51 protein-coding genes (1 of these 51 cut by a window edge) are annotated in these 57671 nt (G+C 65.3%); 35 read left to right on the forward strand and 16 right to left on the reverse strand.

The features are described 5' to 3' along the window. Window positions 1-252 carry the start of a DUF2333 family protein gene (locus PSEMO_RS19840; protein ID WP_075804675.1) on the reverse strand. 819 nt of this gene lie to the left of the window's left edge, so only the first 252 of its 1071 coding nucleotides appear in the window; the start codon lies at window positions 250-252; the stop codon falls past the left edge of the window. Between the two features lie 286 nt (window positions 253-538). Between PSEMO_RS19840 and PSEMO_RS19845 the strand changes: the two genes are divergently transcribed. The 6 genes from PSEMO_RS19845 (at window position 539) to accC (ending at window position 8703) form a co-directional block, all read left to right on the forward strand. Continuing rightward, window positions 539-2155, forward strand: coding sequence for a response regulator (locus tag PSEMO_RS19845; protein WP_075804676.1), 1617 nt, complete (start codon window positions 539-541; stop codon window positions 2153-2155). Window positions 2156-2835: 680 nt separating this feature from the next. After that, the gene (locus tag PSEMO_RS34485) at window positions 2836-4224 is read left to right on the forward strand and encodes a methyl-accepting chemotaxis protein (RefSeq protein WP_444851698.1); all 1389 of its coding nucleotides are present in this window, start codon (window positions 2836-2838) and stop codon (window positions 4222-4224) included. A 164-nt stretch (window positions 4225-4388) separates the two neighbouring features. Continuing rightward, window positions 4389-6164 (forward strand): protein-disulfide reductase DsbD, encoded by a 1776-nt coding sequence (locus PSEMO_RS19855; RefSeq protein WP_075804678.1) that lies wholly within the window; start codon window positions 4389-4391, stop codon window positions 6162-6164. 178 nt (window positions 6165-6342) lie between these two features. Beyond that, on the forward strand, window positions 6343-6789 hold the full coding sequence (aroQ, locus tag PSEMO_RS19860) for a type II 3-dehydroquinate dehydratase (RefSeq protein ID WP_075804679.1): 447 nt from the start codon (window positions 6343-6345) through the stop codon (window positions 6787-6789). 88 nt (window positions 6790-6877) lie between these two features. After that, on the forward strand, window positions 6878-7342 hold the full coding sequence (accB, locus tag PSEMO_RS19865) for an acetyl-CoA carboxylase biotin carboxyl carrier protein (RefSeq protein ID WP_075804680.1): 465 nt from the start codon (window positions 6878-6880) through the stop codon (window positions 7340-7342). A 17-nt stretch (window positions 7343-7359) separates the two neighbouring features. Next, a complete protein-coding gene (accC, locus tag PSEMO_RS19870; protein ID WP_075804681.1) occupies window positions 7360-8703 on the forward strand; it encodes an acetyl-CoA carboxylase biotin carboxylase subunit in 1344 nt (447 codons plus the stop codon). Window positions 8704-8894: 191 nt separating this feature from the next. Here accC and PSEMO_RS19875 read toward each other — a convergent pair whose 3' ends face one another. After that, window positions 8895-12839: a dermonecrotic toxin domain-containing protein gene (locus PSEMO_RS19875; protein WP_075804682.1), complete on the reverse strand. Its 3945-nt coding sequence runs from the start codon at window positions 12837-12839 to the stop codon at window positions 8895-8897. A gap of 160 nt (window positions 12840-12999) precedes the next feature. On the opposite strand from PSEMO_RS19875, the gene prmA reads away from it, so the two are divergent. The 8 genes from prmA to PSEMO_RS19915 all read left to right on the forward strand — a co-directional run bounded on the left by prmA (window position 13000) and on the right by PSEMO_RS19915 (window position 23454). Then, window positions 13000-13878, forward strand: a complete 879-nt coding sequence (prmA, locus tag PSEMO_RS19880) for a 50S ribosomal protein L11 methyltransferase (protein WP_064301578.1) — start codon at window positions 13000-13002, stop codon at window positions 13876-13878. 40 nt (window positions 13879-13918) lie between these two features. After that, window positions 13919-15208, forward strand: a complete 1290-nt coding sequence (locus PSEMO_RS19885; protein WP_075804683.1) for a DUF3426 domain-containing protein — start codon at window positions 13919-13921, stop codon at window positions 15206-15208. 220 nt (window positions 15209-15428) lie between these two features. Continuing rightward, on the forward strand, window positions 15429-16442 hold the full coding sequence (dusB, locus tag PSEMO_RS19890; RefSeq protein ID WP_075804684.1) for a tRNA dihydrouridine synthase DusB: 1014 nt from the start codon (window positions 15429-15431) through the stop codon (window positions 16440-16442). After that, the gene (fis, locus tag PSEMO_RS19895; RefSeq protein ID WP_003186237.1) at window positions 16439-16759 is read left to right on the forward strand and encodes a DNA-binding transcriptional regulator Fis; all 321 of its coding nucleotides are present in this window, start codon (window positions 16439-16441) and stop codon (window positions 16757-16759) included. The genes dusB and fis overlap by 4 nt, the downstream gene beginning before the upstream one ends. Window positions 16760-16836: 77 nt before the next feature. Next, complete coding sequence (purH, locus tag PSEMO_RS19900) at window positions 16837-18438, forward strand: bifunctional phosphoribosylaminoimidazolecarboxamide formyltransferase/IMP cyclohydrolase (RefSeq protein ID WP_075804685.1); 1602 nt, start codon at window positions 16837-16839, stop codon at window positions 18436-18438. Window positions 18439-18610: 172 nt separating this feature from the next. Further along, entirely contained in the window at window positions 18611-19906 is a 1296-nt protein-coding gene (gene purD / locus PSEMO_RS19905) for a phosphoribosylamine--glycine ligase (RefSeq protein WP_075804686.1), read from the forward strand. A gap of 134 nt (window positions 19907-20040) precedes the next feature. Next, window positions 20041-22818, forward strand: coding sequence for a hybrid sensor histidine kinase/response regulator (locus PSEMO_RS19910; protein WP_075804687.1), 2778 nt, complete (start codon window positions 20041-20043; stop codon window positions 22816-22818). Window positions 22819-22857: 39 nt separating this feature from the next. Then, window positions 22858-23454, forward strand: a complete 597-nt coding sequence (locus PSEMO_RS19915) for a MarC family protein (protein WP_075804688.1) — start codon at window positions 22858-22860, stop codon at window positions 23452-23454. Here PSEMO_RS19915 and PSEMO_RS19920 read toward each other — a convergent pair whose 3' ends face one another. From PSEMO_RS19920 to PSEMO_RS19935, 4 genes are all read right to left on the reverse strand, one after another. Continuing rightward, the gene (locus PSEMO_RS19920) at window positions 23455-24075 is read right to left on the reverse strand and encodes a hypothetical protein (RefSeq protein ID WP_075804689.1); all 621 of its coding nucleotides are present in this window, start codon (window positions 24073-24075) and stop codon (window positions 23455-23457) included. Between the two features lie 11 nt (window positions 24076-24086). Continuing rightward, the gene (locus PSEMO_RS19925) at window positions 24087-24728 is read right to left on the reverse strand and encodes a hypothetical protein (protein ID WP_075804690.1); all 642 of its coding nucleotides are present in this window, start codon (window positions 24726-24728) and stop codon (window positions 24087-24089) included. Window positions 24729-24771: 43 nt separating this feature from the next. Beyond that, window positions 24772-25467 (reverse strand): hypothetical protein, encoded by a 696-nt coding sequence (locus tag PSEMO_RS19930; protein WP_075804691.1) that lies wholly within the window; start codon window positions 25465-25467, stop codon window positions 24772-24774. Window positions 25468-25576: 109 nt separating this feature from the next. Beyond that, the gene (locus PSEMO_RS19935; protein ID WP_075804692.1) at window positions 25577-25891 is read right to left on the reverse strand and encodes a helix-turn-helix domain-containing protein; all 315 of its coding nucleotides are present in this window, start codon (window positions 25889-25891) and stop codon (window positions 25577-25579) included. Window positions 25892-26167: 276 nt separating this feature from the next. Between PSEMO_RS19935 and ycaC the strand changes: the two genes are divergently transcribed. Continuing rightward, the gene (gene ycaC, locus PSEMO_RS19940; RefSeq protein ID WP_075804693.1) at window positions 26168-26794 is read left to right on the forward strand and encodes an isochorismate family cysteine hydrolase YcaC; all 627 of its coding nucleotides are present in this window, start codon (window positions 26168-26170) and stop codon (window positions 26792-26794) included. A 114-nt stretch (window positions 26795-26908) separates the two neighbouring features. Here the strand turns inward: ycaC and cobJ are convergent, their stop codons facing one another. From cobJ to cobG, 4 genes are read right to left on the reverse strand one after another with little or no spacing between them, the layout of a single operon-like run. Continuing rightward, complete coding sequence (gene cobJ / locus PSEMO_RS19945) at window positions 26909-28603, reverse strand: precorrin-3B C(17)-methyltransferase (protein WP_075804694.1); 1695 nt, start codon at window positions 28601-28603, stop codon at window positions 26909-26911. After that, window positions 28603-29334, reverse strand: coding sequence for a precorrin-2 C(20)-methyltransferase (locus PSEMO_RS19950; RefSeq protein ID WP_075804695.1), 732 nt, complete (start codon window positions 29332-29334; stop codon window positions 28603-28605). Before PSEMO_RS19950 ends, cobJ begins: the two co-directional genes overlap by 1 nt. Next, complete coding sequence (locus tag PSEMO_RS19955; RefSeq protein WP_075804696.1) at window positions 29334-29960, reverse strand: precorrin-8X methylmutase; 627 nt, start codon at window positions 29958-29960, stop codon at window positions 29334-29336. The genes PSEMO_RS19950 and PSEMO_RS19955 overlap by 1 nt, the downstream gene beginning before the upstream one ends. Then, entirely contained in the window at window positions 29953-31281 is a 1329-nt protein-coding gene (cobG, locus tag PSEMO_RS19960) for a precorrin-3B synthase (RefSeq protein WP_075804697.1), read from the reverse strand. Before cobG ends, PSEMO_RS19955 begins: the two co-directional genes overlap by 8 nt. Before the next feature lie 118 nt (window positions 31282-31399). On the opposite strand from cobG, the gene cbiE reads away from it, so the two are divergent. The 17 genes from cbiE to PSEMO_RS20045 all read left to right on the forward strand — a co-directional run bounded on the left by cbiE (window position 31400) and on the right by PSEMO_RS20045 (window position 48979). Next, window positions 31400-32605 carry a precorrin-6y C5,15-methyltransferase (decarboxylating) subunit CbiE gene (cbiE, locus tag PSEMO_RS19965; protein WP_075804698.1) on the forward strand — a complete coding sequence of 402 codons (1206 nt, stop codon included), beginning with the start codon at window positions 31400-31402 and terminating at the stop codon, window positions 32603-32605. Beyond that, complete coding sequence (locus PSEMO_RS19970; protein ID WP_075804699.1) at window positions 32598-33692, forward strand: cobalt-precorrin-5B (C(1))-methyltransferase; 1095 nt, start codon at window positions 32598-32600, stop codon at window positions 33690-33692. The genes cbiE and PSEMO_RS19970 overlap by 8 nt, the downstream gene beginning before the upstream one ends. Further along, window positions 33689-34420: a cobalt-precorrin-6A reductase gene (locus PSEMO_RS19975; RefSeq protein ID WP_075804700.1), complete on the forward strand. Its 732-nt coding sequence runs from the start codon at window positions 33689-33691 to the stop codon at window positions 34418-34420. The genes PSEMO_RS19970 and PSEMO_RS19975 overlap by 4 nt, the downstream gene beginning before the upstream one ends. 73 nt (window positions 34421-34493) lie before the next feature. Next, window positions 34494-34931: an NfeD family protein gene (locus PSEMO_RS19980; RefSeq protein ID WP_075804701.1), complete on the forward strand. Its 438-nt coding sequence runs from the start codon at window positions 34494-34496 to the stop codon at window positions 34929-34931. Window positions 34932-34971: 40 nt separating this feature from the next. Then, window positions 34972-35826: an SPFH domain-containing protein gene (locus tag PSEMO_RS19985; RefSeq protein ID WP_075804702.1), complete on the forward strand. Its 855-nt coding sequence runs from the start codon at window positions 34972-34974 to the stop codon at window positions 35824-35826. Between the two features lie 197 nt (window positions 35827-36023). Next, window positions 36024-36410: a DUF2946 domain-containing protein gene (locus tag PSEMO_RS19990; RefSeq protein WP_075804703.1), complete on the forward strand. Its 387-nt coding sequence runs from the start codon at window positions 36024-36026 to the stop codon at window positions 36408-36410. Between the two features lie 49 nt (window positions 36411-36459). Further along, window positions 36460-36933 (forward strand): copper chaperone PCu(A)C, encoded by a 474-nt coding sequence (locus PSEMO_RS19995; RefSeq protein ID WP_075804704.1) that lies wholly within the window; start codon window positions 36460-36462, stop codon window positions 36931-36933. 19 nt (window positions 36934-36952) lie between these two features. After that, complete coding sequence (locus tag PSEMO_RS20000; protein ID WP_075804705.1) at window positions 36953-37384, forward strand: DUF2946 domain-containing protein; 432 nt, start codon at window positions 36953-36955, stop codon at window positions 37382-37384. Between the two features lie 82 nt (window positions 37385-37466). Further along, window positions 37467-39545, forward strand: coding sequence for a TonB-dependent copper receptor (locus tag PSEMO_RS20005; RefSeq protein WP_075804706.1), 2079 nt, complete (start codon window positions 37467-37469; stop codon window positions 39543-39545). Window positions 39546-39594: 49 nt separating this feature from the next. Further along, a complete protein-coding gene (locus PSEMO_RS20010; RefSeq protein WP_075804707.1) occupies window positions 39595-40962 on the forward strand; it encodes a PepSY-associated TM helix domain-containing protein in 1368 nt (455 codons plus the stop codon). A 297-nt stretch (window positions 40963-41259) separates the two neighbouring features. Then, window positions 41260-42672 carry a D-serine/D-alanine/glycine transporter gene (cycA, locus tag PSEMO_RS20015; RefSeq protein ID WP_075804708.1) on the forward strand — a complete coding sequence of 471 codons (1413 nt, stop codon included), beginning with the start codon at window positions 41260-41262 and terminating at the stop codon, window positions 42670-42672. Between the two features lie 214 nt (window positions 42673-42886). Continuing rightward, window positions 42887-44152, forward strand: a complete 1266-nt coding sequence (urtA, locus tag PSEMO_RS20020) for an urea ABC transporter substrate-binding protein (protein ID WP_075804709.1) — start codon at window positions 42887-42889, stop codon at window positions 44150-44152. A gap of 135 nt (window positions 44153-44287) precedes the next feature. Continuing rightward, complete coding sequence (urtB, locus tag PSEMO_RS20025) at window positions 44288-45787, forward strand: urea ABC transporter permease subunit UrtB (protein WP_075804710.1); 1500 nt, start codon at window positions 44288-44290, stop codon at window positions 45785-45787. Beyond that, window positions 45787-46866, forward strand: a complete 1080-nt coding sequence (gene urtC, locus PSEMO_RS20030; protein WP_075804711.1) for an urea ABC transporter permease subunit UrtC — start codon at window positions 45787-45789, stop codon at window positions 46864-46866. Before urtB ends, urtC begins: the two co-directional genes overlap by 1 nt. Next, the gene (urtD, locus tag PSEMO_RS20035; protein WP_075804712.1) at window positions 46863-47714 is read left to right on the forward strand and encodes an urea ABC transporter ATP-binding protein UrtD; all 852 of its coding nucleotides are present in this window, start codon (window positions 46863-46865) and stop codon (window positions 47712-47714) included. Before urtC ends, urtD begins: the two co-directional genes overlap by 4 nt. A gap of 10 nt (window positions 47715-47724) precedes the next feature. Next, the gene (gene urtE, locus PSEMO_RS20040; protein ID WP_075804713.1) at window positions 47725-48423 is read left to right on the forward strand and encodes an urea ABC transporter ATP-binding subunit UrtE; all 699 of its coding nucleotides are present in this window, start codon (window positions 47725-47727) and stop codon (window positions 48421-48423) included. Between the two features lie 34 nt (window positions 48424-48457). After that, the gene (locus tag PSEMO_RS20045; protein WP_075804714.1) at window positions 48458-48979 is read left to right on the forward strand and encodes a GNAT family N-acetyltransferase; all 522 of its coding nucleotides are present in this window, start codon (window positions 48458-48460) and stop codon (window positions 48977-48979) included. Window positions 48980-49082: 103 nt separating this feature from the next. Here the strand turns inward: PSEMO_RS20045 and PSEMO_RS20050 are convergent, their stop codons facing one another. Next, entirely contained in the window at window positions 49083-49385 is a 303-nt protein-coding gene (locus tag PSEMO_RS20050) for a chaperone modulator CbpM (RefSeq protein WP_075804715.1), read from the reverse strand. Between the two features lie 2 nt (window positions 49386-49387). Beyond that, window positions 49388-50356 (reverse strand): curved DNA-binding protein, encoded by a 969-nt coding sequence (gene cbpA / locus PSEMO_RS20055; protein ID WP_075804716.1) that lies wholly within the window; start codon window positions 50354-50356, stop codon window positions 49388-49390. A 159-nt stretch (window positions 50357-50515) separates the two neighbouring features. On the opposite strand from cbpA, the gene PSEMO_RS20060 reads away from it, so the two are divergent. Further along, a complete protein-coding gene (locus PSEMO_RS20060; RefSeq protein WP_075804717.1) occupies window positions 50516-51784 on the forward strand; it encodes an Hsp70 family protein in 1269 nt (422 codons plus the stop codon). A gap of 110 nt (window positions 51785-51894) precedes the next feature. On the opposite strand, the gene PSEMO_RS20065 is transcribed toward PSEMO_RS20060, so the two are convergent. From PSEMO_RS20065 to PSEMO_RS20075, 3 genes are all read right to left on the reverse strand, one after another. Beyond that, a complete protein-coding gene (locus PSEMO_RS20065) occupies window positions 51895-52902 on the reverse strand; it encodes an AI-2E family transporter (RefSeq protein WP_075804718.1) in 1008 nt (335 codons plus the stop codon). A gap of 127 nt (window positions 52903-53029) precedes the next feature. Further along, a complete protein-coding gene (locus tag PSEMO_RS20070) occupies window positions 53030-53314 on the reverse strand; it encodes a PsiF family protein (RefSeq protein WP_075804719.1) in 285 nt (94 codons plus the stop codon). A 79-nt stretch (window positions 53315-53393) separates the two neighbouring features. After that, window positions 53394-54284 carry an esterase/lipase family protein gene (locus PSEMO_RS20075; RefSeq protein WP_075804720.1) on the reverse strand — a complete coding sequence of 297 codons (891 nt, stop codon included), beginning with the start codon at window positions 54282-54284 and terminating at the stop codon, window positions 53394-53396. 134 nt (window positions 54285-54418) lie between these two features. Here PSEMO_RS20075 and osmE point away from each other — a divergent pair, with 134 nt between their 5' ends. Both osmE and PSEMO_RS20085 read left to right on the forward strand, forming a co-directional pair. Continuing rightward, on the forward strand, window positions 54419-54757 hold the full coding sequence (gene osmE, locus PSEMO_RS20080) for an osmotically-inducible lipoprotein OsmE (RefSeq protein ID WP_075804721.1): 339 nt from the start codon (window positions 54419-54421) through the stop codon (window positions 54755-54757). A 91-nt stretch (window positions 54758-54848) separates the two neighbouring features. Next, entirely contained in the window at window positions 54849-55379 is a 531-nt protein-coding gene (locus PSEMO_RS20085; protein WP_075804722.1) for a ferritin-like domain-containing protein, read from the forward strand. Window positions 55380-55544: 165 nt separating this feature from the next. Here the strand turns inward: PSEMO_RS20085 and PSEMO_RS20090 are convergent, their stop codons facing one another. Next, entirely contained in the window at window positions 55545-57614 is a 2070-nt protein-coding gene (locus PSEMO_RS20090) for an AsmA family protein (RefSeq protein ID WP_075804723.1), read from the reverse strand. Between the last annotated feature and the right edge of the window lie 57 nt (window positions 57615-57671).

Below are 57671 nucleotides of genomic sequence, written 5' to 3' on the forward strand. Positions count from 1 at the left end.
GGTGTAGCCAACCACCATCTGCTGACCGTTACGCTCGGCGGCGGCCTGGGCGTTCTGCTGCACCGGGAACAGGTCGGGCTCCTCGCTCCAGTACCAGCCAAGGGCGATGGTGACCACCAGGTAGACACCGATCAGCGCACCCAGCGAACGGCTCAGCAGGCCACGGAAATAGCTGCCGCTCGCCGTCTCGCGCCTGGCGCTGCGTTCCTCGCGCGCCTCGGCGCCGCCTTTACGGTTTTTCCAGTCCAGCATGGCGTTGTCCTTATTCAGTCAGGGCATGTGCAGGGTTCGACCGCCGCAGCCGGGCATTGGTGCCAGCGCATCGCGAAACTCGGCGGATGCACTGCTGCCAGGGGCGGTCCGGGTGACGGCCACTATAAAGCAAGGGGGCAGGATCGCATAAACGACCATCGGGTCACGAACTGAATGAATCTCCGGCGTCAAAAAATTGATGCAGGGCACTCGATTGCGTCGAAAGTGGTGCTAGCATAGAGCCATCACTCGAACTGCCTCACCTTTAATAAGAAGTAGTCAGGACATGACCGAGCCAGAAGACCCCAATCGTGAGCGACTCAAGCAACACTTTGCCCAGCGGGTCATTCATCAGGCCCGGCAGATCCTGGAAATCTGGCAGCGTCTGCAGCGCAGCGAATGGTCCAGCGGCGACCTCGGTGAGCTGTGCGAGGCCAACCTGCGCCTGCAACGCTACGCCGAGCGATTCGAGCAGCCGGAACACACCCAGCTGGCCGAAGCCATCGGCCAGACCCTGGACGCGGTCGAGGCCAACAGCGCGCGGCTGAGCAGCACCCTGATAAGCGAACTCAACCGCCTGATGCAGCGCCTGTCGCGCACCGGCCTGCGCCAGGGCGACCGCCTCGAACAGACCACCCTGCCGCCGCTGCGCAAGCCGGTGTACATCATGCTCCAGGACCACGATCGCGCCGAGCGCCTGGCCAAGCAGCTGGAGTTCTTCGGCCTGGGCGTGGAAGCCCTGTTCACCGCCGAGGCCTTTCGCGCCTCGATGAGCGAGCGCCTGCCTTCGGCCATTGTCATGGACGTGGACTTCTGCGGCCACGGCCAGGGCCTGGTGCTCGCCGAACAGGCCCAACAGGGCCTGGAACAACGGCTCCCGCTGCTGTTCTTCAGCCTCCACGAAACCGACACCCCGACCCGCCTCGCCGCCGTGCGCGCCGGCGGCCAGGAGTTCTTAACCGGTACGCTGGAAGCCTCGAGCCTGCTGGAAAAGGTCGAACTGCTCACCAGCGTCACCCAGTACGAGCCCTTCCGCGTGCTGATCATCGACGACTCCCGGGCCCAGGCCCTGCACACCGAGCGCCTGCTGAACAATGCCGGGATCGTCACCCGCACCCTGACCGACCCGATCCAGACCATGGCCGAGCTGGCCGACTTCCAGCCCGACCTGATCATCCTCGACATGTACATGCCGGCCTGCACCGGCACCGAACTGGCCAAGGTGATCCGCCACAACGACCGCTATGTCAGCGTGCCGATCATCTACCTGTCCGCCGAGGACGACCTGGACAAGCAACTGGACGCCATGAGCGAGGGCGGCGACGACTTCCTGACCAAGCCGATCCGCTCGCGCCACCTGATCACCACGGTGCGCAACCGGGCGGCCCGGGCACGCAACCTCAAGGCGCGGATGGTCCGCGACAGCCTGACCGGGCTGTACAACCACACCCATATCCTCCAGTTGCTGGAGGACTGCAGCTTCCGCGCCCGCCGGGAAAGCCGGCCACTGAGCTTCGCCATGCTCGACATCGACCACTTCAAGAAGGTCAACGACAGCCACGGCCACCCCATGGGCGACCGGGTGATCAAGAGCCTGGCGCTGTTCCTCAAGCAGCGCCTGCGCAAGACCGACTACATCGGGCGCTATGGCGGCGAGGAGTTCGCCATCGTCATGCCCAACACCGATATCGACGCCGCGCACAAGGTCCTCGACCAGATCCGCCAGCGCTTCGCCGAGATCCACTATCCGGCGCAGCCGCAGGACCTGTCCTGCACCTTCAGCGCAGGTATCGTGGCCCTCAACGAAGAGCTCGACGCCCTGAGCATGGCCACCGCCGCCGACGAGGCGCTGTACCGCGCAAAAGGCGCCGGACGCAATCGGGTGGTGCGGGTGGAGTGGTGAAGTCAAATGGCCACTTTTTTTGACCCGGAAGACCGGTTCGTCATAACCACGTCATAAAATCGCAATAACTTCAGTGCCTTGCCTTCCAGCCGTCGGTAGTCAAGCACATGCGCCTGAAGCTGCTCACCAATCTCAACACCCTGTTACTGGTCCTGGTCTGCCTCGCCCTGGGCGCCACCTTGTGGTGGTCGCAAAAGGCCCTGGAGCGACCGTATCTGCTGATGGAGCGCTACCTGGGCCTGTCCCAGCAGTTCCAGAACCAGGTGGCGCGCAATATCCAGACCTACCTCGGCAGCGGCGATGCACTGCAGCATGCCACCGCGCTGCAGGCCACCCAGGACCTCCAGGAAGAGCTGAAGCAGTTGCCGGAAGACCTGGTCCAGAGCGTGCGCCCGAGCCTCGACAGCCTGGCCACCTTCACCAGCAACGAACTGCTGGCCGCCGGCAAGCTGGCCGGCGATCCCCAGGCCCTGCTGCTGCAGGCCGAGCGCGAGCTGGGCGCCAACCTGGAGCAATGGCTGCGGTACGCACAGAACGGCAACAACCCGGAAGGCGCGCGCTACACCACCCCTCTTTTCGAAGCCGGGCTGCACCTGAGCCGGCTGTCCCTGGCCCGCGACAAGCTGGTCAGCAGCGGTCGTCCGGAGCTGGCCGAGGAAGTCGAGCGTGAGCTGAACCTGATGGCCGAGCAGGCGAAGATCCTCGACGCCCTGCCGCTGCTCGGCGTCAAGGAAGCCAGCGCTTCCGGCTCCGACGACTTCGCCGCGATGATGGGCCTGGAAAGCGAGAGCAAGAGCGAGGCCGAAGACACTGCGATCGGCCTGCGCCGCGAACTGAATAGCCTGATCACTCGTTACCCGGCCGAGCTGCAACGGACCCGCGAGCAGATCCAGCGTCGCGGCGAGCTGGCGGCCACCACCACCTCGCGTATCGCTGCGGTGCAGCAGGCCATCGCTGATCTGGAGCCGGGCGTGCGCAGCCAGCACGGACAGATCCAGAGCGAAGTGCGGCTGATGCAAGGCGTGATGATTGCCCTGATCCTCCTGATCGCCCTGGTGATCGACCGTCTGCAACGGCGCCTGGCGCGGGTGCTGACCGCTCTTGATCCAGCCCTGTCGGCGTGGGCCGGTGGCGATTTCAGCAAGGCCATCGACCTGCCGCCGAGCAACCGCGAGATGCACGATATCCAGGACTCGCTGAACCGCCTGCGGGATTACCTGGTGGAACTGGTCGGGACCATCCGCCACAACGCCGAGCAGGTGGCCGGCAGCAGCCGTGCCCTGGCCGGCATGAGCAGCGCCCTGCACGACGGCGCCGAGCGCCAGGCCGGGGACACCGCGCAGATTCGCGATGCGCTGGGTGAGCTGGAAGCCACCATCGTCCAGGTGGCCGGCGATGCCAGCCAGGCCGCCGATGCCAGCCGTCAGGCCGGTGAAGCGGTGGAACAGGGCCAGGCGGTGATCGGCCAGAGCCTGACCGGGCTGCGCAAGCTGGTGGACGAAGTGCAAGGCAATGCCCAGGTGGTCGAGGAGCTGGCCCAGGAGTCGGCGACCATCGGAGGCGTACTGACGGTGATTCGTGCCATTGCCGAACAGACCAACCTGCTGGCCCTCAACGCCGCGATCGAAGCGGCGCGTGCCGGCGAAATGGGCCGCGGCTTCGCCGTGGTCGCCGAGGAAGTGCGCTCCCTGGCGCAGCGCACCACCGGCGCCACCGGTGAGATCCAGACCCTGATCGTGCGCCTGCAACAGGCCGCGCAGGAATCGGTGGAAGGCATGCGCGCCCAGCTCGAACACGCCGAGGCCACGGCCAACCAGGCGCAGGCGGCGGATGGTGCGCTGGACGAGATCGTCACGGCGATCCAGACCATTGCCGACACTGCGGTGCGGATTGCCGATGTGACGGCGCAGCAGAGTGGCGCGGTGAGCGAGATTCGCGATCACAGCGAGCGGATTCACGGACTGGGTGAGGACAACCTGCAGCGGATCGGTGAAGGGCGCGATCAGGGCGAGCAGTTGTTGCGGTTGGGTGGAGAACTGAATACGGCGGTTCGGGCTTTCCGTTTGTAGGTGGCCTTTCGGGCCCTATCGCTGGCAAGCCAGCTCCCACAGGTTTCTGTGTACACCGCACACCCTGTGGGAGCTGGCTTGCCAGCGATAGGGCCATCAGCAACACAGCAAATCCCCGAGTCGGCTATCATGCGGGAATTTCCGCCCCACCCCGCGAGCCCACCATGCGTCGTCTGCTTTGCCTCCTGCTGCTGGCCCTTGCCCTGCCCGCCATGGGCGCCGGCCTGTTCGACAGCCGCCCCAGCGCCACACTCGGCGCGCCGTCCCTGAACAACAGCGCCGATTTCCTGCCGGTGCGCGAAGCCTTCAAGCTCAACCTGATGGAAGGCGACAACAAGACCATCAAGCTGCGCTTCGTCCCCGCCGAAGGCTATTACCTCTATCGCCACCGCTTCCAGTTCCGCACCGAACCCGCCGACATCGCCCTGGGCACGCCGCAACTGCCGCCCGGCGAGGCCAAGCACGATGAGTTCTTCGGCGATGTCGAGGTCTACCATGGCATCCTCGATATCGACCTGCCGCGCAGCGACGACCAACGCCCCTTTACCCTGCTGGTCACCTACCAGGGCTGTGCCGACAAGGGCCTGTGCTACCCGCCGGAAACCGAACGCCTGAGCATTGCCGGCAACAGCAACGCCACCGCCCCGCCCGCGGCCAGCACCACGCAAGCCTGGACCTGGAACAGCCTGCTGCTGTTCTTCCTCGCCGGGGTCGGCCTGACCTTCACCCCCTGCGTGCTGCCGATGCTGCCGATCCTTTCCGGGGTGGTTCTGCGCGGCCAGGTCGGCGGCCTGCGTGGCCTCGCCCTGTCCCTGGCCTACGTGCTGCCGATGGCCGCCTGCTTCGCCCTGCTCGGCGCACTGATGGGCCTGTTCGGCGCCAGCCTGAATTTGCAGGCACGCCTGCAGTCGGCCTGGGTGCTGGTGCCGTTTTCGCTGTTCTTCGTGCTCTTTGCCCTGGCCATGTTCGGCCTGTTCGAACTGAAACTGCCACGCGCCCTGAACGAGCGCCTCGACCGCGTCGCCGGCAACACCAAAGGCGGTTCGCTGCTCGGCGCGGCTGTGCTGGGCGTGGTCTCCAGCTTGCTGGTCTCGCCCTGCGTATCCGCGCCCCTGGCCGGTGCCCTGCTGTATATCAGCGCCAGCGGCGATGCCCTTGGCGGCGCGGTGAAGCTGTTCGCCCTGGGCCTGGGCATGGGCGCCCCGCTGCTGCTGGTGGCGACCGGTGGCGCGGCTTGGCTGCCGAAGAGCGGGCCGTGGCTAGTGACGGTGAAAAACGCCATCGGCGTATTGCTGCTGGGCCTGGCCATCGGCCTGCTCAGCCGCGTGCTGCCGGGGCAAGTCACCCTGCTGCTGGTAGGTTTGCTGGCCGCCGGCGTGGCGTTGTTCCTCGGTGCCCTGGAGTTCGGCTACAAGGCGCCGCGCCAGCGCCTGGCCCAGTTGCTCGGCCTGTTCCTGCTGGTCTACGCCCTGGCCTGCTGGTATGGCGCGCTGAGTGGCCAGAGCGATCCGCTGCGGCCCCTGCCCGTCGCGGGCAACGCCGCGGTCGTCAGCCAGGCGAAGAGCGACACCTGGCAAACCATCGACAGCCCTGCCGAACTCGACCGCGTTCTTGCCGAAGCCAAGGCCGCCGGCCAGCCGCTGGTGCTGGACTGGTACGCCGACTGGTGCATCAGTTGCAAGGTGATCGAGCATGAAGTACTGAATGCGCCGAACGTGCTGCCATTGCTCAAGGAATACCGGCTGGTGCGCTTCGATATCACTCAAAGCAGCGCCGAACAGCGCGCCCTGCTCGACCGCTACCAGTTGTTCGGCCCGCCCGCACTGCTGTTCTTTGCGGCAAACGGCAGCGAAAACAGCGCCGCTCGCGTGGTGGGCGAGACCAACGCCGGCGAATTCGCCGAGCATCTGCAGCGCATCCGCGCCGATCTGCGTCTATAACTTCCCGGGGCTGCGAAAAACCCGCGACTGATGACCGGGATTAACAAAATAGTCATATATTTCGCGCGAATCTCGGTCATCGTGCTGGCTATTGCAGGCAACTGGACAGTGCTCGGGTCTTTGCGGCATAGTCGCCGCGCTTGTATTTATGTCCTACAAAAAATCAAAGGATGCGCAGATGGCGACCCTACTGGTGCTGCACGGCCCCAACCTGAACTTGCTCGGCACGCGCGAGCCCGGTGTCTACGGCGCCGTGACCCTGGCGCAGATCAACCAGGACCTGGAGCAGCGTGCCCGCGCCGCCGGCCACCATCTGCAGTACCTGCAAAGCAATGCCGAGTATGAACTGATCGACCGGATCCACGCCGCGCGCAACGAAGGCGTGGACTTCATCCTGATCAATCCGGCGGCTTTCACCCACACCAGCGTCGCATTACGTGACGCATTGCTGGCGGTGAGCATCCCATTCATCGAAGTGCACCTGTCGAACGTGCACAAGCGCGAGCCGTTCCGTCACCACTCCTACTTTTCCGATGTAGCCGTGGGAGTGATCTGCGGTCTGGGCGCCAGCGGTTACCGCCTGGCCCTGGAGTCCGCCCTGGAACAACTGGCCGCCAAATCCTGAATAACGCGGGCCTGGCCTTCGCCAGGCTTTCAAGAACGTTTCAATCACGTTCATACGACCCTGACCAAATCTTGGGAGTTGATGATTAATGGATATTCGTAAAGTCAAGAAACTGATCGAACTGCTGGAAGAGTCCGGCATCGACGAGCTGGAGATCAAGGAAGGCGAAGAGTCCGTGCGCATCAGCCGCCACAGCAAGGCGCCAGCCCAGCAGTACTACGCGCCGGCCCCGGTTGCCGCCGCCGTCGCTCCAGCTGCCGCCCCGGCGCCAGCCGCTGCCGCTGCTGCTCCGGCCGCCGCTGCTGCGCCTGCACTGAAAGGCACCGTGATCCGTTCGCCAATGGTCGGTACCTTCTACCGCAAGGCGTCGCCAACCTCGCCAGCCTTCGTTGAAGTCGGCCAGTCGGTGAAGAAAGGCGACACCCTGTGCATCGTCGAAGCCATGAAGATGATGAACCACATCGAAGCCGATATCGGCGGCGTCATCGACGCCATCCTGGTAGAAGACGGCCAGCCGGTTGAGTTCGACCAGCCGCTGTTCACCATCGTTTGAACCGCGGAGAGCCTGCGATGTTGGAAAAAGTTCTGATCGCCAACCGCGGCGAAATTGCCCTGCGTATCCTGCGTGCCTGCAAGGAACTGGGTATCAAGACCGTCGCCGTACACTCCACGGCCGACCGCGAGCTGATGCACCTGGGCCTGGCTGACGAGTCCGTGTGCATCGGCCCGGCCGCATCCAAGGATTCCTACCTGCACATCCCGGCGATCATCGCCGCGGCCGAAGTCACCGGTGCGACTGCCATTCACCCTGGCTATGGCTTCCTGGCGGAAAACGCCGACTTCGCCGAGCAGGTCGAGAAATCCGGCTTCGCCTTCATCGGCCCGAACGCCGACACCATCCGCCTGATGGGCGACAAGGTGTCGGCCAAGGACGCCATGATCAAGGCCGGCGTTCCGACCGTACCGGGCTCCGATGGCCCGCTGCCGGAAGACGAGGAAACCGCGCTGGCGATCGCTCGCCAGGTCGGCTACCCGGTGATCATCAAGGCCGCCGGTGGCGGTGGTGGTCGCGGCATGCGCGTGGTGCACAAGGAAGAAGACCTGATTGCCTCGGCCAAGCTGACCCGTACCGAAGCCGGTGCGGCGTTCGGCAACCCGATGGTCTACCTGGAGAAGTTCCTGACCAACCCACGTCACGTGGAAGTCCAGGTGCTCTCCGATGGCCAGGGCAACGCCGTGCACCTGGGTGACCGTGACTGCTCGCTGCAGCGTCGTCACCAGAAGGTCCTGGAAGAAGCCCCGGCCCCGGGCATCGACGAGAAGGCCCGCCAGGAAGTCTTCGCCCGCTGCGTCCAGGCGTGCGTCGAGATCGGCTACCGTGGCGCCGGCACCTTCGAGTTCCTCTACGAGAACGGCGCGTTCTACTTCATCGAGATGAACACTCGCGTGCAGGTAGAGCACCCGGTTTCGGAAATGGTCACCGGTATCGACATCGTCAAGGAGATGCTGAGCATCGCCGCTGGCAACAAGCTGTCGTTCACCCAGGATGACGTGGTGATTCGTGGTCACTCCCTGGAGTGCCGGATCAACGCCGAGGACCCGAAGAAGTTCATCCCGAGCCCAGGCACGGTCAAGCACTTCCACGCACCAGGCGGCAACGGCGTTCGCGTCGACTCGCACCTGTACAGCGGCTACGCGGTTCCGCCGAACTACGACTCGCTGATCGGCAAGCTGATCACCTACGGTAAAGACCGCGAAGAAGCCATGGCACGCATGCGCAATGCCCTGGATGAAATCGTCGTCGACGGGATCAAGACCAACATCCCGTTGCACCGCGAGCTGGTCCGTGACGAAGCCTTCTGCAAGGGCGGCGTCAACATTCACTACCTGGAGCACAAGCTGGCTTCGGAGTAATCCGGACGGTTTTGCCCCGCTGTGAATGCGAAAGCCCCGAACCCAGGTTCGGGGCTTTTTTATTGTTCTGGAGAACAACACGGACCCTGTGGGAGCTGGCTTGCCAGCGATAGGGCCAGACCAGACAACTTCATTGCCCAAGCCGGCTTCATCGCTGGCAAGCCAGCTCCCACAGGGGTCAGTGTCGCTTGCTAGAGGGTAGTCAGTTGCAGGGACTGCGCCGCGATCTGCTGCACCGTCGCCGGCCGCCCGTCCAGGGTGGTGACCTGCCCGTCACCCCGCTGCACCAGCGGCTCCTGGCGGAACCGCTGCATGAAGCGCCGGGCCCGTACGGCGATAGCGCTGTTGCCACCCAGCGAAGCCTCCAGCAGGATCGGGTCGAGCACCTTCTGCACACTGGACCGGGTCGAGGTGAACACACGTGTCGCCCCGTCCGCCAGGTCGAAGCGCACACCATAGATATTGCCCAGGCACGACGAATACGACCAATGATCCCACTGCGCCTGAATGCCCCGTCGCGCCAGGGCCGAACGCAGCGGCCCACCGATATCCGCCGCCGTGGACAGCCAGTCGCCCCCCACCAGCACAGCACTGACCCGCCCTTCTTCCCCGCCACGACGAATACCGTGCAGCGCCGTGTCCAGCGCCTCCTCCACCAGCCGGCCGATATTGTGATCGACATGGATCAGCGCCCCGCCACGGGTCGCCGGGTTGTACAGGCAGACGGCAACGCAGGATTCGATATTCAGCGAGTACAGGTAGTTGTCGCTGCTGGCCGGGTTGAAGCGCGCGATCAGGCCCTCACCCTGCAGGACACCGCGCTGCGGCAGCGGGCTGGTTCGCGCCGGGAACGCATCCGCCACGTCCCAGACTCGCCCGAGATACTGGCTCGGCGCCCCGCCCCGAAGCCCGACCTGCTCGTTGAACTGCCAGCGATTGCCCGGCCCCAGGCGGATCGGCACCCGGTAGTGGGCCCGCGGATAACGGGGATCGAGCAGGCGCAAGGTGTTCAGGCCACGGTCGTGAAGCACCTGGAAGTAGCGCCCGCGATCATTGACGTAGAAGGCTTCACGCCCGTCGTCACCGAGGCGGCTGTAAACCCCGCGCCAGACCCCGCCACGCTCCATGCTGCGCAGGTTGTCCGGGACCTTGCGCAACGCCCGCTGCTCATCCATGACGCTGACCGCCGCCCGCTCGCCCTGGCGGATGCCCGGCCGGGCCTGATCGGTAAGCTGGGTCCAGCGACTGGCCTCGCTGGCCTTGCGCAAGCCGGCCCGCGAAGCATGGGTCAAGGCGCCCCAGGCGCCCGGCAAGGCAATGCCCCAGAGCGCAATCGCCACGCCCACCCAGTGGTTCAGCGCCGCCGAATCGTCATCGGCGATGTGGCTGGCGATCGCCTTGGCGCTGCCGATGGCAATGAATACCGCGTCGAGGGCGAAGCCCAGCGGCGGAAACGCCAGGCTCAGGGGAAAGGCCGCGTACAGCAGGCCCTTGGTCACCTGCTCGACGATCACCTCGTGGCGGCTGCGGGTCACCGCCTCGATATCGCTGACATGACTCTCCAGGAACGCGTCGTACTCGGCCATGAAGTCGCCAATCCGGTTGCCTTCGCGCAGGGTGTCACGGGTTCGCTCGCCCTTGGCCAGGTGCAGCAGCCACTCGGACACCTGCGGCCGGTCGACGAAGCGCACATGTTGCAGATACCAGTCGTGCAGCGCGCCACGGCCGGCGCCGACGAAGCCCTGGTACTTGCGCAAGGTCAGGCCGTCGGGCGCCTGCGGGGTGTACAGCCAGTCCTGGGCCACGCCGCCGACGATACGCCGGAACACATACAACCCGGTGCTTTTGCGTCCGTTAAGGGTGAAGCGGAACAGCCCGTCGCCGGCGATATTGTCCGCCGACTCGCCCTGGGGCTGGCGCACCTCGGCCAGTTGCCCGACGACCTCGAGCAACCAGTCACGCTCGTCGTCATCGATCATCTGCTTCCCGTGCGTGGCCAGCACATCGCGCAGCAGGGTGGTTTGCGCCAGGGCGAAGTGCAGGGCCCGGCGCTTGGCATACAACGGGTCGGTGGGGTCGAGGAAACGTCCGCGAATCGAGTCGGCATATGCCGAGCCGATATAGGCGCTGCGCACGTAGCTCAGCAGTTCGGCGGCACGCACCCTGCCCAGGTCCTGGCCGACGGATGAGCGCACCGGCATCCGCGGGTTGTCCAGGCCCCAATTGTCGTCATAGCCATAGATGGCCAGGTCGAGCAGGGTGCGGGTGAGCTTTCCCGAGGCGTTCAGCCCCGGGAAGAAATCGAAGAGGATGGTCTGCGGATCGACTTCTCCGGTGACCCCGCAATCGCGCAGGTAATTGGCGATGGCCGCCTTGACCGTGCGCCGGGAGAACGCCAGCAGGCTTTCCTGCTCGTCGACCTGCTGCTGCATCGCCTGGTTGAGCAGGCGCAGGTCCTCGTTGAGGCCGGCGATCACCCGGCGCTTGTCCAGCGGCAGCTCGGCGAACCAGTGCGGCGCTTCGTACCAGGCAACCTGTTCGAGATGGTTGTCCCGCCCCAACTCGACCAGGTAACGGCTGCATTCGGCGTAGCCATGGCGCGGACCACGATGGTCGCGGGACAGGTCCCAGGCATCAGCACGTTCGCGCACGCTGGTGTAGAACTGCTGGGCCTTGCGCTGCCCGCGCACATTGATGCGCTCCAGCAGGTAGCGGGTGCCCGCCTCGTCGGCCAGCCACTGGCCCAGTTCCACGGCCAGGGCGCGCAGCGAGGCCAGCTCGATCCACTCCTGGCCATCGGGCTTGCCGGGCGCATACATCACCAGCCCGGACAACTGGTGCGCATCGTCCTCGTGATAGAACAGCAGCAGTTGCGCCAGCGGCTCATCGGGGAACTGGGAAACCCCGGTGACCTTGTCGCCCGGAGCGTCGCGGCCCACGCCGTTCCCCGCACGGACCCGCAAGACCCGCGCATAACTGTCGGCGCCCATATGCCCCTTGCAGCGCGCGATGAAGGCGCTCTGCTGCAGGCGCATGTCGTTCAGGTCGAGCAGCGCGGCGAACACCTCGGGGCTGGCATAGCGCTCGGCCAGCGCCTGGTGATAACCGGCGCGGGGGTCGACCGTGAACAGCAGTGCGTCGAGAAAGCCGGGCGGCAGCACCTGGTTCAGCGCGCCCGGATCACGCAGCAAGGTGCGCGCCTTGTCCCGGCCGGGCGCGAACGGGCCTTCGGCGACCAACTCGGCGAGACGCAGGGTTCGCTCTACCGGGTAGCGCGGATGCTCGACCCGGGTGCGCACCTGCAGTTCGTCCGGGTCGATGTCCAGGCCGAGGGTCAACCGGCAGTGGTCGATGATCGCCAGGCGAGCATGGGCCTCCAGGGAGTCCACCCCATACAGCAACAACGCGAGCTGTTCGCGCAGCAGGCCATGCTGGCGCTGGAAATGCCGCAGCACCTCCAGCTCTTCCCCGCTCAGGGCGCCGAACCAGTCGCCCAGCGCCACCCGGACCAGGGCGTCGATCTGCTGGCGCTCGGCCTCGGGCAGGCTGCCAGTCCCCTCGAACAGCGTGCGCCAGCGCTTATCCATGTCCTGGATATAGTGCTGCAGGCTCTCGCCATCGAAGCGCTTCAGGGTTTCCGCACAGAACAGCGCCTTCAGCGCCGAGCAATGTTCTTCGAGACGCTCAAGGAAACGCTCACCCAGTGCACTTCGCTCATCGAGTCCGGCCGGGCGCTGCACCCATTGCCGGCGCAGCGCCTGGCAGTAATCGTCCAGCACCCCGGCCGCCGCGCCCTCGATGATCTGCATCAGGGTCTGCTGGCGTTCACTCCAGCCTTCCTCACCATCCTCCGGCGCGTCCTCCATCAGCCAGCGCAGCGGGCCGTGCAGGTCGGCGTCGAAATCCGCCAACTGGCCGTCGATCAGGCGTTGCAGCAAGGCCAGCAGCAGCGCCCGGCGAAAACCGGGGGCGATATCGCCTTCCGGGTAATAGGTACGCAGGTGAACCATCAGGCGCTCGCGGGCGAACACCTCGAAAAACGGCTGCTGCTCGAAAAACCCGTCGATCCACAGCTCCCAGCGCGTCAGTTGCAGCAGCGACAGGCGTGCCGCGCCATCCTCCAGCTTCGTGCTCATCGTCTGACTCCTTGTTGAATGAGGCAGGTCAGGGTGCGTGAGTCCTGGCACGACGAGGTGATAGATAGTTAACCGGGTTGTTATCCACTTTGCCGCCCGGCTCGCGTAGACTGGCGGGCTTTCGCAGCACTGCGCTGAATCCCCTGGTGAAGGTACCCCCATGCCCTGGTTACAAGTTCGTCTGGCCATCACTCCGGAACAGGCCGAAACCTATGAAGACGCCCTGCTGGAAGTGGGCGCGGTTTCCGTGACCTTCATGGATGCCGAGGACCAGCCGATCTTCGAACCGGACCTGAACACCACGCCACTGTGGTCCAACACCCACCTGCTGGCGCTGTTCGAGGCCGATGCCGAGCCCGAGGCGGTGTTCGCCCACCTGCAACTGCTGACCGGCGCCGAGCTGCCGGAACACCACGCCGAAGTCATCGCCGACCAGGACTGGGAGCGCAGCTGGATGGACAACTTCCAGCCGATGCGCTTCGGCCAGCGCCTGTGGATCGTGCCGAGCTGGCACGCGGCGCCGGAGCCGGATGCGGTCAACCTGCTGCTGGACCCGGGCCTGGCCTTCGGCACCGGCACCCACCCGACCACCGCCCTGTGCCTGGAATGGCTGGACGGCCAGGACCTGAAAGGCGTCAACCTGCTCGACTTCGGCTGCGGCTCGGGCATCCTCGCCATCGCCGCGCTGCTGCTGGGCGCGCGCCGTGCCACCGGTACCGATATCGACGTGCAGGCCCTCGAAGCCTCCCGCGACAACGCCGGGCGCAACGGCATCGCCGAGGCAGATTTCGACCTGTACCTGCCGGAGCAGATGCCGGCGATGCAGGCCGACGTGCTGGTGGCCAATATCCTCGCCGGCCCGCTGGTCTCGCTGGCACCGCAGCTCAGCGGCCTGGTGCGTCCGGGCGGCCTGCTGGCGCTGTCGGGCATCCTCGCCGAGCAAGGCGAAGAGGTGGCCGCGGCCTACGCGGCGGACTTCGACCTGGATCCGATCGTCGTGCGCGACGGCTGGGTCCGGATCAGTGGTCGCCGCCGCTAACAGCACCTAGACTTCACCTCAGCCCACCCCGGATCGCCGCATGACCGACAGTTTCGTCACCCAGTGCCCGCATTGCCAGACCAGCTTTCGCGTCAGCCATAACCAGCTGAGCGTGGCGCGCGGGGTCGTGCGCTGCGGCAATTGCCTGCAAGTGTTCAATGCCGCCAAGCAGTTGCTGGAACAGAATGCGTCGTTGCAATCGGTGCTGAGCCCGCCCGTTCCGGCACCGGTCGTGGTGGAAACCGCCGAGCCGCCGCTCGAACCCGCCCCTGTCGACAAGGCACCGGCCCTGCCGGCCTGGGGCGAGGTCGATCTCGACCAGCTCGACCTCGACAGCGAACTGGCCCGCCTCGAACAGCGCGAAATCCAGCCGAGCCTGTCGTTCCATGCGGCCCCGCGCCGCGAAGACAGCCTCAGCGCCAAGCGCGATGACGCCGATGCCGACGAGCGCCTGGAAGACGGCCTGTTCAGCACCGAGGACCGCGACCCGGTAGCGCCGATACTCGACGAGCCGCCGCTGCAACTGGAGCGCCCCGAGGAAGAGCAACCGCAGCCGGAAATCCGCACCGAGCCTTCGCTTTCGCTGGACCTGCCGGAGCCGGACGACACGCCGCCGGTCCGCTCGCTGGCCCTCGATGAAGAAGAACAGGACGAGCCCGTCGAGCGCGGCGCTCGCCTGTCGGCCCGCGACGACGATGACGAGGCGGATGACCCCGAACCGGAGATCTCCGAGCGTCGCGAACCGGGACTGGGCGCCCTGCCCCCGGCCGGCAGCGCGCCGCGCAAGGAATCCCTGGTCGACCTGGTCGACGACCCGATCCAGCTCGACTGGCAAAAGCCGAAAAGCACCCTGGGCCGCAAGCTGCTGTGGTCAGTGCTGATCCTTCTGGCCGCTGCCGGCCTGGCCGCCCAGTACATCTGGTATCACTTCGACGAACTGGCCCGCCAGGACCAATACCGTCCGTGGTTCCAGGAACTCTGCCCGACCCTGGGTTGCAGCGTGCCGTCCAAGGTGGATATCGGCCGGATCAAGAGCAGCAATCTGGTGGTACGCAGCCATCCTGACTTCAAGGGCGCGCTGGTGGTGGACGCGATCATCTACAATCGTGCACCGTTCTCCCAGCCTTTCCCGCTCCTCGAACTGCGTTTCGCCGACCTCAACGGGCAATTGATCGCCAGCCGGCGCTTCAAGCCCGCCGAGTACCTCAGCGGCGAGCTGGCCGGCAAGGACGAGATGCCCAGCCAGACCCCGATCCACATCGCCCTGGACATCCTCGATCCGGGCCCGAAGGCGGTCAACTACAGCCTGAGCTTCCGCTCTCCCGAATGACAGCAGCGGCAAGCCGCAAGCTTCAAGCCACAAGAAAAAGCAGCGGCGGCACGCGGTTGCTCTTTCTTGTGGCTTGAAGCTTGAGGCTTGTAGCTGGTCGCCAGAGCGACCCAACTGTTCAGATTTTATCCAGATTCATCTTTATCCGGTCATCGAGAGCGGGTATCATGCCCACCCTTTTTCGAACTCTAATGATCCGGCCCCACAACAGGGAACTCCTATGTCGGCGGTACGCATCGGCCCATACGAACTGCAGAACAACCTGATCCTGGCCCCCATGGCCGGAGTCACGGACCAGCCTTTCCGCCAGCTTTGCCGACGGATGGGCGCAGGCCTGGTGGTGTCGGAGATGGTCAGCAGCGACATGAGCCTGTGGAACAGCCGCAAGTCGCGCCTGCGCATGATCCACGAAGGCGATCCCGAGCCGCGCTCGGTACAGATCGCCGGTGGCGACGCGCAGATGCTTGCCGCCGCAGCTCGCGCAAACGTGGAGCTGGGCGCGCAGATCATCGATATCAACATGGGCTGTCCGGCAAAAAAAGTCTGCAACAAGGCCGCCGGCTCTGCTTTATTGAAAGATGAAGCGCTGGTCAGTGAAATCCTCCACGCGGTGGTCGCCGCGGTGGAGGTGCCGGTGACCCTGAAGATCCGTACCGGCTGGGACCGCGACAACAAGAACGGCCTGGTCGTGGCGAAGATCGCCGAGCAGGCCGGGATCCAGGCGCTGGCCGTGCATGGCCGGACCCGCGCCGACCTGTACACCGGCGATGCCGAGTACGAAACCATCGCCGCGATCAAGCGGGCGGTTTCGATCCCGGTCTTTGCCAATGGCGACATCACGTCACCGCAGAAGGCCCGCGAGGTGCTCCACAGCACCGGCGCCGACGGCCTGCTGATCGGTCGTGCCGCCCAGGGACGACCCTGGATCTTTCGCGAGATCGAGCATTACCTGCGCACCGGCGAGACCTTGCCGGCGCCGCAGCTGGGCGAAGTGGAAGGGATTCTGCTGGAACACCTGGCAGCGCTGCATGCCTTCTACGGCGATGTAATGGGCGTACGAATCGCCCGCAAGCACGTTGGCTGGTACCTGGCAACGTTACCGGGGGCCAAGGAATTCCGCGCCCGGTTCAATCGTTTGGAAGACACAGAAGCGCAATGCGCCGACGTTCGCCAGTTCTTCCGCGAACGCGAACAGAGCCTTGAGACAGAGGACGGACAAGGGGTGGCCGCATGACGATGATGACCGAGACTTTAGTGAGTGGAACAACGCCCGTGAGCGACAACGTCAACCTGAAACAGCACCTCAATACCCCCAGCGAAGAGGGCCAGACCCTTCGCGGAAGCGTGGAAAAGGCGCTGCACAACTATTTCGCCCACCTCGAAGGTGCGGCCGTCACGGACGTGTACAACCTCGTGCTCTCGGAAGTCGAGGCGCCCCTGCTGGAAAGCGTGATGAACTATGTCAAGGGCAACCAGACCAAGGCCAGCGAGCTGCTTGGACTGAACCGCGGCACCTTGCGCAAGAAACTCAAGCAGTACGACCTGCTGTAAGCCAGAACCCCAACCAAAAAGGCGACTCCCGGCGAGCTCGCCTTTTTTGCTGACTCCACCGCGTTATGGAATCTGAAATGACCGACCAGACTACCCGCCTGCCGATCCGCCGTGCCTTGATCAGCGTTTCCGACAAGACCGGGATCCTCGAATTCGCCCGTGAGCTGCAAGGCCTCGGCGTCGAGATCCTGTCTACCGGCGGCACCTTCAAGCTGCTCCAGGACAACGGCGTCGCCGCGGTCGAAGTCGCCGACTACACCGGCTTCGCGGAAATGATGGACGGCCGGGTCAAGACCCTGCACCCGAAAATCCACGGCGGCATCCTCGGCCGTCGCGGCACCGACGACGCCATCATGCAGGAGCACGGGATCAAGCCGATCGACCTGGTCGCCGTCAACCTGTACCCGTTCGAAGCCACCATCTCCAAGCCGGGTTGCGACCTGCCGACCGCCATCGAGAATATCGACATCGGCGGCCCGACCATGGTCCGTTCGGCGGCGAAGAACCACAAGGACGTGGCCATCGTGGTCAACGCCAGCGACTACGCCAGCGTCCTGGAAAACCTCAAGGCCGGTGGCCTGACCTACGCCCAGCGCTTCGACCTGATGCTCAAGGCGTTCGAGCACACCGCCGCCTACGACGGCATGATCGCCAATTACATGGGCACTGTTAACCAAGCCGCCGAGACCCTGTCGACCGAAGGCCGCAGCGAATTCCCGCGCACCTTCAACAGCCAGTTCGTCAAAGCCCAGGAAATGCGCTACGGCGAGAACCCGCACCAGAGCGCGGCGTTCTATGTCGAAGCCAAGCCGTCGGAAGCCGGCATCGCCACTTCCGTGCAACTGCAAGGCAAGGAACTGTCGTACAACAACGTGGCCGACACCGACGCCGCGCTGGAATGCGTGAAGAGCTTCGTCAAGCCGGCCTGCGTCATCGTCAAGCACGCCAACCCGTGCGGCGTCGCGGTCAGCCCTGAGGGCGGCATCCGCCAGGCCTACGAACTGGCCTACGCCACCGACACCGAATCGGCCTTTGGCGGCATCATCGCCTTCAACCGCGAGCTGGACGGCGAAACCGCCCGTGCCATCGTCGAGCGCCAGTTCGTCGAAGTGATCATTGCCCCGAGCGTCAGCGAGGAAGCCCGTGCCGTGGTCGCGGCCAAGGCCAACGTGCGCCTGCTGGCCTGCGGCGAATGGTCGGCCGAACGTGCCGCCGCCTGGGACTTCAAGCGCGTCACCGGCGGCCTGCTGGTGCAGAGCCGCGACATCGGCATGATCACCGAGGGCGACCTCAAGGTAGTGACCAAGCGCGCCCCTACCGAGCAGGAAATCCACGACTTGATCTTCGCCTGGAAAGTGGCCAAGTTCGTCAAGTCCAACGCCATCGTCTACGCCAAGAACCGCCAGACCATTGGTGTCGGCGCCGGCCAGATGAGCCGCGTCAACTCCGCACGTATCGCTGCAATCAAGGCCGAGCATGCCGGCCTGCAGGTGCAGGGTGCGGTCATGGCATCAGACGCGTTCTTCCCGTTCCGTGACGGCATCGACAACGCCGCGAAAGTGGGCATCACCGCCGTCATCCAGCCAGGTGGCTCGATGCGCGACGCCGAAGTCATTGCCGCCGCCGATGAGGCAGGTATCGCAATGGTCTTCACCGGTATGCGCCACTTCCGCCACTGATTTCAGCGTCAAGCTTCAAGCTGCAAGCGGCAAGAAAGAGCGGACCGAATGCTCCTCTCTTGCTGCTGCAGCCCTTTAAATTTCAAAGTTGCCTGCTACCGAGAAAAGTGCACAGTCTGCTTTTTCTTATGACTTATAGCTTGCAGCTTGCAGCTTCCCAAAGGAGCCTGTAATGAACGTTTTGATCATCGGCAGCGGCGGCCGTGAGCACGCCCTGGCCTGGAAAGTCGCCCAGGACCAACGGGTCGAGAAAGTCTTCGTTGCCCCGGGCAACGCCGGCACCGCCACCGAAGCCAAGTGCGAGAACGTCGCCATCGACGTCCTGGCCCTGGAGCAACTGGCCGACTTCGCCGAGAAGAACGTCGCCCTGACCATCGTCGGCCCAGAGGCTCCGCTGGTCGCCGGTGTCGTCGACCTGTTCCGCAAGCGCGGCCTGGACTGCTTCGGCCCGACTGCCGGCGCCGCCCAGCTGGAAGGCTCGAAAGCCTTCACCAAGGACTTCCTGGCGCGCCACAAGATCCCGACCGCCGACTACCAGAACTTCACCGAGATCGAGCCGGCCCTGGCCTACCTGCGTGAAAAAGGCGCACCGATCGTGATCAAGGCCGATGGCCTGGCCGCAGGCAAGGGCGTGATCGTCGCCATGACCCTGGCCGAAGCCGAAGACGCCGTGCGCGACATGCTCGCCGGCAATGCCTTCGGTGAAGCCGGTTCCCGTGTGGTCATCGAGGAATTCCTCGACGGCGAGGAAGCCAGCTTCATCGTCATGGTCGACGGCGCCAACGTGCTGCCGATGGCCACCAGCCAGGACCACAAGCGTGTCGGCGACGCCGATACCGGCCCCAACACCGGCGGCATGGGTGCCTATTCCCCGGCTCCGGTGGTCACCGCCGACGTGCACCAGCGCGTCATGGACCAGGTGATCTATCCGACCGTGCGTGGCATGGCCGCCGAAGGCAACGTCTACACTGGCTTCCTTTATGCAGGCCTGATGATCGACAAGGCCGGCAACCCGAAGGTCATCGAGTTCAACTGCCGCTTCGGCGACCCTGAGACCCAACCGGTCATGCTGCGTCTTGAGTCGAGCCTGGTGCTGCTGGTCGAGGCCGCGCTGGCCAAGGCCCTGGACAAGGTCGAAGCGGTGTGGGATCCACGCCCGAGCCTGGGTATCGTCCTGGCTGCCGGCGGCTACCCTGGCGACTACGCCAAGGGCGCGCCGATCAAGGGCCTGGGCGCTGCCGCCGCGCTGCAAGGCAAGGTGTTCCACGCCGGTACCGCGCTGCAGGACGGCCAGGTCGTCACCAGCGGCGGCCGCGTGCTCTGCGCCACCGCCCTGGGTGATACCGTCGAGGCCGCCCAGCAACAGGCTTATCGCCTGGCTGCGGAACTCGACTGGGAAGGCGCTTTCTACCGCAAGGACATTGGCTATCGCGCCATTGCCCGCGAGCGGGGCGAGCATCAGGAGTAATCCGCCGGCACGCAAGCGCAGCGCCCGCGTGGCGCGGCTTGCGGCCAGTCGACAGGGCCCCTGCGGGGCCTTGCCTTCGACTTGGCAGGCCGCGCATAGTTGTGCACCGGCATCACGCTAGGAAGGGATATTTCGTGCGTTGGCTCAGGACTGCCATTGGAATCATCGTCAGCTTGCTGACCCTGCTCTGCCTGCCTCCGGCGCTTGCCGATTCCGGCAGCGGCTGGGCCGTTCTGCTCGATACCCAGGGCAACCTGCAACTCGGTGATATCCGCTCCGAACGCTACCGCAACCAGTTCGCCCCCACAGAACTTTCCCAGCTCAACGCCGCCGCGCCCAACCAGGCGCTCTGGCTGCACCTGCGCCTGCCTCCCCGTCAGCAGGAACAGGTGATCCGCGTCTTCGCCCCCGATCTTTCCCGTCTGGACCTCTACGTCCTGGACGGCAACACCCTGCTGCAGCAAAGCCATGCCGGCCGGCGCAGCGAGAGTGGCCTGCTGACCCTGGGCAGCAGCGACCACCTGCTTTCCCTCCCGGCCAGCCCGGTGGCACTGGACGTCTATCTGCGCCTGGTCTCCGAACACCAGTTGCGCCCGGGCATCAGCCTGCTGCCAGCGGTGGATGCCGCCGCCGACCAGCGCCGCCCGCTGCTGTTCGGCCTGCTGATCGGCTGCCTGGGCATGCTGGTCCTGCACAACCTGACCCGCTTCGCCTATTCGCGCTCGTCCAGCAGCCTGTGGCTGGCCGGCTACCACGTATTGATGCTGCTCAGTGCGCTGATCCTGCTCAACCTCAGTGGTCCGTGGAATCTCTGGCACAGCGCGCAGACCCCGGCCGCCTATCTCACGGTGATGCTGGCCGTTCTCTGCGGCCTGGCCTTCACCCAGCGTTTCTTCGCCCCGCTCGGGCCTTCGCCGGTCAACCGCCTGCTCCACGGGCAGATGCTCCTGGTGGTGTTCTGCGGGCTGTTGCTGTTGTTCGTCGACACCTTGCCGCTGAACCTGATGACCTACGCCCTGGTTGCCCTCGGCAGCCTGAGCATGCTGATCATCGCGGCGTGGCACTGGTACAAGGGGTTCGCCCCGGCACGGCTGTTCGCCCTGGCCATGCTGATCTTCAACCTCGGCTGCCTGGTGGTACTGCCGGCCCTGCTCGGCCTGACCCGCACGCCCACCCAATCGCTGCTGTTCATCCTCATCGGCCTTACCGTGCTGACCGGCCTGCTGCTCAACCTCTCGGTCAGCGAGCGCCTGCGCAGCATCAACGACGAGCGGGTCAGCGCCAGCCGCGAACAGGCGGCGAGCAACGCCGAGATCAACGCCAAGGCCGAGTTCCTGGCGAAGATCAGCCACGAGATCCGTACCCCGATGAACGGCGTGCTGGGCATGACCGAGCTGCTCCTCGGCACGCCGTTGTCGGTCAAGCAGCGCGACTACGTGCAGACCATCCACAGCGCCGGCAACGAGCTGCTGACGCTGATCAACGAGATCCTCGACATCTCCAAGCTGGAGTCCGGGCAGATCGAACTGGACGATGTGCAGTTCGACCTCAATGCGCTGATCGAGGACTGCCTGGGGATCTTCCGGGCCAAGGCCGAACAGCAGAACATCGAGCTGATCAGCTTTACCCAGCCGCAGGTACCACGGGTCATCAGCGGCGACCCGACGCGCCTGCGCCAGGCCATGCTCAGCCTGCTCGACAATGCCCTGAAGAAGACCGACCACGGCGAAATCCTGCTGGTGGTGGCCCTCGACCAGCGCGGCGACCAACCGCGCCTGCGCATCGCCGTGCAGGACAACGGCGAAGCCATGCAGGCCCCGGAGCGCGAGGCCCTGCTGCAGGCCGAACTGCACAGCAAGCACTTCCTCTCCAGCAACAAGCTCGGCGGGCACCTCGGCCTGGTGATCGCCAAGCAACTGGTCAACCTGATGCACGGCGAATTCGGCATCAAGACCAGCCACAACCAGGGCAATACCCTGTGGCTGACCCTGCCCCTCGACGCCCAGCGCCTGGAGCAGCCGGCCACCGACCTCGACGCCTCGCTGCGCGGCGCGCGGGTGCTGGTGGTGGACGACAACGACACCTGCCGCAAGGTCCTGGTCCAGCAATGCGGGGCCTGGGGCATGAACGTCAGCGCCGTGCCGTCGGGCAAGGAAGCGTTGGCCCTGCTGCGCACCAAGGCGCACCTGCGCGACTACTTCGATGCGGTCCTGCTCGACCAGAACATGCCCGGCATGACCGGCATGCAGCTGGCAGCGAAGATCAAGGAAGACCCGAGCCTCAACCACGACATCCTGCTGGTGATGCTCACCGGCATCAGCAACGCGCCGAGCAAGATCATCGCGCGCAATGCCGGGGTCAAGCGCATCCTCGCCAAGCCGGTGGCCGGCTATACCCTCAAGACCACCCTGGCCGAGGAGCTGGCCCAGCGCAGCAAGGCCCCGCCGCCGAGCCTGGCGCCACCGCCAAAGCCGGTGCCAATCGAACTGCCAGCAGACTTCCGCATTCTCGTTGCCGAAGACAACAGCATCTCCACCAAGGTCATCCGCGGCATGCTCGGCAAGCTCAGCATCGAGCCGGACACCGCCAGCAACGGCGAGGAAGCGCTGAAGGCGATGAAGGCCCAGCGCTACGACCTGGTGCTGATGGACTGCGAGATGCCGGTGCTCGACGGTTTCTCCGCGACCCAGCAACTGCGCGCCTGGGAAGCGGCCACCGGGCGCCCACACACGCCGGTGGTGGCGCTGACCGCGCATATCCTCGCCGAGCACAAGGAACGCGCACGCCAGGCCGGGATGGACGGGCACATGTCCAAGCCGGTGGAACTCTCGCAACTGCGCGAGCAGATCGAATACTGGGTGGCCCGCCGTGAACAGTCGCGCCCGCCGGCAGATGCGCCGCTGTCACACTGATACACTTGCCCGGCCCCTGCCCTTTCGCGAGCCCCGACCATGCTCCATGAGTTGTTCAGCGTTTACCTGAAGATGCTCGTGCTCTACAGCCCGTTCTTCGTGCTGTCCTGCTTTATCAGCCTGACCCGCGGCTATTCCAGCAAGGAGCGCAAGCACCTGGCCTGGAAGGTGGCGATGGGCGTATTGATCGCCAGCGTCCTGCTGTACCTGTTCGGCCGGGTGATCTTCGGTGTGTTCGGCATCACCGCGGACGCCTTCCGCATCGGCGCCGGCAGCGTGCTGTTCATCTCGGCGCTGGGCATGGCCCAGGGCAAGTCGGCGGTACAGACCGACAATGTGCAGCAGGACGTGACCATCGTCCCCCTGACCATCCCCCTCACCGTCGGCCCCGGGACCATCGGTGCCCTGCTGGTGATGGGGGTCGGCCAACCGCACTGGGACGACAAGCTGCTGGCGATCGTCAGTATCGCCCTGGCCAGCGCCACCGTCGGCCTGGTGCTGTATCTCTCCAACCGCATCGAAAGGATCCTCGGCGACCAGGGCCTGCAGATCGTCAGCCGGCTGATGGGCCTGTTCGTCTGTGCCCTGGCGGCGCAGATCATCTTCACCGGGATCAAGGGTTACCTGCTGTCCTGATCACAGTTCGTAGAGTTCATCCTCCAGGGCCTTCAGCAGCCGCTGCCGGACCTTGTCGCCGAACTGCTGCTCGAACAGCCGGGCATTGAAACGCACCAGCTCGGCCCGCACCCGCAGGCTGGTGCGCTCGCGATAGAGAAAGCCGTTGCCCAGTTCCTCGCGGTTGAGGACCTCGTGATACAGGACCATGTCCACGTACCCCGGGCGCGTCACCCGGCATGGCAGCAACTGGAACGACGTCGACTCCAGCGAGCGCTGCTCGAAACGGAACAACGCCGGCTGGACCAGTCCCAGGGCATCGATGGACCAGCGGGTAATTTCAGAATACTCGGGGCCGGCGGCAGCGCCGATACGCCCGAGCATGGCCTCGCGCACCGAGCGCCGTTCCAGGTCGGGATCGAAGGGTTCCCGCGGCGAGGTCGCGTCCCAGCCGAGGAATTTCAGTTGCTGGCGGTAGTAGTCGTAGCCGTCGCTGACCTGGCCCTTATCGACCACCTCGCGGGTTGCGCGCTGGGCGAACAGCATGGCGGTCTGCACGCGCTCGCGCATGTCCTTGTCGACCTCCGGGAAAAAGGACATCAGGGCGTTGCCGACCACGGCCGCCCGAAGTTGCTCTGTCATCTTGGGTTTCCTCAATGAAGGGTATGGCTGGCCGGCATGCGGACCACGCCGTCGCGCTCGTTGTCACGCAGGTCCGGCGCGGGCTCGGCCAGCAGGCTCTGGAAATACAGGTCGCCGCGCAGGGTTGCGCCGGGCAGCGGCGCTTTCAGCCAGTCAGCGCCGAGGGTGGCGCGGGTTTCCAGGGCGATGCTGCACAGGCTCAGTTGCCCGTCGCGATGCAGTACGCCCAGTTCCAGCACCAGTTGGGTGAAATCGCCGCGCGGCTGCAGGGCGCTGCCCGACAGTTGCGCAAGCCCTGGCTGGTTCAGCAGCAGTGAATCGATGCCCAGTTCCAGCGCTTCGCCCGACTCGGCATGCTGGCTGCCCAGCCACAACAGCAGTGGTTGGGTCGGCGACAGCAGGGTCCGGCCTCCGGCGCTTTCCACGCTCTGGCAACTATGGGTCACCCGCCAGCCGCGCCGCCCGAAGGCATTGCGGTAGGCGCGGTACCAGCGCCGGTGCTGGTCGAAACGCGAGCTCATCACGCCGTCGGCGAGCAGCTGCGCCTGCCCCAGCGAATCCAGGGCGTGGCGCCGCTCCCGCTCGCTGACCTGCGGGGCGACCAAAACCAGGCTGCCCCCGGTGATCCACATCGTATAGCCGTCGACATCCATGTCCGTTCACTCCAGAAAATCGCCGGGGGCAAGCCGGCCGGGGTCAGATTTCGTAGTCCATGATTCGCGAAACCGCCCGCTCACCCAGGCGTTGCTCGACCAGATCCCGCGCCTTGGCGTAGACCTGGGTGTTGAACGACAGCGCTGCGGTGCTGCGGTAGGTCGCCGAGGTGTTGCTGTCCCAGTCGAACAGCACGGTATCGAGGTCTTCCTTGCGCACGGTGCGCTGGATCGCGCCCAGCGCCATGACCACCTCGCCGTCCTTGGTCTCGATGCACGAGGCCACGCCGACCATGACATTGGACTGGCGATACAGGCTGCGCTTGAACAGGGTCAGGGCTTCTTCGTCCTTGTTCAGGCCTTCGATGGCCTTCTCCGCGAAGGCGCCCAGGGCCTGGACCAACGGCCCGCCGCTCAGCAGGCTGGAAGCCGCCACCTGCACGGCCTTGACCGCGACGTTGGCGAGCTTGAGGGATTGCGCGGTATCGCTGGCTTTCTCATGGGTACGCCGGGCCACGGCCCAGCCGCAGTCGGTCATGGCTTCGAGGAAATAGTCGAACCAGGCTTCGCTCAGGGTGAGCTGGTTGTGTCGTTTGTTCGCGACCAGGGAAGCAAACAGATAGCTGTTCTTCACGTCCTGGCGGTTCTGCGCGGTCATGCCGGCGCCGAAGGCCAGCAGCGAGCTCTCCACCACGGCGGCGGAGCTCAGATCGAGGGGTTCGTGGGTATCTTGGGTCATTGCAAAGTCCTTCTTGGCTGTGCCCTCCAGGTGGAGGGAAGGCCAAGGTACGTGGCAATGGGCGGGGGGTCAGGAACGAAGTTTTTCCCCTAAAGGCCGGGTCGCTGAGTCAGTGAGCCAGCTCTTGCGACAGCTCGGGGTGCCTGACGATGAGACGCATCAAGCAAAGCACTCCACCTGGCGGGACATGGCGCCCTTGCTCCCAGTCGCGAAGCGTCGCTACCGGAGTGGCTATGCGCTCGGCGAACATCGCCTGAGTCAGTCCGGAACGCTCCCGCGCCTGACGCACCAGGATTTGCTCAGGCGTGGTAATCCGGCCTGCGCTTGCCTTGGCTTCCTGCAGGGCTTGACGGAGGTCTGGAATGCTTTCGCCAGCATCGTCCTCGATGGCCTTGGCAACCGCTTCGATATCAATGTCACGCATATCACACCACCTTGCCGATTTCTGCGGGGCCCATGTTGGGTGTTTCCTATCACTTTTCGCTTCGCTCGATAGTACGGGAAACCCGTATATTACGGGCACATGGCTTGCTCATATGTTCGTATCAAGGTGCGTATGCCCAGTCCCCTAAAATTGTCCACATGAACGAGACAGTCATACCGTTTTCAGCCGATTTATCCTTTTTCGAGAAATCCCTAATCTGGACACATCTAGCGGCAACCACCCAAAACAAACTTCTCGAACCAAAGGATCTTCACCATGACCAACGCCACCTACAACCGCCTGAACAAAGACGACGCCGTAGTCCTCCTGGTCGATCACCAGACCGGCCTTATCTCTCTGGTACAAGACTTTTCGCCCAACGAGTTCAAGAACAACGTGCTGGCGCTGGCCGACCTGGCGAAGTTCTTCGAACTGCCGACCATCCTGACCACCAGCTTCGAACAGGGCCCGAACGGTCCGCTGGTTCCAGAGCTGAAAGAGATGTTCCCGGACGCGCCGTACATTGCTCGTCCAGGCCAGATCAACGCCTGGGACAACGAAGACTTCGTCAAGGCGATCAAGGCGACTGGCCGCAAGCAACTGATCATCGCAGGCGTAGTGACGGACGTATGCGTGGCCTTCCCGACCCTCTCGGCGCTGGCTGAAGGTTTCGACGTGTTCGGGGTGACCGATGCGTCCGGGACCTTCAATACCACTGTGCAACAGGCTGCGTGGAACCGCATGACCCAGGCCGGTGCGCAGATGATGAACTGGTTCTCGGTAGCCTGTGAGCTGCACCGCGACTGGCGCAACGACATTGAAGGGCTGGGTAATCTGCTGTCGCAGCGGATTCCCAACTATCGCAACCTGATGAATAGCTACTCGGCGTTCACTGCCAAGTAAGGGATGTTGTTGCTGATGGCCTCATCGCTGGCAAGCCAGCTCCCACAGCGTTCAGCGGTGCACGCGATCCCTGTGGGAGCTGGCTTGCCAGCGATGAGGCCGGAGCAGGCGACATCAATCCTGCGGATACCACCGCGGCGTATACACCCACTCCCCACCCTCAGGCCGGGCAAAGGTCCGGGTAGTCGAAGACCCCACCAACACCATCGTGCGCATATCCACCATCTCCGGCACCAGCTCGCCCAAGGTAACCACCTTCAGCGACTGCCCCGGCCGGGCGATATCGCGGCCGAGCACCACCGGCGTGGCCGCGTCGCGATGACGACGAACGATGTCCAGCGCCTGCCCCAACTGCCACGGACGGGAGCGGGATATCGGGTTGTAGAAGGCCATCGCCAGGTCCGCCTGGGCCGCAAGATCCAGACGCTTCTCGATGATCGACCACGGCTTGAGGTTGTCCGAAAGCGAGATCACGCAGAAGTCATGCCCCAGCGGCGCCCCGGCCTGGGCCGCAGTAGCCAGCGAGGCCGAGATACCCGGCAGCATTTCCAGCTCGACCCGGTGCCAGGCAGGATCATCCGACGCCTCCAGCGCCTCAAGTACCGCCGCTGCCATGGCAAACACACCCGGGTCGCCAGACGACACCACGATCACCGAGCGCCCCTGCGCCGCCAGTTCGAAGGCATGCCGCGCACGCAGCAGTTCTTCGCGGTTGTCGGTGCAGTGCAGCACCTGGTCCTCACGGAACGGCCCGGCCATACGCACGTAGGTTTCATAGCCCAGCACATCGTTGGCCCGGGCCAGCTCGGCCTTGACCGCCGGCGCCATCAGCTCGGCAGCGCCAGGGCCGAGGCCGATCACCGCAACCCGACCACGGGCACGACCGATCCGCTCCGGATCGATAGGCTCGGCCGCCACGGCGATCGCCAGGCCCTCACCCACGACCTGCGGAGCGAGCAATTGCGGCAGGGCATGGGCAGCCAGTTCGCTGACCGAAGCAGCGGCTGCGAAACGCAGCGGCACGCCCAGGTCAGCAGCCGCGACATGCAGCGACGCCTCGGCCATCTCGTCTTCACTGGCCAGCAGGCAGGCCAGCGAAGCCTCGGCGATCTTCGCCTGATGCAGCGCAGTACGCACCGATCCCGCCAGTTCCGGCACTACGGCCGATACCGCCACCAGCACGCAACGCGGATGAATCAGCAGCTCATTGGCCGCCGCCTCGCGCTCGCCACAGCCCACATGGATGGTCAGTTGCGCCGCGTCGCTCTGCGGCAGACGGGCCTCGTTCAGCCAGGGCGCGGCACCTTCGATACGCACGCTTTCACCGGCCAGCAGATCGGAAACGAAACGCTTGCCCAGCTCCAGATCCGCCAGTGCATAACCGCTCGGCGGATTGAGCAGGCAGGTGCCGAAACGCAGCTCGCCACTGGTGGTGATCGCCGCCGCGACGCCCAGCCCGGCCGCGATTTCCCGGGCCATCACATTCACCCCGCCCAGCCCGCCAAGCAGCGGCACCACGGCGCTGCCATCCTCGGCCACGGCCAATACCGGCGGCTCCGCGCCCTTCTCCAGCAACACGCTGGCGAGGCTGCGAATAACGATGCCGGCCGCGCACAGGGCGATGATCGGCGTGTCCTGCTGGTAAAGCTGGAGCAGGGTCGCGCCGAATTCCTGATAGCTGCGGTCGACGTCCTCGACCCGGCCGGCCAGGCCGTGGATCAGGGCATCGGGATACAGGCGCTGGATCTTCCGGGCGGTGTCCAGGCTGCCTTTGCCCAGCACGACAATGGCGGGTGCGCGTCGGGTCATCAGCCTTGCCACCTTTCGCCAGGAACGATGATCAGCGAGAAGTACGGCGACGACTGCGGATCGACTTCATCCAGCGCGACGATCTTCTGGTTGGCCATGGTCGCCCGCTCGACGTACAGCGCACGCCCATCCAGGCCAAGCTCGGCCAGCACCGCGCGGACCTTGGGGAAGTTGCGCCCGAGCTTCATGATCACCGCGGCATCGGCATCGGCCAGGCGGCGCTTGAGTTCGTCATGGGGCAGCACGCCGGAGAGCACCGACAGGCTCTGGTTGCGATACACCAGCGGCGCACCGAGCACCGAGGCGCCACCGAGCATCGAGCACACGCCCGGAATCACCTGGGCATCGTAGCGCTCGGCCAGGCGGTCGTGCAGGTACATGTAGGAGCCGTAGAAGAACGGATCACCTTCGCAGATCACCGCCACATCGCGGCCGGCATCCAGGTGTTCGGCCACAGTGACGCTGGCTTCATCGTAGAAATCGCTGATGACCTGCTCGTAGGACAGCGGCGCCGGCAGGGCCTCGGTGGTCACCGGGTAGACCAGCGGCAGCAGGGTCTGCTCGCTTTGCAGGTACTGCTCGATGATGCCGAAGGCGTTGCCGCGCTTGCCCTTGGCGACGAAGTACGCCACCACCGGCGCTTCGCGCAGCAGGCGCAGGGCCTTGAGGGTGATCAGTTCAGGATCGCCGGGGCCGACACCCAGGCCGAGCAAACGTCCGCGGGCCTGCATCATTCCACCTCCGTGGCGAGGGCGTTGACTGCGGCAGCCGCCATGGCGCTACCGCCCAGGCGGCCTTCGACGATCACGAACGGTACGCCACGGCTGTCGGCGGCGAGCATCGCCTTGGATTCGGCGGCGCCGACGAAGCCCACCGGGAAGCCGAGGATCAGCGCCGGTTTCGGGGCGCCGGCGTCGATCATTTCCAGCAGGTAGAACAGCGCGGTCGGGGCATTGCCGATCACTACCACGCTGCCTTCCAGATGTGGCCGCCACAGCTCCAGGGCCACGGCGGAACGGGTATTGCCCAGCTCTTTCGCCAGGTCGGGCACGCTGTCGTCGCGCAGGGTGCAGATCACTTGGTTGTTGGCCGGCAGGCGCGCGCGGGTGATGCCTTCGGCGACCATGCGCGCGTCGCAGAGGATCGGCGCGCCCTGGGCCAGGGCTTCGCGACCGGCCTTGCCGGCGCCTTCGGAAAAGCGCAGCGAGTCCACTACCTCGACCATGCCGCAGGCATGGATCACCCGCACCGCGAGCTTTTCCAGGTCGGCCGGAATCCGCTCCAGGCGGGCCTCCTGGCGAATGATGGCGAAGGAGTTGCGATAGATCTCCTGGCCGTCGCGGATGTAATCAATCATCGAGGGTTGCTCCGTGGCGGGCGTCCAGGGTGGCGCCCGCTTCTTCCAATGTCAGGTTGCGCCCGGCAAGGCTGCCGGGGCCCGGCTGGGCCGGGTCGTGAAAATACAGGTCGTAGCGACCGGGGCCGACCGCCAGCAAGGTGCTCGGCGCGGTATGGGCCATGGCGCAGGAACGCTTGCAGCCGCTCAGGTGGATACCGGCGACCGGGCCGCGCTGGCGCAGGCTGGAGGCCAGTTGCACGGCGTCCGCCTTGGTATCGGCCAGGGCCTTGGCGCAGCCGGCGGAACCGGTGCAGGCGACCACGCCGGCCATGGGCGCGGCAGGGTCGGTGATCAGACCGAGGCAAGCCAGACCCGCCAGCACCCGCTCTGCCTGGGCCGCCGCCACATTGGGCAGCAGCACGCTTTGCCAAGGGGTCATGCGCAGGCTGCCGTCGCCGAGCTCGCGGGCCAATGCCGCGACGCCCCGCAGTTGCCGGGCGCTCAAACGTCCGAGCGGCGCCATGGCACCGACGGCGACACGGCCCGCTTGCTGCTGGGGATAGACACCCAGGTGCAGGGCGAGGTCACGTCCCTGACGGCGCCAGCCGGTGACGGCGGCGTCACGGCGCAAGGACAGCGGCAGGCCGGCGAGGAATTCGTCAACGCCCACGCTCTGCAGCAGTTGGCGCATGCGTGATTGCCCGACATCGGCCAGGTCGAGGAAGCGCTTGAGCACCGCGTGCACCAGGGCCAGACCGTCGCTCAATGGAACGGCGGCCAGCGGCGCGTCATGTCCGGGGCAGCCGGCCAGGCCGAAGGCCAGCCACAGCTGGTCGTCCAGGTGCAGCGGCGACAGCCACAGGTCATGGGGATGGCGCAGCATCGCCAGGGCCTCGCCGCCATCCAGCTGCACGGCGAACTTGGCCGACAGTTCATGGAAACGCGGGGTGGTCTGCAGCAGGTCGAGAATCCGCGCGCCCAGCGCCCGAGTATCGAAGAGCATGGCCGGGTCGAAACCGGCGGCCGGGCTGAGCATCAGGTTGCGCACATCGTCGCCGGCCGCTTCCCGCGGGCCGAGGCCGGCGGCGAGCAGTTGCGCGACCAGCCCCTGGTGATCCTCGCCCACCCCGCGAATCTGCAGGTTGCTGCGGTTGGTCACCTCGATCACCCCGCCGGCGAAACGCTCGGCCGCCGCCGCCACGGCCTCGGCCTGGTCGGCTTCGAGATGCCCGGCGTCCAGCTTGATCCGCGAGATCCCGCCGTCCAGCGCCTGGACGATGCGCCACAACCCCGGGCAGGCCGAGGGGCGAATGGCAGGAACAGGGCAGGACTGGCTCAAGGGATCACCCGTCAATCGTGGAAAAGCGGCTGGGTGCCGGAAGGCGCGGTATTATGCCTGCTTTGCCCGGCGGCGGGCCAAGCCTGCCGGTCGGATTGCCCCGGAAAAGAGGAACGGCATGGCGCCCTGGTTGACCATAGTAGGAATCGGCGAAGACGGCTTCAGCGGCCTCGGCAAGCAGGCCCGACGGGCGCTGCTGGGGTCGGCGAAGGTGTTCGGCAGCCCGCGTCAGCTGGAACTGCTGCCGCACTGCCTGAAAGCCGAGCGCCTGGCCTGGCCCAGCCCGTTCTCCCTGGCCCAGGTCCTGGCCTTGCGCGGCGAGCCGGTGTGCGTGCTGGCCAGCGGCGATCCGATGTTCTACGGCGTCGGCGCCAGTCTGGCGCGGCAGGTGCCGGCCGCCGAGCTGAACGTGATCTGCGCGCCATCCTCCTGCGCCCTTGCCGCCGCACGCCTGGGCTGGCCGTTGCAGGAGGTAGTGATCGTCTCGGTGGTCGCCCGTCCCCTCGCCCGGCTGAACGCCCATCTGTACAGCGGCCAGCGCCTGCTGGTGCTGTGCAACGATGGCCGCAGCCCCGCCGCCATCGCCGCGCTGCTGCGCGAGCGGGGTTTCGGGCCGAGCCGGATGACCGTGCTGGAACACCTGGGCGGCCCTGCTGAACGCCAGGTGCAGGGCAGCGCCAATGACTGGAACCACGAGGCGGTCGCCGACCTCAACCTGCTCGCCATCGAGTGCGTAGCCGATGCCAACGCGCCGCTCCTGTCGCCGCTGGCCGGGTTGCCGGACAGTGCCTTCCGGCATGACGGCCAGATCACCAAGCGCGATGTCCGCGCCATCACCCTCGCCCGCCTGGCCCCGCGTCCGGGCGAGCTGCTCTGGGATGTAGGCGCCGGCAGCGGCTCCATCGGTATCGAGTGGATGCGCGCCCATCCGTCGTGCCGGGCGCTGGCGATCGAGGCCGACGAGGGGCGCCAGCAACTGATCGAACTCAATCGCGACGCCCTCGGCGTGCCCGGCCTGCAACTGATCCGTGGCCGTGCGCCGGAGGCATTGCAGGGGCTGGAGCCGCCGGACGCGATCTTCATCGGTGGCGGCGTGACCATTCCCGGCGTGCTGGAGCATTGCTGGGCGCAACTGCGCCCGGGCGGTCGCCTGGTGGCTAACGCCGTGACCCTGCAAAGCGAAGTGCGCCTGATGGACTGGCGCCAGCGCCACGGCGGCGAGCTGACCCGCATCCATGTCGCCCAGGCCCAGCCTCTCGGCGCTTTCGACACCTGGCGCCAGGCCCTGCCGATTACCCTGCTCGAAGCGCTCAAGGATGCGTGAGGAAAGCGCCGAACAGCCGGCCCCGCTGCGCAGCGGCCTGACCACCGGCAGTTGCGCCACCGCCACCAGCCTTGCGGCGGCGCGCCTGCTGCTGACCGGGCAGGCCCATGACGCGGTGGATATCACCCTGCCCAAAGGCAAGCAGGTGCAGATGCGCCTGGAGTTCTGCCGCCTGCATGAAGACGGCGCCGAGGCCGGCACCCTGAAGGACGCCGGCGACGACCCGGACGTGACCCACGGCGCCCTGCTCTACAGTCGCGTGCGCCTGATCGCGGAGCCCGGCGTGCGCTTCATCGCCGGGCAAGGCGTCGGCACCGTGACCCGGCCCGGCCTGGTCCTGGCGGTGGGCGAACCGGCGATCAATCCGGTGCCGCGGCGGATGATGAGCGAGCACCTGACCCAACTTGCCGCAGATTGCGGCTATGCAGGCGGCTTCGAAGTCACGGTCAACGTGCAGGACGGCGAAAGCCTGGCCCTGAAGACCATGAACCCGCGCCTGGGCATCCTCGGCGGGCTGTCGATCCTCGGCACCAGCGGCATCGTCCGGCCGTTTTCCTGCTCGGCCTATATCGCCTCGATCCACCAGGGCATCGATGTGGCCAAGACCAACGGCTACGAACACATCGCCGCCTGCACCGGCAACGCCAGCGAGGACACCATGCGCCGGGTCTACAACCTCCCGGAGATCGCCCTGATCGAGATGGGCGACTTCGTCGGCGCGGTGCTCAAGCACCTGCGCAAGGTGCCGGTGGCACGCCTCAGCCTGTGCGGCGGCTTCGGCAAGATCAGCAAGCTGGCCGCCGGGCATATGGACCTGCACAGCCGGCATTCCAGCATCGACCTGCCGCAACTGGCCGAATGGGCGGCGGCGGTCGGCGCCGATGCCGGGTTGCAGCGCGCAATCATCCAGGCCAATACCAGCCAGCAGGCCCTGGCTCTCGCCCATGCCGCCGGGGTGCCGCTGGGCGATGCGGTGTGCGCCCACGCCCTGGCCTTCGCCCGCAGCGTGGTGCCGGGGCAGGTTGCAGTGGAAGTGTTCGCCATCGACCGCCAGGGCGGGATCGTCGGCAAGGCGGGTGTGCAATGAACCGGCGGGTGCTGTTGCTGGGTGGCGTGGCCGAGGCGCTGCGGATCGCCCGGCAGTTGGGGCCGCAGCATGTCTACAGCCTCGCCGGGATCGGCCGGGTGCCGGATGACCTGGCCTGCCAGGTGCGGGTCGGCGGATTTGGCGGGGCCGAAGGGCTGGCGGAGTACCTGCACAGCGAAGGCATCGATCTGCTGATCGACGCGACTCACCCTTACGCCGCGCAGATCAGCGCCAATGCCGCCCGGGCGGCAACCCTGGCCGGCATTCCCTGCTGGGCCCTGCGCCGACCGGCCTGGGAAGCACAGCCCGGGGACGACTGGCACGACGTGCACGACTGGGCCGGGCTGATCGAGGCCGTGCGCCCCTTCCGCCGCCCGCTGTTCACCCTCGGTCGCGAACCCCTGCAACATCTCGACGAAATCCCGCCTGGGCAGTTCTGGACCCTGCGCGCCCTCGACGCCTGCCCCGGCAACGAGCGCTGCGAGGTGATCGGCGCGCGAGGTCCCTTCCTTCTCGAAGACGAGCGAGCACTGTTCGAGCGCCGCCAGATCGATGTGCTGATCAGCAAGAACAGCGGCAGCGGCGCCACCGAACCCAAGCTGCAGGTGGCCCGGGAGCGCGGCATCCCGGTGCTGATCCTTGCCCGCCCGCCCCTCCCGGACGTCGACCGGCAGTTCCCCGACCCGGCCAGCCTGCTGGCAGCGCTGAGCGCAGAACACTTGCTGTAATTGCCCGGTGCTTGCCAATCCCCGGGCAAGCGTTTCCAATGCCGTATCCCCTCACAACGCAAGGCTGCGGACTATGGAACTGCAATGGTGGATCTGGCTGGTGCTGGGCTTCGGCCTGATCCTGCTGGAACTGGTGCTGCCCACCTTCTTCATCATCTGGTTCGGCATCGGCGCGGTGGCCGTAGGGGTCATCGCCGGGCTGGTGCCGGGGCTGTCCCTGGCCAGCGAGCTGATCATCTGGGTGGTGCTGTCGTCACTGACCGTGGCCCTGTGGTTCAAGGTGTTCAAGCCGCGCCAGGCCGACAAGCGCTGGACCGCCGACGAAGTGATCGGCGAAGTCGGCCTGCTCACCGTCGCGGTGTCGGAGTTCCAGAAAGGCCGCGTGCGCTTCCAGAAACCGATCCTCGGCAACGAGGAATGGACCTGCATCGCCAATGCCGACATCGCGGCCGGCGAGCGGGTGCGCATCGTCGCCATCGAAGGCAACACCGTAAGGGTCGCCAAGGCCTGAACACGGGGTTCAGGACATCATCAAAGGAGAGAGAAACGACATGACCAGTCTGATCATTACCGCAACCATCGCCCTGTTCGTGCTTGTCACCGTGTTCAAGGGCGTACGCATCGTGCCCCAGGGCGAGGAATGGGTGGTCGAGCGCCTGGGCCGCTACCACACCACCCTCAAGCCGGGCCTGAACATCCTGGTCCCGTACATGGACGTGGTCGCCTACCGCCTGCCGACCAAGGACATCATCCTCGACGTGCAGCAGCAGGAAATCATCACCCGCGACAACGCGGTGATCGTCGCCAACGCCCTCTGTTTTGCCAAGGTGGTGGACCCGCAGAAAGCCTCCTACGGCGTGGTCAACTATGCCTACGCGGTGACCAGCCTGACCATGACCTCGCTGCGTGCCATCGTCGGTGCGATGGACCTGGACGAAGCGCTGTCCAGCCGCGAACAGATCAAGGCGCGGTTGCGTGAGGCCATGTCGGAACAGACCGAGGACTGGGGTATCACCGTGCGTTCGGTGGAAATCCAGGACATCAAGCCGTCGCCCAGCATGCAGACGGCAATGGAGCGCCAGGCGGCTGCCGAGCGTGAGCGGAAAGCCGACGTGACCCGTGCCGAGGGTGCCAAGCAGGCGGCGATCCTCGAAGCCCAGGCCCGCCAGGAATCGGCCAAGCTCGATGCGGCAGCCCAGGTGAACCTGGCGGAAGCTTCGGCCCAGGCCATCACCCTGGTGAAGAATGCGGTGGGCACCGATGTGACGCCGGCCATGTATCTGCTGGGTGAGCGCTACATCAATGCCATGGAGAACCTGGCGGCGAGCGACAACGCCAAGATGGTGGTGCTGCCGGCGGATCTGCAGGAGGCTGTGAGAGGGATGCTCGGCCGGACCAAATCCTGAAGGCTGAGAGCCCTATCGCTGGCAAGCCAGCTCCCACAGGGTTTTGCGGTGCACGCGAGACCTGTGGAAGCTGGCTTGCCAGCGATGAGGCCCTCAAGGTCCACAGCAAAGTGCGGCACTTCATCGCACCCCCATTTTTTACTTCCCCCCGATCTTCTGGCTAAATAGCCAGCATCCAAATCCCACCGGATCAACCCATGCCCGCACACCGGCTTGCCTACGCCTGGATCGCCTGCTTCGCAGTGCTGTTCAATCTGCTGGCCATGCCGTTGTCCGCGTCCGCCGCCAAGGCCCCTGCCGAGCAACTGTTGTGGGGGGCGTTCTGCTCCACCGGCGGCACCAAGCTGGTCGCCATCTCCATCGGCCAACTCGACCCCAGCCAGAGCAACGACGACCACGCCGTCATGCAGCATTGCTGGTGCTGTTCCGGTTCCGCCCCCGCCCTGGCCCTGCCCGGCACACCCGCACAACTGACGCTGCCCGAACATGCCCTGGCCAGCGCCCTCGATGCACTCCCCCCCGCCCAGCCGACACCCCGCGAACGCTGGCCTGCGCTCAATCCCCGCGCCTCCCCTTCGGTCTGATTCACCTACGCTCTTAACGCGCACAATCCGAATCGACTGGAGACACCCCATGTTCAAGAACGCCCTGCTGCTGGCCGCCCTGCTGCTGCCTGCCGGTTTCGCCACTGCCCACGAATACAACGCCGGCAACCTGCATATCGCCCACCCGTGGTCCCTGGAATTGCCGCCGAACGCCCCCAACGTCGCGGCCTACTTCATCATCGACAACAAAGGCGCCGAGGCCGACCGCCTGCTCAGCGTCGAGACCCCGATCAGCGACCGTTCCGAGCTGCATGAACACGTGATGAACGGCGATGTGATGCGCATGCAGCAGGTACCCAATGTCGCCGTGCCGGCCCACGGCCAGGTGACCTTCAGCCCCAGCGCCTACCACGTGATGATCATGCAGCCCAAGGACCGCAGCCTGCTGACCGACGGCAAGCGCTTCCCGCTGACCCTGCACTTCGAGAAAGCCGGTGACGTCACCGTTGAGGTTGCGGTGCAGAAGCAGCCACCTGAAGGGACCTCCGCCCACCAGCACTGATCGCTGAACGCTGCTCGCCATGAGCCTCGCCCGGACCGAACGGCACCGGCCACCGCGCCCTGATACCAGGAGCAAACGCGCTGGCTGGCTGAGCCTGTTCGCCATGCTGATGATGTTCATCGGACCGCTGGTTTCCCAGTCGATGCCGATGCAGCACGGCTCTTCCATGCCCATGGACATGGACATGGCCGCGGGCATGCACATGGACGGCGGGCACCACGGCGACGGCCACCACGGCGGCGATGCCTCGCTGCATGTGATGTGGGAGAAGTGCGGCTATTGCAGCCTGTTCTTCCACTGCCCGGCCCTGCCGCAGCAACTCAGCCCGCTCAACAGCGAAATCCTCGCGACCAGCAACCGCCTGGTCATCCAGCCCCGCCACGGCCACCCGCGCCAGGCCTTCTTCCCCGGCGCCCGCAGCCGCGCCCCGCCTTCCCCATCGATCGCCTGACCACCTGACAACAACGTGCTTCGCGGACGGCAGCCTGCCGTGCCCGCGTGCACCTTCATGACCGATCGATGTTGGAAACCCTATGTCCAGCTCCACCCCTGTCTATCGTTTGTCCCTGCGCGGGACCATTGCACTGCTTTGCGGCAGCCTGCTGGCCCCGGTCGCCCTGGCCGCGGAACCCGGCCACGAAGGCCATGAGCATGACCCAGCCGAACTCAGCCCGACGGTGATCACCGCCGTCGCGCCCAGCTCGCCACTGACCATCGTCACCAACCCCAAGGACCCGCGCCAGCCGATCCCGGCCAGTGATGGCGCCGATTACCTGAAAACCATCCCCGGTTTCTCGGCGATCCGCTCCGGCGGCACCAACGGCGACCCGGTGCTGCGCGGCATGTTCGGCTCGCGCCTGAACATCCTCACCAATGGCGGCGTGATGCTCGGCGCCTGCCCGAACCGCATGGACGCGCCGACCTCCTATATCTCCCCGGAAACCTACGACCGCCTCACCGTGATCAAGGGCCCGCAAACCGTGCAATGGGGCCCGGGCGCATCGGCCGGGACCATCCTTTTCGAGCGCGAGCCGGAGAAGTTCGGCGAGCTCGGCACACGGGTCAACGCCAGCCTGCTGGCCGGTTCCAACGGGCGCTTCGACAAGGTGCTGGATGCGGCGGCAGGTGGCCAGGAAGGCTATATGCGCTTCGTCGGCAACCAGTCGCGTTCCGATGATTACAAGGACGGCAACGGCGACACCGTGCCGTCGAAGTGGGACAAGTGGAACGGCGATGTCGCCATCGGCTGGACCCCGGACAGCGACACCCTGCTGGAACTCACCGCTGGCCGTGGCGACGGCGAGGCTCGTTACGCCGGGCGCGGCATGGACGGCTCGCAGTTCAAGCGCGAAAGCCTCGGCCTGCGCTTCGAGAAATCCAATATCGGCGAGGTCTTCGACAAGCTCGAGGCTCAGGTCTACTACAACTACGCCGACCACGTGATGGACAACTACAGCCTGCGCACGCCGTCCGGCACCGGGATGATGGCCGGCCCCATGGCCAGCAACGTCGACCGCCGCACCCTGGGGGCGCGAATCAAGGGCACCTGGCGCTGGGAAGATGTGACCCTGGTCAGCGGCATCGACGCGCAAACCAATGAACACCGCCAGCGCATGGGCATGGGCGTCAACACCTACGGCAACCAGCCCTGGACCAAGGACGCCGACTTCCACAACTACGGCGTGTTCGGCGAACTGACCTGGGAGCTGGACAGCCAGGACCGCCTCATCAGCGGTGCTCGCCTGGATCGCGCCACGGCCAAGGATTTTCGCCAGCGCATCGGCTCGGGCATGATGAGCATGCCCAACCCCACCGCCGGCGAGACCCGCGCCGACACCCTGCCCAGCGGCTTCGTGCGCTACGAGCACGACCTGGTCGACATCCCCGCTACCACCTACGTCGGCCTGGGTCACGCCCAGCGCTTCCCGGACTACTGGGAGCTGTTCTCGCCGAGCTCAGGCCCGCTGGGCTCGGTCAACGCCTTCGACTCGATCAAGCCGGAGAAGACCACCCAGCTGGACTTCGGCATCCAGTACAAGACCGAGACCCTGGAAGCCTGGGCCTCGGGCTACGTCGGCCAGGTTCGCGACTACATTCTTTATGACTACCGTGGCGGCGCCAATGTGTCCCGCGCCGACAATATCGACGCGCGGATCATGGGCGGCGAAATGGGCGTGGCCTACCAGCTGACGTCCAACTGGAAGGCCGACGCCACCCTCGCCTATGCCTGGGGCAAGAACAGCAGCGACGGTTCGGCCTTGCCGCAGATGCCGCCGCTGGAAAGCCGCCTCGGCCTGACCTACAGCGAAAGCGACTGGAGCGCCGGCGCCTTGTGGCGCCTGGTCTCGGCGCAGAACCGGGTGTCGGAGAACTACGGCAACATCGTCGGCAAGGACTTCGACAAGTCCGCCGGCTTCGGCGTGTTCTCGCTCAACGGCGCGTACCGCGTGAGCAAGCACCTCAAGCTCAGTGCCGGCGTCGACAACCTGTTCGACAAGGCCTACGCCGAGCACCTGAACCTGGCGGGCAACGCCGGCTTCGGCTACTCCGGCACGGAAACGGTGAACGAGCCGGGACGCACCTTCTGGACCAAGGTCGACCTGAGTTTCTGATCCAGCCCGGGCGCGGCCGCGTGCCGCGCCCCTCATTCGGGAGCGCTCCATGAGCAAGCCATCGTTTTCCTTCTACAACCTGGCGTGGCGCTGGCACTTCTATGCCGGGCTGTTCGTCGCGCCGGTGATGATCCTGCTGGCCATTACCGGAATCATCTACCTGTTCAAGCCGCAGCTGGACCCGCTGATGTACCGCTCGCTGATGGTGGTCGAGGCCGCGCATCACAAGCACCCGGCGGACCACCTGATGCACCTGGTGCAGGAGGCGTATCCGGGCGGACAGGTCAGCCAGTACCTGCCGGCGCCGGCGGCGGACCGCAGCGCGCAGTTCGTGGTCAAGCGCGACGGGCAGGAGCTGAACGTGTTCGTCGACCCGTACAACGGCAAGGTGCTGGGCGACCAGGATGCCAAGAGCAACCTGCAAGCCGTGGCCCGGGCCCTGCACGGCGAATTGATGGTCGGCACCGTCGGTGACCGCGTGGTGGAACTGGCGGCGGGCTGGGGCATCGTCCTGGTGGTGTCCGGCCTGTATCTCTGGTGGCCGCGGGGCGGGCGTTTCGCCGGGGTGTTCTGGCCGCGGATGACTGCCCGCGGGCGGGTGCTGTGGCGGGATCTGCATGCGGTCAGTGGCTTTTGGGGATCGCTGGTCCTGTTGCTGATGCTGCTCAGCGGCATGACCTGGACCGGGTTCTGGGGCAAGCAGTACGCCGACCTGTGGAACCGCTTCCCGGCGGCGATGTGGAATGACGTGCCGCAGTCCGACCAGGAAGCCCGCACGCTCAACACCGCTGCGCGGCAGACCGTGCCGTGGGCGGTGGAAAACACGCCGATGCCGCAGTCCAGCGGCGCGCATGCCGAGCACCAGGGCCATATGCACATGGACAGCGGCCCGGCGGCGCCGGAGGTCAGCCTGCAGAAAGTCGAGGACATCGCCACCGGGCGCGGGGTCGAGCCGGGCTACAGCATCACCTTGCCGACCACCGCCAGCGGCGTGTTCACCATCGCCGTGTTCGCCGATGATCCGCGTAACGATGCGACCCTGCATATCGACCAGTACACCGGGAAGGTCCTGGTGGATGTGCGCTGGCAGGACTACAGCACGGTAGCGCGGGCCACGGAGCTGGGGGTGATGCTGCATGAGGGCAAGATGTTCGGTTGGCTGAACCAGATGCTGATTCTGCTGATCTGCCTGATGGTGCTGCTCGGCTCGGTGAGCGGGCTGGTCATGTGGTGGAAGCGTCGGCCGGAAGGTGGCCTGGGTGTTCCGCCGCTGCGCCACGATCTGCCGCGCTGGAAGACCGCCACGGTGGTGATGATTGTGCTGGGCGTGGCGTTCCCGCTGGTGGGGCTGTCGATGCTGGTGGTGTGGGGGCTGGACCGGGTGTTCGGCAAGCGCCTGCTGGTAGCCAGGGCCTGATCTCTTGGAAGCACCACGGCCCCTGTGGGAGCTGGCTTGCCAGCGATTGCAATGGTGAATTCACTACCGCTATCGCTGGCAAGCCAGCTCCCACAGGGTGCGCGGCGCTCTTCAGTGCGGCGGCCTGTCCAGCACTATCCAAGCGAAAACTAAAGCCTCACATGTAGTCCCTTTCGCTTTCCCTTGCAGGCATCCCCCTAAAGTCGAGTCATCTTGTCGCGTCTACCCCGCAAGCGAGCGTGGTAGCCTAGCCGCCGCTTCACATACAAGAAGACTGCGATTTATGGAATGCATGCAATGAATCAAGACATTACTAAGGACGGGCAGGAACATCACCTGCAACGCAACCTGACCAATCGACACATCCAGTTGATTGCCATCGGCGGGGCCATCGGCACCGGTCTGTTCATGGGCTCGGGCAAGACCATCAGTCTGGCCGGACCTTCGATCATCTTCGTCTACATGATCATCGGTTTCATGCTGTTCTTCGTCATGCGGGCGATGGGCGAGCTGCTGCTGTCGAACCTCAACTACAAATCCTTCATCGATTTCTCCGCCGACCTGCTCGGGCCCTGGGCCGGGTATTTCACGGGCTGGACCTACTGGTTCTGCTGGATCGTCACCGGCATCGCCGATGTGATCGCCATCGCCGGCTATTCGCAATTCTGGTTCCCCGACCTGCCGCAGTGGGTGCCGGCGATCATGTGCGTCGGCGTGCTGCTGTCGCTGAACCTGATCACCGTGAAGCTGTTCGGCGAGATCGAGTTCTGGTTCGCGATGATCAAGATCGTCGCCATCGTCGGCCTGATCGGCACCGGCCTGTACATGATGACCACCGGCTTCCAGTCGCCCAACGGCGATACCGCCAGCCTGGGCAACCTGTGGAATGACGGGGGCATGTTCCCCCATGGCCTGATGGGCTTCTTCGCCGGCTTCCAGATCGCCGTGTTCGCCTTCGTCGGCATCGAGCTGGTCGGTACCACCGCTGCCGAAGCCAAGGACCCGGAACGCACCCTGCCGCGGGCGATCAACTCGATCCCGCTGCGCATCATCATGTTCTACGTGTTCGCCCTGATCGCGATCATGGCCGTCACCCCATGGCGCGACGTGGTGCCGAACAAGAGCCCGTTCGTCGAGCTGTTCATTCTCGCCGGCCTGCCGGCAGCGGCGGCCGTGATCAACTTCGTGGTGCTGACCTCGGCCGCCTCGTCGGCCAACAGCGGCGTGTTCTCCACCAGCCGCATGCTCTTCGGCCTGGCCCAGGAAGGCGACGCACCGAAGGCCTTCGAGAAGCTGTCGAACCGCGACGTGCCGGCCAACGGCCTGTACTTCTCCTGCACCTGCCTGCTGCTGGGCGCGGCGCTGATGTACCTGATCCCGGACCTGATGGAGGCCTTCACCCTGGTCACCACGGTGTCGGCGGTGCTGTTCATGTTCGTCTGGTCGCTGATCCTGCTGTCGTGGCTGAACTACCGCAAGCAACGCCCCGAACTGCACGCCAGGTCGAAGTACAAGATGCCCGGCGGACGCTTCATGTGCTGGGCCTGCCTGGTCTTCTTCGCCTTCATCCTGGTGCTGCTGAGCTTCGAGACCGACACCCGCCAGGCGCTGATGGTCACCCCGATCTGGTTCCTGATCCTCACCGTGACCTACCAGTTCGTCCGTAGCCGCCGTCATCCACGCGGCCAGGTCAACGCTCCCCGCGGTTGATCCTTCCCTTGCTGGCTATTGCGCACCATCTGGGCGCAATGGCCTGCACCGTGCCACCGCCTTGGGCTCCAGGGCGGTGCATCTTGCCCGCACAATCCGCTGAAACCCCTGTTCCAGAGCCTGTACACAATCCGGCATAGCCCTTGCTATCGCTCTATCCGCGCAGTCGCCATTTGCCTTATCGCCAAATACGAACTCAACGGAGAGAGCACCCATGAAGCGTCGCAGTCTGATCAAGGCCTTTACCCTCAGTGCATCCATCGCCGCGATGGGCCTGAGCTGGACCATCCAGGCCGCCGAAACCATCAAGGTCGGCATCCTGCACTCCCTGTCCGGGACCATGGCGATTTCCGAGACCTCGCTGAAAGACATGGCGCTGATGACCATCGACCAGATCAACGCCAAGGGCGGGGTCAATGGCAAGCTGCTGGAGCCGGTGGTGGTCGACCCGGCCTCGAACTGGCCGCTGTTCGCCGAGAAGAGCCGCCAGTTGCTGACCCAGGACAAGGTCGCGGTGGTGTTCGGCTGCTGGACCTCGGTATCGCGCAAATCCGTGCTGCCGGTGTTCGAGGAGCTCAACGGCCTGCTGTTCTACCCGGTGCAGTACGAAGGTGAAGAGATGTCGCCGAACGTGTTCTACACCGGTGCGGCGCCGAACCAGCAGGCGATTCCGGCGGTGGAATACCTGATGAGCGAAGAAGGCGGCGCGGCCAAGCGCTACTTCCTGCTGGGCACCGACTACGTCTACCCGCGCACCACCAACAAGATCCTGCGCGCCTTCCTGCACTCCAAGGGCGTGGCCGACAAGGATATCGAAGAGGTCTACACGCCGTTCGGCCATGCCGATTACCAGACCATCGTCGCCAACATCAAGAAGTTCTCCGCCGGCGGCAAGACCGCGGTCATCTCCACGGTCAACGGCGACTCCAACGTGCCCTTCTACAAGGAACTGGCCAACCAGGGCCTGAAGGCCACCGACGTACCGGTGGTGGCGTTCTCGGTGGGTGAAGAGGAACTGCGCGGCATCGACACCAAGCCGCTGGTGGGCCACCTGGCCGCGTGGAACTACTTCGAGTCGGTGGAGAACCCGGTGAACACCCAGTTCGTCTCCGACTGGAAGGCCTACGCCAAGGCGAAGAACCTGCCGGGCGCCGACAAGGCGGTCACCAACGACCCGATGGAAGCCACCTACGTCGGCATCCACATGTGGGCGCAGGCCGTGGAGAAGGCCGGCAGCACCGATGTCGACAAGGTCCGCGAAGCGCTGGCCGGGCAGAGCTTCAAGGCACCGTCGGGCTTCACCCTGACCATGGACAAGACCAACCACCACCTGCACAAGCCGGTGATGATCGGCGAGATCCAGGATGACGGGCAGTTCAACGTGGTCTGGGAAACCGAGCAGCCACTGCGGGCCCAGCCGTGGAGCCCGTTCATTCCGGGGAATGACAAGCGGCCGGATTATGCCGTGAAGGGCAATTGATCCCCTGAGGCCCAATCGCTGGCAAGCCAGCTCCCACAGGGTCCTGCATGCACCGGACCTGTGGGACCTGGCTTGCCAGTGATGAGGCCCTGAAGAACACCGCACCTCCCCCTACCAGAAAAGGGACCCCGCTCCATGCCCAAGGCCCTCTACCGATTCCTGCTTTCCCTGTGCCTGCTGCTGCCCTTCGCCGCGCACGCCAGCGAAGCCGAATACTTCGCCGCCGCCAAGCCCAACGATCAGGCCCGCCTGCTCCAGGACTGGGCGGCGCAACCGGATCCTGCCCGGCTGACCCTGCTCGTGTCCTTGCAGCAAGGCCGCCTCAGCCCCGACGACAGCCGCAAGCTGCGCCTGAACAACCGCCTGCGCGGCCTGGTGGACAACGCCCTGGCCAGCCATCAACTGCTCAGCGCCGAGCCGGCCACCCGCCTGCAAGCCGCCCAGCAACTGCAAAAGAGCGCGCAACCGGCCCAGGTCGCCTTCCTCGACCGCCAGTACGCCCAGGAAAAGGACGACAACGTCCACGCCGCCCTCGGCCTGGCCCTGGCCAACCTGCAACTGGCCGCCAGCGAACCCTCGGTTCGCCTCGCCGCCGTGCGCCTGCTCGGCGAAACCGGCGACCCCATGGCCCGCACCCGCCTCGAAGCGCTGCTCGACCCGGCCGTGGAAAGCGACGCCGGGGTACGCACCGCAGCGGAAACCAGCCTGGCCCAGGTCAAGCGCAAACTGCTGGTCGGCGAGATCCTCGGCCAGGCCTTCAGCGGCCTGTCCCTCGGTTCGATCCTGCTGCTCGCCGCCCTCGGCCTGGCCATCACCTTCGGCCTGCTCGGGGTGATCAACATGGCCCACGGCGAGATGCTGATGCTCGGCGCCTACACCACCTATGTGGTGCAGATCATGGTCCAGCGCTATGCCCCCGGCGCCCTGGAGTTCTATCCGTTGCTGGCCCTGCCGGTGGCCTTCGCCGTGAGTGCCGGGGTCGGCATGGCCCTGGAGCGCACGGTGATCCGCCACCTCTATGGCCGCCCCCTGGAAACCCTGCTCGCGACCTGGGGCATCAGCCTGATCCTGATCCAGGCCATCCGCCTGGTGTTCGGTGCGCAGAACGTCGAGGTGGCCAACCCGGCCTGGCTGTCCGGCGGCATCCAGGTGCTGCCGAACCTGGTCCTGCCGTGGAGCCGCATCGTGATCATCGGCTTCGCCCTGTTCGTGGTGTTGCTGACCTGGCTGCTGCTCAACCGCACGCGCCTGGGCCTGAACGTGCGCGCCGTGACCCAGAACCGCAACATGGCCGCCTGCTGCGGCGTGCCTACCGGCCGGGTCGACATGCTCGCCTTCGGCCTCGGCTCCGGTATCGCAGGCCTCGGCGGCGTGGCCCTGAGCCAGATCGGCAACGTCGGCCCGGACCTGGGCCAGAGCTACATCATCGACTCCTTCCTGGTGGTGGTGCTCGGCGGCGTCGGGCAACTGGCCGGGAGCCTCTGGGCCGCCTTCGGCCTGGGCATCGCCAACAAGCTGCTGGAACCGCAGATCGGTGCGGTGCTCGGCAAGATCCTCATCCTTGCGCTGATCATTCTGTTCATCCAGAAGCGTCCGCAAGGCCTGTTCGCCCTCAAGGGACGGGTAATCGACTGATGAACCAGCCACTGCTTGTCACCGCCGCGCAAAAGGCCGGACCGAAACTGTCCCTGGCCATCGGCGCCGTCGTCCTGCTGGTCCTGCTCGCCCTGCCGCTGCTTTCGCTGCTGCCGGACGGCCATGCCCTGCAGGTCTCGGCCTACACCCTGACCCTGGTCGGCAAGATCCTCTGCTACGCCATCGTCGCCCTGGCCCTCGACCTGGTCTGGGGCTACGCCGGCCTGCTGTCCCTCGGCCATGGCCTGTTCTTCGCCCTCGGCGGCTACGCCATGGGCATGTACCTGATGCGCGAAGCCGCCGGCGATGGTCTGCCGGCGTTCATGAGCTTCCTGTCGTGGAGCGAACTGCCCTGGTACTGGGCCGGCACCCAGCATTTCGCCTGGGCCATGTGCCTGGTGGTGCTGGCGCCGGGGCTGCTGGCCCTGGTGTTCGGCTACTTCGCCTTCCGCTCGCGGATCAAGGGCGTGTATTTCTCGATCATGACCCAGGCCCTGACCTTCGCCGGGATGCTCCTGTTCTTCCGCAACGAAACCGGCTTCGGCGGCAACAACGGCTTCACCAACTTCCGCACCCTGCTGGGCTTCGACATCACTGCCCAGGGCACCCGGGCGGTGCTGTTCCTGCTGACCGTGGCGCTGCTGGTGGGCAGCCTTTTCATCGGCTGGCGCCTGGCGCAGAGCAAGTTCGGCCGGGTCCTGACCGCGCTGCGTGACGCCGAGAACCGCCTGATGTTCTGCGGCTACGACCCGCGTGGCTTCAAGCTGTTCATCTGGGTCTTGAGCGCCGTGCTCTGCGGCCTGGCCGGGGCGCTATACGTGCCGCAGGTGGGCATCATCAACCCGAGCGAGATGTCGCCGACCAACTCCATCGAAGCCGCCGTGTGGGTCGCCCTTGGCGGACGCGGCACGCTGATCGGCCCGCTGCTCGGCGCCGGCCTGGTCAATGGCATGAAGAGCTGGTTCACCGTGGCGTTCCCGGAGTTCTGGCTGTTCTTCCTCGGCGCACTGTTCATCCTGGTCACCCTGTACCTGCCCAAGGGCGTGGTCGGCCTGCTGAAGAAAAGGGGCGAACAATGAGATTCCCGTCGATCCATCCCGAATTCATGCTGGAGCCGATCCTTGACGAGGGCAGTGGCCGCGACGCCATCGGTCTCGGCCAGGTGGCTTCCCCGGGCCTCGATGCCCGCCACGGCACGGTGCTGACCCTGGAAGACATCAACGTCAGCTTCGACGGGTTCAAGGCCATCAACGGCCTGAACCTGTACATCGGCGTCGGCGAGCTGCGCTGCATCATCGGCCCCAATGGCGCCGGCAAGACCACCATGATGGACGTGATCACCGGCAAGACCCGCCCCACCAGCGGCAAGGCCTGGTTCGGCGACACCCTCGACCTGACCCGCATGAGCGAAGTGCAGATCGCCCAGGCCGGGATCGGCCGCAAGTTCCAGAAGCCCACGGTGTTCGAGGCGCTGACGGTGTTCGAGAACCTGGAGCTGGCGCAGAAGACCGACAAGTCGGTGTGGGCCTGCCTCGGTGCGCGGCTCAGCGGCGAGCAGCGCACGCGGATCGATGAAGTGCTGAATACCATTCGCCTGGAAGCCTCGCGCAATCGCCCGGCGGGGTTGCTGTCCCACGGGCAGAAGCAGTTTCTAGAAATCGGCATGCTGCTGATGCAGGACCCGCAATTGCTGTTGCTCGACGAGCCCGTGGCGGGCATGACCGATGCCGAGACCGAGTTCACCGCCGAACTGTTCAAGAGCCTGGCCGGCAAGCACTCGCTGATGGTGGTGGAGCATGACATGGGCTTCGTCGGCAGCATTGCCGACCATGTCACCGTGCTGCACCAGGGCAGTGTGCTGGCGGAAGGTTCGCTGGCACAGGTGCAGGCGGATGATCGGGTGATCGAGGTTTATCTGGGGCGATGAGGAAAACACCATGCTGAAAATCGATTCCCTGCACCAGTACTACGGCGGCAGCCATATCCTCCGCGGCCTGTCCTTCGAGGCCAAGGTTGGCGAAGTCACCTGCCTGCTCGGCCGCAACGGCGTGGGCAAGACCACCCTGCTGCGCTGCCTGATGGGCCTGGTGCCAGCCCGGGAAGGCAGTGTCAGTTGGGAAGGCCAGTCCATTACCCAACTGAAACCGCATCAGCGGGTCCACGCCGGTATCGCCTATGTGCCCCAGGGCCGCGAGATCTTCCCGCGCCTGACCGTCGAGGAAAACCTGCTGATGGGCCTGTCGCGCTTCGGCGCCAGCGAGGCGAAGAAGGTGCCGGAGTTCATCTACGAGCTGTTCCCGGTGCTGTTGCAGATGAAGCACCGGCGTGGCGGCGACCTCTCCGGCGGCCAGCAGCAACAGCTGGCCATCGGCCGGGCCTTGGCCAGCCGCCCGCGCCTGCTGATCCTCGACGAGCCCACCGAAGGCATCCAGCCCTCGGTGATCAAGGAAATCGGCGCGGTGATCAGCAAGCTCGCGGCCCGGGGCGATATGGCGATCCTGCTGGTGGAGCAGTTCTATGACTTCGCCGCCGAACTGGCCGACCAGTACCTGGTGATGTCCCGGGGCGAGATCGTCCAGCAGGGCCGTGGCGAAAACATGGAAGCCGAAGGTGTGCGCGGGCTGGTAACCATTTAATCTGGCGGCCTGCCCCAGCCTGTGGATAACCACCATGCCTCACACCCTCCGCGACGCCGTGCCTGCCGATCTGCCGGGCATCCGCGCTATTTACAACGACGCCGTGCTCAACACCACGGCGATCTGGAACGAACAGCCGGTGGACCTGGCCAACCGGCAGGTGTGGTTCGACGGGCGGCAGGCGCAAGGTTATCCGGTCATCGTTGCGGTGGACGACGCGGGAGACGTGGCCGGCTATGCCTCGTTCGGCGACTGGCGGGCCTTCGAAGGGTTTCGGCATACCGTGGAGCATTCGGTGTATATCCGGGCTGATCAGCGTGGGCATGGACTGGGGCCGAAGCTGATGGAGGCCCTGGTCGAGCGGGCTCGCCAGTGTGGCAAGCATGTGATGGTCGCGGCGATCGAGAGCGGGAATGCGGCTTCGATCAGGCTGCATGAGAGGTTGGGGTTCCGGGTGACCGGGGAGATGCCGCAGGTGGGGGTGAAGTTCGGGCGGTGGCTGGATCTGACCTTTATGCAGTTGGTGTTGAATCCGGGGGCTCAACCACCCAACTGATGGTGTTCTTCAGGGCCTCATCGCTGGCAAGCCAGCTCCCACAGGGATCGCGTGCACCGCAAAACCTGTGGGAGCTGGCTTGCCAGCGATGAGGCCCTGAAGGTCACTGCACAAACCGCCCCAATCGCTGGCGCAACATATCGTTCTCGCTCCGCAACTGCTGCACTTCCTCCAGCAGCTCAAGCGCCAGGGCCACTCCTTCCCATTCCAGCTCCAGCTCCGCATGCAGCCTCGCCGCACGCTTGGCCAGCACCGGCGAACGGTCATCGAACAACCAGTCCTCCGGTGTTCGCCCTGACGGTTCAACGATGCCGTGTTCGACGATTTCCATCACGCAGTCCACCGTGAGATCGGCTTCCTGGCACAAGGTACGCATATCCAGCTGAACGATCAGGGTGCTACTCATGGTCACTTACTCCATTGAGCTCGCGGGTTGAACCCGGCCTTCTCCGACAGTTTGTTCCACAGTTCACGGGTGGCGGCATCCGACTGCGCCGGCATCACCACCTTCAGTTGTGCATACAGGTCACCACGCTGGCCCTGCTTGTTGGCCAGGCCCATACCCTTGATCCGCAGGCGCTGGCCGCTCTGGCTGTCCGGGCGGATGGTCAGGTTGACCTTGCCGGTCAGGGTCGGCATTTCCACCTTGGTGCCCAGCGCCGCTTCCCACGGTGCCAGCGGCACGGTGATGATCAGGTCATGGCCTTCAACATCGAACAGCGGGTGCGGTGCGAAGCGGATGATCAGGTACAGGTCGCCATTCGCCCCGCCACCCACGCCCGGCGCGCCCTGGCCCTTGAGGCGGATGCGCTCGCCGTCGGTCACCCCGGCAGGGATCTTGACGTTGAGGGTCTTGGTGGTGTCGCCGGTGCGCTGGCCCATGGCGTTGTGCTGGGGCACCTGGAAGCTGATCTTCTTCGACTCGTTGGCCAGGGTTTCCTCGAGGAATACCGCCAGTTCCATTTCCACGTCCTGCCCCCGCCGACCGGCACTGCGCTGCTGTTGACCACGGCCAAACGGATTGCCGTTGCCACGACCGGCCGAGCCGAAGATCGAACTGAAGAAATCCGAGAAATCGCCACCACCGCCGAAGCCACCGCCACCGGCGCCGCCACGGCTTTCCCAGCCGGGCGGGGCCTGGAACGGCCGGCCGTGCTGGCCGCCGTACTTGCGGATCTCGTCGTACTCGGCGCGCTTTTCCGGGCTGCTCAGCACTTCGTAGGCCTCGTTGGCCTCCTTGAACTTGTCTTCGGCGTCACGCTCTTTGCTGACGTCCGGGTGATACTTGCGGGCCAGCTTGCGGTAGGCGGTCTTGATCGCCTTGTCGTCCGCCGTCGGCTCAACGCCCAGTATCTTGTAATAGTCTTTGAAATCCATCGAAGGAATCACCGTCGGTTAAATGCACTGCCTGTGAAGATTGGGGCCAAGCATAGCCTTTCAAGGCGCCCCGAGGTTGTCGCGCGGCAGATAATCGGTCTTGATTCTGCGCGCAACTGGCATAAACTGCGCGGCCGTTTTTCCCCCGGAACCGCCTCCATGACTCATGCATCCCCGGCCCGTGCCTGTGGTATCGACTTCGGCACGTCAAACTCCACCGTCGGTTGGCATCGCCCTGGCGAGGAGACGCTGATCGTCCTCGAAGACGGCAAGATCACCCTGCCTTCGGTGGTGTTCTTCAATATCGAGGAACGCCGCCCGGTCTACGGTCGCCTGGCCCTGCACGAGTACCTGGAGGGTTACGAGGGTCGTCTCATGAGATCGCTGAAGAGCCTGCTCGGTTCCAAGCTGATCAAGCACGACACCAGCGTGCTGGGCACCGCCCTGCCGTTCAAGGACCTGCTGGGGATGTTCATCGGCGAGCTGAAGAAGCGCGCCGAAGCCAATGCCGGCCGCGAGTTCGAGCAGGTGGTGCTGGGCCGTCCGGTGCATTTCGTCGACGATGACCAGGCCGCCGACCAGGAGGCCGAGGACACCCTGGCCGAGGTGGCGCGCAAAATCGGCTTCAAGGACGTGTCGTTCCAGTACGAGCCGATCGCCGCGGCCTACGACTACGAGTCGGGCATCGAGCGCGAGGAACTGGTGCTGATCGTCGACATCGGCGGGGGTACCTCGGACTTCTCGCTGATCCGCCTGGCTCCCGAGCGGCACATGCTCGACGACCGCCACAACGACATCCTCGCCACCGGCGGCGTGCATATCGGCGGAACCGACTTCGACAAGCAGCTCAGCCTGCAGGGCGTGATGCCGCTGTTCGGCTACGGCAGCCGGATGAAAAGCCAGGCGTTGATGCCTACCAGCTACCACCTCAACCTGGCCACCTGGCACACCATCAACTCGGTGTACTCGCAGAAATCCCAGCTGGCCCTGGGCAGCATGCGCTACGACATCGAGGACACCCTGGGCATCGACCGCCTGTTCAAGCTGATCGAACAGCGCGCCGGGCACTGGCTGGCGATGGAAGTGGAAGCGACCAAGATCGAGCTGACCCACGCCGAGAACCGCCTGGTGGACCTGGGCCGGGTCGAGAAGGACCTGCAGGTGGACCTGACCCGGGCGCTGTTCGAGCAATCGATCGACAACCTGCTGGAGCGGGTGCGCGGCAGCGTCGATGAGTTGCTGCTCAAGGCTGGCGTGGGGGTGGAGCAGGTGGATACGGTGTTCTTCACCGGTGGTTCCAGCGGCATCCCGGCGCTACGCCAGAGCGTGGCGGCGATGCTGCCGAATGCGCGGCATGTGGAAGGGAATATCTTCGGCAGCATCGGCAGCGGGCTGGCGATCGAGGCGCGCAAACGCTACGGCGCCTGACTCCAGGGCCCTATCGCTGGCAAGCCAGCTCCCACAGGTTTAGCGGTGCACGCAATAACCTGTGGGAGCTGGCTTGCCAGCGATGAGGCCGGATCAGACACCACAAGGCTTCAGACCAGCTCCACCCGCTTCAACTCACTCTTCAGGTAGGCATAGTAGATCGGCCCCGCCACCACCCCCGGCAAGCCGAAGGCCGCCTCGAACACCAGCATCGCCAGCAACAGTTCCCACGACTTGGCACTGATCTGCCCGCCCACGATCCGCGCGTTGAGGAAGTACTCGACCTTGTGGATAACGATCAGATACCCCAACGCCGCCATCGCCACCCAGATCGACAGCGACAAGCCGACGATGGTGATCAGGGTGTTCGACATGAGGTTGCCGATCACCGGCAGCAAGCCGAGCAGGAAGGTCAGCACGATCAGCGTCTTGGTCAGCGGCAAATGCACGCCGAACAGCGGCAGCACCACCGCCAGGAAGATCCCGGTGAACGCGGTGTTGAGCAGGGAAATCTTGATCTGCGCAAAAACGATATTGCGAAACGCCTGGACCAGCAGCGACAAGCGCTCGAACAACGCCGCCGCCAGCGGTTTGCGCCGCGAGATATCAGGAATCCGCTGCAAGGCGACAATGGCCCCGAGAATCATGCCGATCAGCAAGGTAACGAACATGTGCGCCGCACCCTTGCCCACCAGTTGCAGCTCGCCGAGGTGGGTCTTCAGCCAGTCGCCGATGGCCACCTTGAACTCGGCGGCGCTGGCCGGCAGGTAGGCGTCGACGAACGGTGGCAACTGGCTGCGGGCCTGGTCCACCAGGAGCATGAAGCGGTCCAGCGAGGCTCCGGGGTTTTCCGCCTCATGCAGGAGGAAGCTGATGGCCCCGGCGAAGATCAGGGTCAGGGTGCTGACCACCAGGGTGCCGAGCAAGGCCACCGCCAGCCACCGTGCCCGCGGCCCGGCAATCACGTGCTGGAGTTTCGGCGTAAGCATGTTGACCAGCTCGAACACCAGCAAGCCGGCGAGCAGGCTCGGCAGCAGCTTGAGCGGCAATACCAGCAACAAGGCGGTGAATACGATGATCCAACTGGCCAGCACGACCTGACGCTGGGTAAAAGTCATACAACCTCAGAGACAGCCAAAGACGACGGAGGCGGCAGTCTGCCAGCCTTCGGTGAACAGGCATAGGGGCGGGCGACGGCGGACGATCAGGCATTGCCCCAGAGCAAGACCTGATCGGCCCGTCAGATCATTTTTTCTTCAGGCAGTCGCTCATGAAGGTCTTGCGCTCATCGCCCTTGAGCGCCTTGGTGGTGGCGTCGGCGTTGCAGGTCTTCATCTTGTCCTGCTGGGTGGCGGCCGGCTTGGCCTTCAGGCAGGTGCTCATGAACGCCTTGCGCTCATCGCCCTTGAGCGCCTTGGCGGTGGCGTCGGCGTTGCAGGTCTTCATCTTTTCCTGCTGGGCGGTGGCAGCGAAACCCTGTGACGCCATCAGCAGGCCCAGCAACAGCAACGGCACACGCAGCATCTTCATGGTGACTCTCCTGATCGCCGCGAGAGAGGCGCGGCTGTCAGTGGAGTTTAGACAAGATTTCTTACATCCCTTGGGAGCGCTAGCAGCCGGCGGCCTTGAGCCGTTCCGCGTGCTCGACGAACAGCTTCACCGGCTGCGCGCCTTTGCCCACCGCGCCCAGGGACTGGTTGACGATATCCAGGTGGTCAAGGGGATAGTCGTCGCCGATCACCTGGCCCAAGTGCGAACTGAAGCGCCCGACCATACCGTCGCACTGGCCCTTCTCGCGCACGAAAGTGCTGGCGAACAGGCGGCAGAAACGGTTGCTGCCGTCCAGGCGGTTCAGGCCACGGTCGGTGATGCCCGGCTTGAGCACGCCGGACCAGGAGTAATAGCGCACGCCGTTGACCTCGGCCGGCCCTTCTCCTCCCCAGGTCTCGGGCAGCCCCTGTGGATAACTCAGGTTGAAGCGAGCCACGCCGCTGGAGGTCAGGGAAAGGTGCGAGGCGTGCACGTCGATCGGCAATTTCTCGCCCTTCCAGCCGGTTTCCAGCACTTCCATCAGCCACGCCAGGCCATGCAGCACCGCCTTGAGCAAACGTCCGCGGGGTGAATCGCCGGGGTACTCGCGCTCGAAGAAGTCGGCCAGTTCCGAACCGTGGTTGGGGCCGGCGATGGAGGTGACCGAGGCCACCCATTCCGGACGTTTCGCCGCCACGTAGCGGGCCGTCAGGGCGCCCTGGCTGTGGCCGAGCAGATTGACCTTCTCGACCCCAAGGCGCTGACGCAGGTCCTCGACGATGCGCAGCAACTGCTCGCCGCGCACCTCGGTGCTGTGCAGCGGCGAAACCTGTACCGGGTAGACCTGCGCCCCGCCCCGGCGCAGGGCCCTGACGATGCCGAACCAGTAGGGATAGGCCAGCAGCCGGACAAAGCCGAGCATGCCCGGCACCAGCACCAGTGGATAACGCGTGGCAAGCGCTTGCGACATGGCGACTCCGGTTTCAGGAGGTAATCGCTGCACCCTACAGGCGAAACGATGGCAATCGCAATCGAACTCCCGTCGCCGCTTGCGGTTCCAAATTCTTATCGGGCCATGACGGCCTAACACGAGGATGTACGACCATGTACAAGCACGCCCTGGCAGCACTTCTGGCAAGCGCCACCCTGATCGGTTGCAGCAGCCACCCGGAAAACCCGGTGGACCACGTGACCTTCCGCGACCAGCCCCTGGTCAAGCAGGTGGAAAACGGCATGACCATGCAAAAGGTCATCGCTATCGGCGGCAGCCCGTCCACGGTCATCGACCTGCCTAACGGCGGCACCTGCAACAACTACATCCTCAACCGCGAAGGTCATCAACAGCCTTACTTCGTGCGCTTCGACGCCACCGGGCATGTCGACGACAAGGGCTTCAAGACCTGCGAACAGCGTGAGCAGGATCGCCGTGAAGGCCGTGGCTGATAAAACTTTTGCCGCTTCGCCGCACTCGTACCTGATGTAGCGACCGCGCCCGAGAGCGCGGCGCGCCCATTTTCCAGCCTGGAGAAACGTGATGAGCACCGTAGAACTGACCGATGTACAAACCCTGCGCGAACGTGCCCGCCAGCATGTGGAGCAAGGCGCCGTGACCGAGGGCTACACTGCCGACCGCCAGACCATCCTGCGCCTGCTCAACGAGTCGCTGGCCACCGAATGGGTCTGCACCCTGCGCTACAAGCGCCACTACTACATGGCCAGCGGGATCAAGGCGAGCGTGGCGGCGGCGGAGTTCCTGGAGCATGCGAACCAGGAGCAGGAGCACGCCGACAAACTGGCCGAGCGCATCGTGCAGCTGGGTGGCGAGCCGGATCTGAACCCGGACAACCTGAGCAAGAATTCCCATGCGCAGTACGTGGCCGGGAAGAATCTGAAGGAGATGGTGCTGGAGGACCTGGTGGCTGAGCGGATCGCCATCGACAGCTATCGGGAGATCGTGCGCTTCATTGGTGACAGCGATCCGACTACCCGCCGTATTTTCGAAGACATCCTGGCTCAGGAAGAAGAGCATGCGGATGATATGGCGGACCTGCTGCAAGGCCTCTGATTCTCTATTGCCCTTCAGGGCCTCATCGCTGGCAAGCCAGCTCCCACAGGGACCGCGTACACCGCGAGGCCTTGTGGGAGACCTTGATGCCTCCATAGCCAGCAACAAAATTTGTGTCCGCCTCTAACCCTGTGGGAGCTGGCTTGCCAGCGATAGGGCCCTCCTTCATTTCACAGTCTTGGGCGCCTTGCCGGCCCGCATCTGCTCCAGCAACGGCGTACAACGGTTCGGCTCATCCCCGCTGCTCGGCGCCACCAGCGCCAGCAACCCGGCCGCCGGCCCGGCCACCACTCCCAGCGCCACCATCCCCGCCCCGCGCAATGCCAACGGCACCGCCTGCACCCCCGCCGACGGCTTGGCGAACGAACCCCGTACATACAACGGCGAACGCAGCGAGAACAGGCGCAGGCCCTTGGATTCCGGATTGATCTTCAAATCCAGCTGTTCGGTAGCGAAGTTCGCCGTACCGGTGACATAGATCACCGCATTCTCGGTATCGAACACGAACAGCCGCGTGGTCGCCAGACCATCCTTGATCCCGACATCGGTCGCCGCACAGTTGATCTTCACCTCGTTGTCGCCAAACAGCTTGCCGACCACATAGTTGCCCACGTTAAGCCCGGCGATTTCCATCAGGCTGCGGCTGACTGCGCCATCGTTGACCAGCAGCTTCAGGTCGCCATTGGACGTGCCCAGCAAGGCCGCGATCGAATTACCCCGGCCACTGAGGTCCGCATCGCCATTGAGCGCACCGAAGCTGGTCTTCATCGGTTCGAAGGTCGGGAACAGCTGCTTGAGCTTGAGATTGCGCGCAGTGAACTTCACCCGCCCCTGCATCGGCGTGCTGCGCCCGTCGAGGCGCACCTGCATGCCCAGCTTGCCGCCCGCCACACCGAAGGACAGCGGCTCCAGACGCAGCAGGCCATCCTCGAGGACCACGTGACTATCAAGATCGGTGAACGGCAGTTCCTCGGTCTGCACGATGCGCTTGCCAGTGAAGGTGACATCGGCATCCATCGCCCGCCAGCGCTCTGTGCGGAACTCTTCCACCGGCAGGACCTTCTCCCCAGGCTGCTTCGCGGCACCACCACGGGCTTTCTGCTGAGCATTGGAGTCGGCGCCGATCAGCGGCGCCAGGTCCTTGAACAGCAACTGGTTGGACACCAGCTTGCCGGTCAGCCTGGGCCGCGGCTGGCTGGCGGCGAAGGCCAGGTCGCCATGGATATCGCTGTCGCCGATCTTGCCGTTGAAGCCTTCGTAGCGGAACAGCGCCCTGCCCGGCTCGTGCAGCTTGGCGATCAGGTGGCCGTCGGTCTGGTACGGCGGGGTGTCCGGCAGGGTCACGCCGGTCAGCGGATAGAGGTTGCCGAGGCTGGCACCGGAGAGTTTCAGGCGCAGGTCGAGGGCGCCGAGATTGCGCGGGTCGGTCAGGGTGCCGGCGACGATGGCGCGGGTCTTGGCGATGCTCACGTCCACCTGCACCGGGAACGGCTGGGTCGCATCCTGCAAGGCCAGCAGGCCGCCAATCTTGCCTTCGCCCGTCAGCGCCTCGCCCTTGTAGGTGCCCTTGGCCTTGAAGCCGAAGGCGTAGTCCTGGGCGTTGCCGTGTTCCTTGGCGGTCTTCTCGGCAGTGCTCTTGCCGACGATATCGCTGAACGGGATCGGCTTGCCCAGCGGGTCGACCTGCACCTGGACATTGGTCTTCAGGGTGGCGTCATCGAACGCCACCTGGCCCTTGTCGAAGCCGATGGCGCCGATATCCAGTACCCATTTCGATGGCTCGGCGTTTTCGTCCTTGGGCCCGAAATCGAAGGTCCAGTTGGCCCGGCCATCGGCCAGGCGCTTGAGGCTGGCGGTGGGCAGCTTGAGGTCGATGCGCGGGATGACGATGCGCTGGGCCAGCAGCGGCAGCGGCGAGAGGCGGAAATCCACCTGCTGCAGGCCGACCATCTGCGGTTCCTTGAGCCACTCCGGGTTGCCCAGGGTCAGGTCCTGGGCAGTGAACACCGGCCACGGCACCCAGGCCCGCCAGCCACCTTCCTCGGGCTCGCGGCGCCAGTGCACGGAGAGGTCGCCATTGATGGCGAAAGGTCGGTGCAAGGCTTCGGAGACCTTGTCGTTGAGCAGCGGCTTGACCCGGTTCCAGTCGAAGGTGGCGATGAAGATCACCAGCACCACCAGGATCAGCGCAAGGCTGGCCAGGGTCCAGGTGATGATTTTGGCGGGGCGCGTCATTGCACGGTTCTCCAGTGACAGCTAGGCAGACAGCGTGCGTTGACCACGCACTTGTAC

The organism is Pseudomonas putida, from assembly GCF_001941965.1.
Classification (GTDB): Bacteria; Pseudomonadota; Gammaproteobacteria; order Pseudomonadales; family Pseudomonadaceae; genus Aquipseudomonas; species Aquipseudomonas putida_L.

Coding starts and splice junctions, on each gene's coding strand:
- PSEMO_RS19845 (WP_075804676.1), top strand. CDS start 539: ATGACCGAGCCAGAAGACCCCAATCGTGAGCGACTCAAGCAACACTTT.
- PSEMO_RS34485 (WP_444851698.1), top strand. CDS start 2,836: ATGGCCGAGCAGGCGAAGATCCTCGACGCCCTGCCGCTGCTCGGCGTC.
- PSEMO_RS19855 (WP_075804678.1), top strand. CDS start 4,389: ATGCGTCGTCTGCTTTGCCTCCTGCTGCTGGCCCTTGCCCTGCCCGCC.
- aroQ (WP_075804679.1), top strand. CDS start 6,343: ATGGCGACCCTACTGGTGCTGCACGGCCCCAACCTGAACTTGCTCGGC.
- accB (WP_075804680.1), top strand. CDS start 6,878: ATGGATATTCGTAAAGTCAAGAAACTGATCGAACTGCTGGAAGAGTCC.
- accC (WP_075804681.1), top strand. CDS start 7,360: ATGTTGGAAAAAGTTCTGATCGCCAACCGCGGCGAAATTGCCCTGCGT.
- PSEMO_RS19875 (WP_075804682.1), bottom strand. CDS start 12,839: ATGAGCACGAAGCTGGAGGATGGCGCGGCACGCCTGTCGCTGCTGCAA.
- prmA (WP_064301578.1), top strand. CDS start 13,000: ATGCCCTGGTTACAAGTTCGTCTGGCCATCACTCCGGAACAGGCCGAA.
- PSEMO_RS19885 (WP_075804683.1), top strand. CDS start 13,919: ATGACCGACAGTTTCGTCACCCAGTGCCCGCATTGCCAGACCAGCTTT.
- dusB (WP_075804684.1), top strand. CDS start 15,429: ATGTCGGCGGTACGCATCGGCCCATACGAACTGCAGAACAACCTGATC.
- fis (WP_003186237.1), top strand. CDS start 16,439: ATGACGATGATGACCGAGACTTTAGTGAGTGGAACAACGCCCGTGAGC.
- purH (WP_075804685.1), top strand. CDS start 16,837: ATGACCGACCAGACTACCCGCCTGCCGATCCGCCGTGCCTTGATCAGC.
- purD (WP_075804686.1), top strand. CDS start 18,611: ATGAACGTTTTGATCATCGGCAGCGGCGGCCGTGAGCACGCCCTGGCC.
- PSEMO_RS19915 (WP_075804688.1), top strand. CDS start 22,858: ATGCTCCATGAGTTGTTCAGCGTTTACCTGAAGATGCTCGTGCTCTAC.
- PSEMO_RS19920 (WP_075804689.1), bottom strand. CDS start 24,075: ATGACAGAGCAACTTCGGGCGGCCGTGGTCGGCAACGCCCTGATGTCC.
- PSEMO_RS19925 (WP_075804690.1), bottom strand. CDS start 24,728: ATGGATGTCGACGGCTATACGATGTGGATCACCGGGGGCAGCCTGGTT.
- PSEMO_RS19930 (WP_075804691.1), bottom strand. CDS start 25,467: ATGACCCAAGATACCCACGAACCCCTCGATCTGAGCTCCGCCGCCGTG.
- PSEMO_RS19935 (WP_075804692.1), bottom strand. CDS start 25,891: ATGCGTGACATTGATATCGAAGCGGTTGCCAAGGCCATCGAGGACGAT.
- ycaC (WP_075804693.1), top strand. CDS start 26,168: ATGACCAACGCCACCTACAACCGCCTGAACAAAGACGACGCCGTAGTC.
- cobJ (WP_075804694.1), bottom strand. CDS start 28,603: ATGACCCGACGCGCACCCGCCATTGTCGTGCTGGGCAAAGGCAGCCTG.
- PSEMO_RS19950 (WP_075804695.1), bottom strand. CDS start 29,334: ATGCAGGCCCGCGGACGTTTGCTCGGCCTGGGTGTCGGCCCCGGCGAT.
- PSEMO_RS19955 (WP_075804696.1), bottom strand. CDS start 29,960: ATGATTGATTACATCCGCGACGGCCAGGAGATCTATCGCAACTCCTTC.
- cbiE (WP_075804698.1), top strand. CDS start 31,400: ATGGCGCCCTGGTTGACCATAGTAGGAATCGGCGAAGACGGCTTCAGC.
- PSEMO_RS19970 (WP_075804699.1), top strand. CDS start 32,598: ATGCGTGAGGAAAGCGCCGAACAGCCGGCCCCGCTGCGCAGCGGCCTG.
- PSEMO_RS19975 (WP_075804700.1), top strand. CDS start 33,689: ATGAACCGGCGGGTGCTGTTGCTGGGTGGCGTGGCCGAGGCGCTGCGG.
- PSEMO_RS19980 (WP_075804701.1), top strand. CDS start 34,494: ATGGAACTGCAATGGTGGATCTGGCTGGTGCTGGGCTTCGGCCTGATC.
- PSEMO_RS19985 (WP_075804702.1), top strand. CDS start 34,972: ATGACCAGTCTGATCATTACCGCAACCATCGCCCTGTTCGTGCTTGTC.
- PSEMO_RS19990 (WP_075804703.1), top strand. CDS start 36,024: ATGCCCGCACACCGGCTTGCCTACGCCTGGATCGCCTGCTTCGCAGTG.
- PSEMO_RS19995 (WP_075804704.1), top strand. CDS start 36,460: ATGTTCAAGAACGCCCTGCTGCTGGCCGCCCTGCTGCTGCCTGCCGGT.
- PSEMO_RS20000 (WP_075804705.1), top strand. CDS start 36,953: ATGAGCCTCGCCCGGACCGAACGGCACCGGCCACCGCGCCCTGATACC.
- PSEMO_RS20005 (WP_075804706.1), top strand. CDS start 37,467: ATGTCCAGCTCCACCCCTGTCTATCGTTTGTCCCTGCGCGGGACCATT.
- PSEMO_RS20010 (WP_075804707.1), top strand. CDS start 39,595: ATGAGCAAGCCATCGTTTTCCTTCTACAACCTGGCGTGGCGCTGGCAC.
- cycA (WP_075804708.1), top strand. CDS start 41,260: ATGAATCAAGACATTACTAAGGACGGGCAGGAACATCACCTGCAACGC.
- urtA (WP_075804709.1), top strand. CDS start 42,887: ATGAAGCGTCGCAGTCTGATCAAGGCCTTTACCCTCAGTGCATCCATC.
- urtB (WP_075804710.1), top strand. CDS start 44,288: ATGCCCAAGGCCCTCTACCGATTCCTGCTTTCCCTGTGCCTGCTGCTG.
- urtC (WP_075804711.1), top strand. CDS start 45,787: ATGAACCAGCCACTGCTTGTCACCGCCGCGCAAAAGGCCGGACCGAAA.
- urtD (WP_075804712.1), top strand. CDS start 46,863: ATGAGATTCCCGTCGATCCATCCCGAATTCATGCTGGAGCCGATCCTT.
- urtE (WP_075804713.1), top strand. CDS start 47,725: ATGCTGAAAATCGATTCCCTGCACCAGTACTACGGCGGCAGCCATATC.
- PSEMO_RS20045 (WP_075804714.1), top strand. CDS start 48,458: ATGCCTCACACCCTCCGCGACGCCGTGCCTGCCGATCTGCCGGGCATC.
- PSEMO_RS20050 (WP_075804715.1), bottom strand. CDS start 49,385: ATGAGTAGCACCCTGATCGTTCAGCTGGATATGCGTACCTTGTGCCAG.
- cbpA (WP_075804716.1), bottom strand. CDS start 50,356: ATGGATTTCAAAGACTATTACAAGATACTGGGCGTTGAGCCGACGGCG.
- PSEMO_RS20060 (WP_075804717.1), top strand. CDS start 50,516: ATGACTCATGCATCCCCGGCCCGTGCCTGTGGTATCGACTTCGGCACG.
- PSEMO_RS20065 (WP_075804718.1), bottom strand. CDS start 52,902: ATGACTTTTACCCAGCGTCAGGTCGTGCTGGCCAGTTGGATCATCGTA.
- PSEMO_RS20070 (WP_075804719.1), bottom strand. CDS start 53,314: ATGAAGATGCTGCGTGTGCCGTTGCTGTTGCTGGGCCTGCTGATGGCG.
- PSEMO_RS20075 (WP_075804720.1), bottom strand. CDS start 54,284: ATGTCGCAAGCGCTTGCCACGCGTTATCCACTGGTGCTGGTGCCGGGC.
- osmE (WP_075804721.1), top strand. CDS start 54,419: ATGTACAAGCACGCCCTGGCAGCACTTCTGGCAAGCGCCACCCTGATC.
- PSEMO_RS20085 (WP_075804722.1), top strand. CDS start 54,849: ATGAGCACCGTAGAACTGACCGATGTACAAACCCTGCGCGAACGTGCC.
- PSEMO_RS20090 (WP_075804723.1), bottom strand. CDS start 57,614: ATGACGCGCCCCGCCAAAATCATCACCTGGACCCTGGCCAGCCTTGCG.